The organism is Snodgrassella sp. M0110 (assembly GCF_016101465.1).
In the GTDB taxonomy this organism is placed as follows: Bacteria; Pseudomonadota; Gammaproteobacteria; order Burkholderiales; family Neisseriaceae; genus Snodgrassella; species Snodgrassella alvi.
On the sequence record NZ_JACFQM010000010.1, the window covers coordinates 1 to 57,671 of the forward strand.

General features: G+C 43.7%; 50 protein-coding genes and 2 tRNA genes (1 of these 52 running past the window's edge). 28 read left to right on the forward strand and 24 right to left on the reverse strand.

Features of this window, described 5'->3' with window-relative positions:
* Window positions 1-333: 333 nt before the first annotated feature.
* Window positions 334-409 (reverse strand) — tRNA-Phe (locus tag H3T84_RS10285).
* Between the two features lie 285 nt (window positions 410-694).
* On the opposite strand from H3T84_RS10285, the gene ampD reads away from it, so the two are divergent.
* The 4 genes from ampD to galU all read left to right on the forward strand — a co-directional run bounded on the left by ampD (window position 695) and on the right by galU (window position 6,043).
* Window positions 695-1,279, forward strand: coding sequence for a 1,6-anhydro-N-acetylmuramyl-L-alanine amidase AmpD (gene ampD, locus H3T84_RS10290; RefSeq protein ID WP_110414629.1), 585 nt, complete (start codon window positions 695-697; stop codon window positions 1,277-1,279).
* 106 nt (window positions 1,280-1,385) lie between these two features.
* Complete coding sequence (locus tag H3T84_RS10295) at window positions 1,386-2,648, forward strand: cell division protein ZipA C-terminal FtsZ-binding domain-containing protein (protein ID WP_198219059.1); 1,263 nt, start codon at window positions 1,386-1,388, stop codon at window positions 2,646-2,648.
* A gap of 89 nt (window positions 2,649-2,737) precedes the next feature.
* Window positions 2,738-5,164, forward strand: a complete 2,427-nt coding sequence (ligA, locus tag H3T84_RS10300; RefSeq protein WP_198219033.1) for an NAD-dependent DNA ligase LigA — start codon at window positions 2,738-2,740, stop codon at window positions 5,162-5,164.
* A gap of 6 nt (window positions 5,165-5,170) precedes the next feature.
* Entirely contained in the window at window positions 5,171-6,043 is an 873-nt protein-coding gene (galU, locus tag H3T84_RS10305; RefSeq protein ID WP_100126309.1) for a UTP--glucose-1-phosphate uridylyltransferase GalU, read from the forward strand.
* A 95-nt stretch (window positions 6,044-6,138) separates the two neighbouring features.
* Here the strand turns inward: galU and H3T84_RS10310 are convergent, their stop codons facing one another.
* A complete protein-coding gene (locus tag H3T84_RS10310) occupies window positions 6,139-6,543 on the reverse strand; it encodes an EthD domain-containing protein (RefSeq protein WP_198219034.1) in 405 nt (134 codons plus the stop codon).
* A gap of 75 nt (window positions 6,544-6,618) precedes the next feature.
* Between H3T84_RS10310 and H3T84_RS10315 the strand changes: the two genes are divergently transcribed.
* Window positions 6,619-6,960 (forward strand): MerR family transcriptional regulator, encoded by a 342-nt coding sequence (locus H3T84_RS10315; protein ID WP_179300400.1) that lies wholly within the window; start codon window positions 6,619-6,621, stop codon window positions 6,958-6,960.
* Between the two features lie 79 nt (window positions 6,961-7,039).
* Here the strand turns inward: H3T84_RS10315 and rtcR are convergent, their stop codons facing one another.
* Window positions 7,040-8,671: an RNA repair transcriptional activator RtcR gene (gene rtcR, locus H3T84_RS10320; protein WP_198219035.1), complete on the reverse strand. Its 1,632-nt coding sequence runs from the start codon at window positions 8,669-8,671 to the stop codon at window positions 7,040-7,042.
* Between the two features lie 319 nt (window positions 8,672-8,990).
* On the opposite strand from rtcR, the gene H3T84_RS10325 reads away from it, so the two are divergent.
* The 3 genes from H3T84_RS10325 (at window position 8,991) to H3T84_RS10335 (ending at window position 12,193) form a co-directional block, all read left to right on the forward strand.
* Window positions 8,991-9,065 (forward strand) — tRNA-Trp (locus H3T84_RS10325).
* Window positions 9,066-9,340: 275 nt separating this feature from the next.
* Entirely contained in the window at window positions 9,341-10,915 is a 1,575-nt protein-coding gene (locus H3T84_RS12230) for a slipin family protein (RefSeq protein ID WP_232346186.1), read from the forward strand.
* 45 nt (window positions 10,916-10,960) lie between these two features.
* Entirely contained in the window at window positions 10,961-12,193 is a 1,233-nt protein-coding gene (locus H3T84_RS10335) for an RtcB family protein (protein ID WP_100124992.1), read from the forward strand.
* 85 nt (window positions 12,194-12,278) lie between these two features.
* Here the strand turns inward: H3T84_RS10335 and gyrB are convergent, their stop codons facing one another.
* From gyrB to dnaA, 3 genes are all read right to left on the reverse strand, one after another.
* Window positions 12,279-14,669 (reverse strand): DNA topoisomerase (ATP-hydrolyzing) subunit B, encoded by a 2,391-nt coding sequence (gene gyrB, locus H3T84_RS10340; protein WP_084586007.1) that lies wholly within the window; start codon window positions 14,667-14,669, stop codon window positions 12,279-12,281.
* A gap of 308 nt (window positions 14,670-14,977) precedes the next feature.
* Window positions 14,978-16,081, reverse strand: coding sequence for a DNA polymerase III subunit beta (gene dnaN, locus H3T84_RS10345; protein ID WP_025331544.1), 1,104 nt, complete (start codon window positions 16,079-16,081; stop codon window positions 14,978-14,980).
* Between the two features lie 15 nt (window positions 16,082-16,096).
* A complete protein-coding gene (dnaA, locus tag H3T84_RS10350) occupies window positions 16,097-17,719 on the reverse strand; it encodes a chromosomal replication initiator protein DnaA (protein ID WP_198219036.1) in 1,623 nt (540 codons plus the stop codon).
* A 222-nt stretch (window positions 17,720-17,941) separates the two neighbouring features.
* On the opposite strand from dnaA, the gene rpmH reads away from it, so the two are divergent.
* From rpmH to yidC, 4 genes are read left to right on the forward strand one after another with little or no spacing between them, the layout of a single operon-like run.
* Window positions 17,942-18,076 carry a 50S ribosomal protein L34 gene (gene rpmH / locus H3T84_RS10355; protein WP_004283944.1) on the forward strand — a complete coding sequence of 45 codons (135 nt, stop codon included), beginning with the start codon at window positions 17,942-17,944 and terminating at the stop codon, window positions 18,074-18,076.
* Window positions 18,077-18,084: 8 nt separating this feature from the next.
* Window positions 18,085-18,444, forward strand: a complete 360-nt coding sequence (rnpA, locus tag H3T84_RS10360) for a ribonuclease P protein component (RefSeq protein ID WP_037394212.1) — start codon at window positions 18,085-18,087, stop codon at window positions 18,442-18,444.
* Window positions 18,441-18,650 carry a membrane protein insertion efficiency factor YidD gene (gene yidD, locus H3T84_RS10365; protein ID WP_084547360.1) on the forward strand — a complete coding sequence of 70 codons (210 nt, stop codon included), beginning with the start codon at window positions 18,441-18,443 and terminating at the stop codon, window positions 18,648-18,650. The genes rnpA and yidD overlap by 4 nt, the downstream gene beginning before the upstream one ends.
* Window positions 18,651-18,669: 19 nt before the next feature.
* Window positions 18,670-20,328 carry a membrane protein insertase YidC gene (gene yidC, locus H3T84_RS10370; protein ID WP_174834134.1) on the forward strand — a complete coding sequence of 553 codons (1,659 nt, stop codon included), beginning with the start codon at window positions 18,670-18,672 and terminating at the stop codon, window positions 20,326-20,328.
* A gap of 130 nt (window positions 20,329-20,458) precedes the next feature.
* On the opposite strand, the gene H3T84_RS10375 is transcribed toward yidC, so the two are convergent.
* Window positions 20,459-21,154 (reverse strand): OmpA family protein, encoded by a 696-nt coding sequence (locus H3T84_RS10375; protein WP_174834133.1) that lies wholly within the window; start codon window positions 21,152-21,154, stop codon window positions 20,459-20,461.
* A 317-nt stretch (window positions 21,155-21,471) separates the two neighbouring features.
* Here H3T84_RS10375 and cysS point away from each other — a divergent pair, with 317 nt between their 5' ends.
* Both cysS and rpmE read left to right on the forward strand, forming a co-directional pair.
* The gene (cysS, locus tag H3T84_RS10380) at window positions 21,472-22,881 is read left to right on the forward strand and encodes a cysteine--tRNA ligase (protein WP_198219037.1); all 1,410 of its coding nucleotides are present in this window, start codon (window positions 21,472-21,474) and stop codon (window positions 22,879-22,881) included.
* A gap of 278 nt (window positions 22,882-23,159) precedes the next feature.
* Window positions 23,160-23,375: a 50S ribosomal protein L31 gene (rpmE, locus tag H3T84_RS10385; RefSeq protein WP_037394224.1), complete on the forward strand. Its 216-nt coding sequence runs from the start codon at window positions 23,160-23,162 to the stop codon at window positions 23,373-23,375.
* A 351-nt stretch (window positions 23,376-23,726) separates the two neighbouring features.
* On the opposite strand, the gene H3T84_RS10390 is transcribed toward rpmE, so the two are convergent.
* The gene (locus tag H3T84_RS10390; protein WP_198219038.1) at window positions 23,727-24,689 is read right to left on the reverse strand and encodes an urea transporter; all 963 of its coding nucleotides are present in this window, start codon (window positions 24,687-24,689) and stop codon (window positions 23,727-23,729) included.
* Window positions 24,690-25,094: 405 nt separating this feature from the next.
* Here H3T84_RS10390 and H3T84_RS10395 point away from each other — a divergent pair, with 405 nt between their 5' ends.
* Together H3T84_RS10395 and H3T84_RS10400 are read left to right on the forward strand one after the other, a co-directional pair.
* A complete protein-coding gene (locus tag H3T84_RS10395; RefSeq protein WP_174834130.1) occupies window positions 25,095-25,577 on the forward strand; it encodes a hypothetical protein in 483 nt (160 codons plus the stop codon).
* Window positions 25,578-26,060: 483 nt separating this feature from the next.
* Window positions 26,061-27,038: a TerC family protein gene (locus tag H3T84_RS10400; RefSeq protein WP_279037952.1), complete on the forward strand. Its 978-nt coding sequence runs from the start codon at window positions 26,061-26,063 to the stop codon at window positions 27,036-27,038.
* 102 nt (window positions 27,039-27,140) lie between these two features.
* Here the strand turns inward: H3T84_RS10400 and H3T84_RS10405 are convergent, their stop codons facing one another.
* The gene (locus tag H3T84_RS10405; RefSeq protein ID WP_084587083.1) at window positions 27,141-27,692 is read right to left on the reverse strand and encodes a flavodoxin family protein; all 552 of its coding nucleotides are present in this window, start codon (window positions 27,690-27,692) and stop codon (window positions 27,141-27,143) included.
* A gap of 478 nt (window positions 27,693-28,170) precedes the next feature.
* Between H3T84_RS10405 and H3T84_RS10410 the strand changes: the two genes are divergently transcribed.
* The 3 genes from H3T84_RS10410 to H3T84_RS10420 all read left to right on the forward strand — a co-directional run bounded on the left by H3T84_RS10410 (window position 28,171) and on the right by H3T84_RS10420 (window position 31,134).
* Window positions 28,171-29,562 carry an NAD-dependent succinate-semialdehyde dehydrogenase gene (locus H3T84_RS10410; RefSeq protein WP_232346185.1) on the forward strand — a complete coding sequence of 464 codons (1,392 nt, stop codon included), beginning with the start codon at window positions 28,171-28,173 and terminating at the stop codon, window positions 29,560-29,562.
* A gap of 330 nt (window positions 29,563-29,892) precedes the next feature.
* Window positions 29,893-30,675 (forward strand): peroxide stress protein YaaA, encoded by a 783-nt coding sequence (gene yaaA / locus H3T84_RS10415; protein ID WP_198219040.1) that lies wholly within the window; start codon window positions 29,893-29,895, stop codon window positions 30,673-30,675.
* Window positions 30,676-30,795: 120 nt separating this feature from the next.
* The gene (locus tag H3T84_RS10420; protein ID WP_025331531.1) at window positions 30,796-31,134 is read left to right on the forward strand and encodes a zinc ribbon domain-containing protein YjdM; all 339 of its coding nucleotides are present in this window, start codon (window positions 30,796-30,798) and stop codon (window positions 31,132-31,134) included.
* Window positions 31,135-31,263: 129 nt separating this feature from the next.
* Here H3T84_RS10420 and H3T84_RS10425 read toward each other — a convergent pair whose 3' ends face one another.
* The 3 genes from H3T84_RS10425 to hutW are packed head-to-tail and all read right to left on the reverse strand — an operon-like array spanning window position 31,264 to window position 33,845.
* Window positions 31,264-31,908: an NAD(P)H-binding protein gene (locus H3T84_RS10425; RefSeq protein ID WP_198219041.1), complete on the reverse strand. Its 645-nt coding sequence runs from the start codon at window positions 31,906-31,908 to the stop codon at window positions 31,264-31,266.
* 10 nt (window positions 31,909-31,918) lie between these two features.
* Window positions 31,919-32,422: a heme utilization cystosolic carrier protein HutX gene (gene hutX, locus H3T84_RS10430; RefSeq protein WP_025331529.1), complete on the reverse strand. Its 504-nt coding sequence runs from the start codon at window positions 32,420-32,422 to the stop codon at window positions 31,919-31,921.
* Window positions 32,423-32,462: 40 nt separating this feature from the next.
* Window positions 32,463-33,845 carry a heme anaerobic degradation radical SAM methyltransferase ChuW/HutW gene (gene hutW, locus H3T84_RS10435; protein WP_198219042.1) on the reverse strand — a complete coding sequence of 461 codons (1,383 nt, stop codon included), beginning with the start codon at window positions 33,843-33,845 and terminating at the stop codon, window positions 32,463-32,465.
* 275 nt (window positions 33,846-34,120) lie between these two features.
* Here hutW and H3T84_RS10440 point away from each other — a divergent pair, with 275 nt between their 5' ends.
* Both H3T84_RS10440 and H3T84_RS10445 read left to right on the forward strand, forming a co-directional pair.
* The gene (locus H3T84_RS10440; protein ID WP_198219043.1) at window positions 34,121-34,843 is read left to right on the forward strand and encodes a hypothetical protein; all 723 of its coding nucleotides are present in this window, start codon (window positions 34,121-34,123) and stop codon (window positions 34,841-34,843) included.
* Window positions 34,844-35,289: 446 nt separating this feature from the next.
* Window positions 35,290-36,372: an ADP-ribosylglycohydrolase family protein gene (locus H3T84_RS10445; RefSeq protein ID WP_198219044.1), complete on the forward strand. Its 1,083-nt coding sequence runs from the start codon at window positions 35,290-35,292 to the stop codon at window positions 36,370-36,372.
* Between the two features lie 253 nt (window positions 36,373-36,625).
* Here H3T84_RS10445 and glmS read toward each other — a convergent pair whose 3' ends face one another.
* Window positions 36,626-38,467, reverse strand: coding sequence for a glutamine--fructose-6-phosphate transaminase (isomerizing) (gene glmS, locus H3T84_RS10450; RefSeq protein ID WP_198219045.1), 1,842 nt, complete (start codon window positions 38,465-38,467; stop codon window positions 36,626-36,628).
* Here glmS and H3T84_RS10455 point away from each other — a divergent pair.
* Window positions 38,457-38,729 (forward strand): hypothetical protein, encoded by a 273-nt coding sequence (locus H3T84_RS10455; RefSeq protein ID WP_198219046.1) that lies wholly within the window; start codon window positions 38,457-38,459, stop codon window positions 38,727-38,729. The genes glmS and H3T84_RS10455 overlap by 11 nt on opposite strands.
* A gap of 173 nt (window positions 38,730-38,902) precedes the next feature.
* Here H3T84_RS10455 and H3T84_RS10460 read toward each other — a convergent pair whose 3' ends face one another.
* The 6 genes from H3T84_RS10460 to H3T84_RS10485 form a co-directional block, all read right to left on the reverse strand.
* Window positions 38,903-39,175: a FeoC-like transcriptional regulator gene (locus H3T84_RS10460; RefSeq protein ID WP_100115984.1), complete on the reverse strand. Its 273-nt coding sequence runs from the start codon at window positions 39,173-39,175 to the stop codon at window positions 38,903-38,905.
* 144 nt (window positions 39,176-39,319) lie between these two features.
* Window positions 39,320-41,644 carry a Fe(2+) transporter permease subunit FeoB gene (gene feoB / locus H3T84_RS10465; protein ID WP_198219047.1) on the reverse strand — a complete coding sequence of 775 codons (2,325 nt, stop codon included), beginning with the start codon at window positions 41,642-41,644 and terminating at the stop codon, window positions 39,320-39,322.
* On the reverse strand, window positions 41,641-41,883 hold the full coding sequence (locus H3T84_RS10470) for a FeoA family protein (RefSeq protein WP_051506485.1): 243 nt from the start codon (window positions 41,881-41,883) through the stop codon (window positions 41,641-41,643). The genes feoB and H3T84_RS10470 overlap by 4 nt, the downstream gene beginning before the upstream one ends.
* A gap of 325 nt (window positions 41,884-42,208) precedes the next feature.
* Window positions 42,209-43,579, reverse strand: a complete 1,371-nt coding sequence (gene glmU / locus H3T84_RS10475; RefSeq protein WP_198219048.1) for a bifunctional UDP-N-acetylglucosamine diphosphorylase/glucosamine-1-phosphate N-acetyltransferase GlmU — start codon at window positions 43,577-43,579, stop codon at window positions 42,209-42,211.
* Window positions 43,580-43,660: 81 nt separating this feature from the next.
* Complete coding sequence (locus H3T84_RS10480; protein ID WP_025331518.1) at window positions 43,661-43,930, reverse strand: hypothetical protein; 270 nt, start codon at window positions 43,928-43,930, stop codon at window positions 43,661-43,663.
* A gap of 72 nt (window positions 43,931-44,002) precedes the next feature.
* The gene (locus H3T84_RS10485; RefSeq protein ID WP_084562505.1) at window positions 44,003-44,647 is read right to left on the reverse strand and encodes a pyrimidine 5'-nucleotidase; all 645 of its coding nucleotides are present in this window, start codon (window positions 44,645-44,647) and stop codon (window positions 44,003-44,005) included.
* A 97-nt stretch (window positions 44,648-44,744) separates the two neighbouring features.
* On the opposite strand from H3T84_RS10485, the gene H3T84_RS10490 reads away from it, so the two are divergent.
* The 4 genes from H3T84_RS10490 to fba all read left to right on the forward strand — a co-directional run bounded on the left by H3T84_RS10490 (window position 44,745) and on the right by fba (window position 49,570).
* On the forward strand, window positions 44,745-45,752 hold the full coding sequence (locus H3T84_RS10490) for a thiamine ABC transporter substrate binding subunit (protein WP_037394268.1): 1,008 nt from the start codon (window positions 44,745-44,747) through the stop codon (window positions 45,750-45,752).
* Between the two features lie 145 nt (window positions 45,753-45,897).
* A complete protein-coding gene (locus tag H3T84_RS10495; RefSeq protein ID WP_198219049.1) occupies window positions 45,898-47,448 on the forward strand; it encodes an iron ABC transporter permease in 1,551 nt (516 codons plus the stop codon).
* On the forward strand, window positions 47,442-48,377 hold the full coding sequence (locus H3T84_RS10500) for an ABC transporter ATP-binding protein (protein ID WP_198219050.1): 936 nt from the start codon (window positions 47,442-47,444) through the stop codon (window positions 48,375-48,377). Before H3T84_RS10495 ends, H3T84_RS10500 begins: the two co-directional genes overlap by 7 nt.
* Before the next feature lie 128 nt (window positions 48,378-48,505).
* On the forward strand, window positions 48,506-49,570 hold the full coding sequence (gene fba, locus H3T84_RS10505; RefSeq protein ID WP_025331513.1) for a class II fructose-bisphosphate aldolase: 1,065 nt from the start codon (window positions 48,506-48,508) through the stop codon (window positions 49,568-49,570).
* A gap of 101 nt (window positions 49,571-49,671) precedes the next feature.
* Here fba and hpaC read toward each other — a convergent pair whose 3' ends face one another.
* The 5 genes from hpaC to ffh all read right to left on the reverse strand — a co-directional run bounded on the left by hpaC (window position 49,672) and on the right by ffh (window position 55,978).
* Window positions 49,672-50,202 carry a 4-hydroxyphenylacetate 3-monooxygenase, reductase component gene (gene hpaC, locus H3T84_RS10510; RefSeq protein WP_232346184.1) on the reverse strand — a complete coding sequence of 177 codons (531 nt, stop codon included), beginning with the start codon at window positions 50,200-50,202 and terminating at the stop codon, window positions 49,672-49,674.
* Between the two features lies 1 nt (window position 50,203).
* Window positions 50,204-50,656 (reverse strand): homoprotocatechuate degradation operon regulator HpaR, encoded by a 453-nt coding sequence (gene hpaR / locus H3T84_RS10515; RefSeq protein ID WP_037475056.1) that lies wholly within the window; start codon window positions 50,654-50,656, stop codon window positions 50,204-50,206.
* A gap of 329 nt (window positions 50,657-50,985) precedes the next feature.
* Entirely contained in the window at window positions 50,986-53,835 is a 2,850-nt protein-coding gene (locus H3T84_RS10520) for a valine--tRNA ligase (protein ID WP_198219051.1), read from the reverse strand.
* A gap of 424 nt (window positions 53,836-54,259) precedes the next feature.
* On the reverse strand, window positions 54,260-54,424 hold the full coding sequence (locus tag H3T84_RS10525; protein ID WP_078475000.1) for an SEC-C metal-binding domain-containing protein: 165 nt from the start codon (window positions 54,422-54,424) through the stop codon (window positions 54,260-54,262).
* A gap of 195 nt (window positions 54,425-54,619) precedes the next feature.
* Window positions 54,620-55,978 (reverse strand): signal recognition particle protein, encoded by a 1,359-nt coding sequence (ffh, locus tag H3T84_RS10530; protein WP_174834115.1) that lies wholly within the window; start codon window positions 55,976-55,978, stop codon window positions 54,620-54,622.
* 223 nt (window positions 55,979-56,201) lie between these two features.
* Here ffh and H3T84_RS10535 point away from each other — a divergent pair, with 223 nt between their 5' ends.
* On the forward strand, window positions 56,202-57,002 hold the full coding sequence (locus tag H3T84_RS10535; protein WP_198219052.1) for an inner membrane protein YpjD: 801 nt from the start codon (window positions 56,202-56,204) through the stop codon (window positions 57,000-57,002).
* Window positions 57,003-57,051: 49 nt separating this feature from the next.
* Window positions 57,052-57,671, forward strand: partial view of an MFS transporter gene (locus tag H3T84_RS10540; protein ID WP_198219053.1) — the beginning only. The gene runs 778 nt beyond the window's last position; 620 of the gene's 1,398 nt are visible here — the first part of the coding sequence; it begins with the start codon at window positions 57,052-57,054; the stop codon falls past the right edge of the window.

Sequence of the window (57,671 nt, forward strand, 5' to 3'; positions counted from 1 at the left end):
AGGCTATTTCAACCGCAGCGCCTGCAATGTCAGCCAGTAATGAAGTATGTAAAAGGATGTCTCCCTCACGAGCTGCCCAGTATGCCTGTCCCATAGTTATTTTCTCTGCTGATGTTTGTTTTATTTGTTATTTTTTAATTAATAATTAACAAATATTTAATAATTTTTAATTATTATATCACAAATTTATTAATAAAATTGGTTCGGATAGTGTTGCGTAATTAGAAAATCAATACCGGGATTGAATATTTATAAGATTTATTTAAGGTGAGAAAAAATTGAATTTTTGTTTTTATGCAGATAAAAAAAATAACCGCATTCAGCGGTTATTAATGGTGGCCAGAGGCAGGATCGAACTGCCGACACACGGATTTTCAGTCCGTTGCTCTACCGACTGAGCTATCTGGCCATCGGGGAAGAGTGCGCATTAAACCAGATATATGCCGGCTTGGCAAGTGTTTTCTGTGTTCTCTTATCTATGTCGCTGTTTATTTGTTGGAAAAATTGGTTATTTTGCTGGTTTTACATGTGTTATTTTGAAATTCTGTATGTTTAATAAGGTCTTTTTTTCTTTTTTCAGAATACACACAGGAAACGATTGCTTAGCTTGGATTTCTGTCTGATTCTTCACAAAAAGTAGACGCCGGATAAGAGCTGTATTAAGGTAAACACTTTTATTACAAGGGTGAAGAGGATGCAGGGCGAACAAAAGCCGGTATGGAAAGATGGCTGGTTACAGCAATGTATTCATGTACCGTCACCAAATTTCAGCCGGCGTCCGGCACAGACTGAGGTATCGCTGGTGGTATTGCATAATATTTCTTTACCACCTTTTGAATACGGGCAGCAGGCAGTACAGCGTTTGTTCACTAATCAGATTGATGCTGCTGAACCGGATGATTTTATGCGTTCATTAACCGGATTGCGGGTATCCAGCCATTTTCTGCTGGAACGAAACGGAACAATAATTCAGTTTGTTTCCTGTGATGACGCAGCTTTTCATGCCGGGATATCACGTTTTAACAGCAGGGATGGCTGTAATGCGTTTTCAGTCGGAATTGAGCTTGAAGGCTGTGATTTCGAACCGTTTACGCCATCTCAGTATACGCAGTTGTATGCGTTATTGCAGATGCTGTGTGCGCATTACCCGATTCAGGCGATTACCGGCCATCAGCATGTGGCACCGGGGCGAAAATCGGATCCGGGGCATTTTTTTGAATGGGATATGCTGCGCAGTAATGGTTTACCGATAGTGACAGAATATCAGTGGCTTTTGTAGTTTATGGCTGCCGGCAGGGGTATTTTTAGTTATAATTCCATTTAACTGTTAATTAAGTTGCGGTTTTCGCAAATTGTCTGGTAGGAATGTAATGAGTGATTCTGTAATGATTGTGCTGGTGATAGGTGCTGCGATTATTCTGTTGGTACTGGCCTATAATATTTATCAGGAAAGCCAATACCGCAAACAATTGCGCGAACAGTTCGGGCATGCCAATAAAGATGCTTTACTGGACAGTCAGGTAAATTCAGTACGGGATGGTGCACAGGCTGCACCTGTTTTGAATGCTAAGACGATGCCGTCAGCAGGTGAAGCGGATACAGCTGCTGCTTCATCTGTACAACAGTCTGAAGCAGTAGACAGTGAAAAAAATAAGCAGGTAACCAGTGACAGCGCTAAATCGGAAGAAGCGACAGTGTCTGCGACCGAAACAGTATCTGATGTGACTGATAATCAAGCACCCACACCAAGAAGTCCGGCTGAACACGAAGATAAGGAATTATTATCACGAATGATGCCGCTGAAAGGGCGTAAAACTTTGCTGGATGTGCGGGATATGTCTAAACAGCCGCTACCATGGTTTGATGTACGTTTTGATTATCTGGCCTATATTGCACTGTATCAGCCGAAAGAGTTGCATGCAATGCCGCGACTGAGCAGTCGTTCCCGTTTCCGGCTGGTAGGCTGTACGATGGATGACCGTTATCAGATAGCTGAACCGATTCCCAGTGTTTATTATCAGGGATTTGTGGTTGGTCTGCAGGCAATCAGCCGCAGTGGTCTGCTTACGCATGAAGAGCTGGCGTATTTTGGCGAACAGGCCAATCGTTTTGCCGAGCAGATGGATGGTCAGCTGCTGTTAACGGATATTAATACTTTTCTGGATGTGGCGCGTCCACTGGATGATTTATGCGCAAGGGTTGACCAGACAATTGCGATTCATCTGGTATCACGTACGAATGTCAGCGGAATGGAGCTGCGTTCTGCAGTTGAGAAACAGGGCTTTGAGCTGGGGCATGATGGTGCATTTTTTTATGCTGATACTAATGGCGAGCCTTTGTTTAATATTGTTACGCTAGATAACACACCTTTTACCTCTACTTTGTTAGCAAATCAAAATTATCGCGGATTCAGTATGTTGTTTGATATAGTACATATACCAAACGGCGAGAAATGTTTTGATCAGTTTATGGATATGGCTGTGAAATTATCCAGTCAGCTAGGTCTGGATCTGGTTAATGATAAAGTGGAAGAGTTATCCACAGAGTGGTTGCGTGAGGTACGCCGCTATGTAGTTGACCGGCAAAAGGAAATGAAGCAGGTTGATCTGGAGCCTGGAAGTGAACTGGCCAAAAGACTGTTTTCCTGATATTGCCTGAGTATTTTAATTTTATAAAGAGATGGCAAGCCGCAGAACGGGGTTTGCCATCTTTTTTCTTTTTCTGAAGGATAGCTGTAATGGATTCAGTAAGCGAACAGCAAATTATTGATTTAACCGCACTACTCAATCGTTATGCGCATGAATATTATGATCTGGATGCACCTACTGTACCGGATGCAGAATATGACCGGCTGTTCCGCCAGTTGCAGGCTCTGGAAGAGCAATATCCGCAATGGCGGCAGCCGGATAGCCCGAGTATACGTGTAGGTGGGCAGGCACAGCAAAAATTTACTGCTGTGGTGCACCAGATTCCGATGCTGTCACTGAACAATGCATTTTCACCACTGAATGATAATAATCAATTCGACCATAGTGAGATGTATGCTTTTGATAAACGGGTACGCGATGGTCTTGGTGCTGAGCCCGAATATATTGTTGAACCAAAGTTTGATGGTCTGGCAATCAGTTTGTTGTATCGTGACGGTCTGCTGGTACAGGCATCTACGCGCGGAGACGGATATGCCGGCGAGGATGTTACTCAGAACGCGCGCACTATTGTCAATATTCCATTACGTCTACAGGGTGATCAGGTACCGGATCTGCTGGAGGTACGCGGTGAAGTACTGATGCTTAAAGCTGATTTTGACCGGCTTAATGCACATCAGCAGGCAGAAAATCAGAAAACTTTTGCCAATCCGCGTAATGCAGCGGCTGGCAGTTTACGCCAGCTGGATCCGAAAATAACGGCACGCCGGCGTTTGCATTTCTATGCCTACGGAATTGCCAGATTGGATGAGCGTTTTGCGGTAAACAGCCACAGCGAAGAGCTGGCATTGCTGGCACGTTTGGGGCTGACAGTACCGCCACAGGATAATTTGTGCTATCAGGCTGATATTGGGAAGGTGCTGGCTTTTTATGAGCATATTTTTCAGATACGTGCGGATTTGCCCTTTGGCATCGATGGTGTAGTGATTAAGGTGGATAATCTGGCTCAGCAGGAGCAGCTTGGCTATGTAGCCCGTGCCCCGCGCTTTGCTATTGCTCAAAAATTTCCGGCAGAGGAAATGCTGACTACTGTGGAGGCTATTGATGTACAGGTGGGACGTACCGGTGCAGTAACACCAGTAGCACGGCTGACGCCGGTATTTGTAGGTGGTGTTACAGTTACCAATGCAACTTTGCATAATGAAGGTGAAGCACAGCGCAAGGATGTACGTGAGGGTGATACGGTTATTGTGCGCCGTGCTGGAGATGTCATTCCTGAAATTGTTTCTGTGGTGCTGGCACAGCGTCCGATGGTGGAAAAACCGGCGGCGGATTTGCTTACTTCGCCTGAAGCTGTACCGAAATATCCGCCGTTCCGTATGCCAGAAAATTGTCCGGTTTGCGGTCATGAAATTGTTCGTGAAGAGGGCGAAGCAGTGGCTCGTTGCAGTGGCGGAATGCTGTGTCATGCTCAGCGGGTGCAGTCGCTAATTCACTTTGCTTCACGTCGCGCCATGGATATCGAAAATCTCGGTGACCGGCAGATTGAACAGTTAGTAACACAGGGCAGAGTCCGTCATTTTGCTGATGTTTATCATTTGCAATTGGCCGATTTGCTGGCAATGAAACAGCAGGCTAAGCAGGAAGCAGGGGAAAGCTCAGCAGAGTCGGTGACAAATGAACTGGAATTATCTGCAACTGATAAAGCAGGCAAACAGCAGCCATCCAGATGGGCTGAAAATATTCTCGCCGGTATTCAGGCCAGCCGGCAGCGTCCTCTGGCTAATTTAATTTATGCTTTGGGTATTTTTCATGTTGGTGAGCGTACAGCAAAACAGCTGGCACAGGCTTTCGGTGATTTGGCTACGCTTACTCAGGCTACTGAGCCGTTACTGGCCTGTTTGCCGGATATCGGTAAGGTGGTAGCACATTCGGTAGCCTATTTTTTCAGTCAGGAAGATCAGACCAGTCAATTGCAGGAATTACTTGATGCCGGTGTGCAACCGCAGACAGAAACACGTCGCACACCACTGGGTAAATACTTTACTCCTGAGCGAATACTGGCTCGTTTACCCGGTGCCGGTTTAACGGAATCGCGGGCACAGAAGCTGTGGCAACTGGCGGGTAAGGACTGGTCACAACTGTTAACTGATAAAGCCTTGCCGGAAAGCTGGCAGCAATGGTGCAGCCAGCCTGAAAATCATGAATTACTGCAAAAGACGATTGAGTTATGTGAGCAGCTGCTTAGCGGAGAGACGGAGGAAATCACGTCATCGGTTAATGAAGCTGTAGCCGGCAAAACTTTTGTGTTAACCGGTACTTTACCAGACTGGTCACGTGATGTGGCACAGCAGCATATTGAAGAAGCCGGTGGTAAAGTGAGCGGCAGTGTATCGAAAAAAACTGATTTTGTGGTGGCCGGGTCAGAAGCAGGCAGTAAACTGTCCAAAGCTGAAGCACTTGGTGTTACTATACTGGATCAGGCTGCATTGATGATTATGCTGGGAATTAAAGAGTAAACTCAGATGAAAGCAGAACCAATCCGTAAGTGTGTTTTTCCGGTGGCCGGTATGGGCACACGGTTTTTACCCGCTACTAAAGCCAGCCCGAAAGAAATGTTGCCGATAGTGGATAAACCACTGATTCAGTATGCGGTAGAAGAGGCTGTTGCTGCCGGCTGTACTGAACTGGTATTTATTACCGGCAGGAATAAGCGTTGTATTGAAGATCATTTTGATAAGGCTTATGAGCTGGAAACAGAGCTGGCTTACCGCAATCAGAATAAATTGCTTGATTTTGTGCAGGGTATTCTGCCGCCTAATGTGACTTGTCTGTATATTCGCCAGCCGGCCGCATTGGGGCTGGGACATGCGGTTTTATGCAGCCGTGCTGCAGTAGGTAAGGATGATTTTGCTGTGGTACTGGCTGATGACCTGATTGATGCACAGCCTGGTGCATTGAGCCAGATGATGAATGCTTATTACCGTACGGGTTGTAATGTCCTTGGTGTGGAAAATGTTGATCCGCAGCAGACGGGTGCTTACGGTATTGTCGAGATTAATCGTCAGAATGATTTCGATTATATACAGAGTATTGTGGAAAAACCTCATCCGGATGAGGCTCCTTCAAATCTGGGTGTAGTCGGGCGCTATATTTTGTCAGCACGAATTTTTGATTTTCTGACTAATTTACCGCTGGGTACTGGTGGAGAAATTCAGCTGACTGATGCTATTGCACGGTTGCTGACTGAACAGAAAATGATTGCGTATGCTTTTGCCGGCAGACGTTATGATTGCGGTGATAAGCTTGGTTATCTGGAAGCAACCGTGGCCTATGGTATGAAACATCCTCTGGTAGGAGAAGATTTTAAAAAATTATTGCAGCGCATGGTGTGTTAACGCAATACCGGAATTCATACGTAAATGTTTCTAGTTTTATTATTTGCCTGCCTGCTGTTTCGCCGGCAGGCAAGTTTTTTGGCTGGCGTTCTGCTTCAGCGCAATGGCATTGTCTGATAATTAGTGTTACTAATAATCTCGCGTTCTGTTGCATACCAGACAACTGATTGTGTGTGATTAACAAAGCGCTTTTCATCTTCCATTAATGCGTTTAATGCCTTTACGGCTTCTGGTGAAGACCGGTTTTTCTGCATGCTTTCCAGATTTTGCCACCATATTTCAGCCATGCCATCAAAAACAAAATTTTGAGACTGACGCCCGTTTTGTATTATTTTATCCAGCTCGGGATAACGGTGCGGAATGGTTTGTACATAGCGGGTAATATTTAAAACGTTTTGCACAGAAGTCACTAGCGGAGCATGATGCTCGATCCAGTATTGGTCAAATTCTTCATAAGTAATATCGGGCAGGCGTTTTACTAACATGGTTAACTTAATCATTTTCTTTCTTTCAGTTTGTGGGTTGTGCGAATAATGATAAAGTTTCACAGTAGTGTTAAAGTCAACAGAGTAAAAATGAAAATCAGTGAATTAGCTAGAAAAAGCGCAATCAGCCCCAGAATGCTGCGCTATTATGAACAGGAAAAATTGCTGACACCTGCCCGTACACAATCCGGATACCGAGAATACCAGCAGGCAGATGTAGAAAGAGTAAAATTGATTCAGCAGCTCAATAATGCCGGTTTTTCGTTAAAAGTTATCCGGCAAATACTGCCTTGCTGGCATGAGCAAAACAGTAAATTTGAGCCTTGTGAAATTTACCTGAAAAATATTAATCTGACGTTAGAAAAGATTGAACAGCAAATAGATATATTAATACAAACACGAACCCGCCTGTTTAATATGATAAATAAATAATGTATTTTTGTGTATTTTATTTCGTATAATAGTTGCTGAAACTCAAATAAGAAATAATGATCACAGGTAGGAGATAGCGTTAATTGCCTTTACTGGTGCTGTCTTTTATCTGCTCCCAGCTTAAATCAAATTTGGCCAGATATTTTTTCAGTCTGTCTGCATCATTGGCGCGCTGTTTTTGTGCTCTGGACACAGCAAACAAATACCGGCCGGCTTCGGATAAAGTTCGGCTTTTCCGGCATACTTCAATGACTTTTTCCAGCTGATACCGGTCAAATTCATCAATTTCAGCCGGAATCAGTGCATCAGAAAAAGTTACCTGCTGCCAGTGTATCTGTAAACGCTGGATTTCATTTTCAACTTGTTCCTGTGTGATGTTTCCTTGTATGGATAAAGTAGCCATACGGGTAATGGAAGCAGTGAGCTCACGGAAATTACCCGGCCATGTTGCCATAGCCGATGTGGCAAACTGAATATAACGGTCTCTGGATTGCTGATTAAAACGCGGCATGGTACCGTACTCCTGCGCAAATCGTGCCAGTTCAAAATCAATATTCGGTTCGATATCTTCTTTACGTTCGGCAAGTCCCGGTAGCTGGTAACTCCATAAATTGATACGTGCGTATAAATCCTCTCTAAAAGTACCGTGAATAATTGCCTGTTTTAAATCTTTGTTGGTTCCGGCAATTAGCTGAAAGTTACTGGATACCAGTTTGTCTGCACCTAGCGGATAAAATTGTTTTTCCTCAATCGCCTTTAAGAGAATAGCCTGTTCATCTAGCCCCAGTTCTCCGATTTCATCCAGAAACAAAACACCGTTATCCGCCTGTCTGAGTAAGCCGTTTCTGCCTAGACTGGCACCGGTATATGCACCTTTGATGTGACCGAACAGTGTAGACATGGCGTTATCGCTACTCAGGGTAGCGCAGTTAATTTCTACGAATTGTCCGGTAATCTGATGCTGGTTCAGTTTAAGCCGGTAAATTTGCCGGGCAAGAAAAGATTTACCGGCACCAGTGGGGCCGCATAGCAAAATAGGCGCATGAGAGCGGCTGGCAACCTGTTCTATTTCGTTGATTAGCTGATTGTAATGCCGGTTTTTTGTCGCTATACCTGATTTGAGCAGTTCTGTTGCCTGAGTAGCATATTGCTGGAAGCGAGTCAGAATCTGGTCGTAACGATTCAGATTCAGGTCAATGATGTTTATTTGTCCGCTGGGGCACAGTGGCGGGTTTGCTATAGGTTCTGCGGCAAGGTTTTCCGGCGATGCTGACGGTCTGGCCGGCGGTGAGGGTTGTAACAGTCTGGCAGGATAAAAACGTGATTCTGCCAGTAAGAACCAGCAGATCTGCATTACATGGGTGCCGGTGGTAATATTCAGATAATAATTTTCTTGTTCATTATTAAAAGTATAGTTTTTGGCGATATCCAGTAAACAGGTATACACCTCTTCAAAATCCCATGGATCCTGTATCTGAACCGGAATCGGATTAACCTGTGTATCCGGGGCAATGGTTTTAATATCCTGAATAATGTCTTCGAGTAGTTTGCTGTCCTGAGTGTGATAAATCAGTTCCAGGCGATAAACCGGCCATTCCGGATGATTACAGATATCAATAGTAGGGCGCCAGCGTGTCCAGCGTTTTCTTCCTTTGCCCCGCTGGTCAAGTACATTGCCTAAAAAACCGAATACGATATTTTTCTTGTCCATTATTTATTATTAGTTATATAAAATTAAATAAAATTATATAATATTTTATAAAAAATATGAAAATAAAACTAAGAGTAATTTATTGAAAATAAAATTATTCATTTATTTTTATAATAAAAACATTATATTAATAATTTTATTTTAGAAATTTACGGACTTGGTACGGTAATTGCAATAAGGATATTGTCTGAAATACATACTGTTTTTTACGGCAGTAGGGTACATAGCGAATGGAATTAAATTAATCGAAAGACTGATTTATTCGCATTATCAACATGTATTCCCCCGGTATGAAAGACGTTTCCTTCCGATGGAAAATTTTTGAATAGCTCAGAGGTAGAGCAATTGGTACCAAACCAATCTGTCACGGGTTCGACTCCTGTTTCAAAAGCCATATTGTAATAATTTGTTGTTTGAGCAATACCAGCCAGTAAAGGGAAATAAGCAAAGCAGTAAAGCTAAGATACGAAAAAAACCGGTTAACCGCACAGAATAAACGGATTAATGATTCTGTCCGGGTAAAAAAACCGGATAGCAGGCAAAAAATTGATGAACCATAAGCAGTTAGTTGAATGTTTAAAGATATCAGTTTTTCCCCTGTTATTTCGTTACTTAATCCGTTTGATTGTGTCTCTTCTCTTTGCTGGCTGCCAAAAAAGGAGATTTAATATGTTGAATATAATTAATGTGAAAAAAGGTGAGCTGGCCGTTGTCACCAAACGCGGTGAAATTAATACTATTGTTACCGCAGGCCGGCATATTTTCTGGAATCCTTTTGTCAACATTACTCATTATCTGGTGGATTTAGCTGATACTAAGATTGAACCGGCTATCGCCGAAAAACTGCTCAATTTTTATCCGCAGCTGGTAGAAAAATATTGTCATTATGTCAATGTGGCTGATAATGAGATTGTGCTGCGTTATGAAGAACAAATGCTGGTAGAGATTATTCAACCCTCTACTAAAGCATTGTACTGGAAGAGTTATAAAGAACAGGCAATTAAAAAAGTAACTTTGGAGCAAGGGTACCGGTTGTCTGATGAAGTTGCTATGGAAATTATTCAGGCAAAAAATACCGGCAGATTAATTGAAGGTATCGATCACATCAAACTGCATTATTTTACCGATGAGCAAATTGGTACGCTGTTTGTTGATAATCAGTTTGTACAGATTATTCCGCCTAAATCCGTAATTGGTTTATGTGAATTCAAACATAAGCTGGTACTGGGTAAATTCAAACTACAGGATAACCGTATTGATGATTTGCTGGCGGCAACAATTGAACAAAATGCCCCGCAGCAGATGGCAAAATTCTGTATTCAGATGCAGGTAGGTGCTAATCAGGCCGGTTTACGCTTTGAAGATGATTTACTAGTGGAAATTCTGCCACCGGGAACCAAACGATTGTACTGGCAGAATAACTGCAAGCAGCATATGCAGCTTATTGAGCTGACTGACGATTTTCAGCTTTCTGAGCAAATGGTACAGCAGCTGTTACAGCCAAAATTACGTAAAAAAGAAGTGACTGGCGATAGTAGTGTATTGATTGCACAGGTACCGGCATATCATGTTGGCGTATTAAAAGTTAATGGTAAAGTAGAACAGCTGCTTAATGCAGGTATTACTGCTTACTGGCGTTTTAATCGTGAAATCAGTGTTGAAATTGTCGATACACGTTTGCAGACAGTGGAAATATCCGGTCAGGAAATTTTAACCCGGGATAAAGTCAATCTGCGTATTAATCTGGTAGCTAGCTGGTGTTACACCGATGTGTTAAAGGCGTTTGCCAGAATTGCGCAGCCAATGGAGTTATTGTACCGGCAATTACAATTTGCATTACGGGAAGCAATTGGTACTCGCAGTCTGGATGAATTGCTGGAAAACAAAAATTTAATCGACGAGGTGGTGAATGCTCATATGCAGATGCATATGACGGGCTATGGAATCGAAACGGTCAGTGTTGGCGTAAAAGATATTATTTTACCGGGAGACATGAAAACCATTCTGGCACAAGTAGTAGAAGCAGAAAAATCTGCACAGGCGAATGTTATCCGCCGGCGGGAAGAAACTTCTGCTACCCGTTCCTTACTGAATACAGCCCGGGTAATGGAAAATAATCCGGTTGCTTTACGCTTAAAAGAAATGGAAACACTGGAAAGAATTGCTGAACGAATCGATAAGATTTCGGTTGTAGGCGGTTTGGATCAGTTATTGCATGGTTTGATTAATATTCAGGCGCAATAGCGTACATCCGCTAATTTATTGGTTAAAAAATAATGGAAGTTAAAAATGCAAAAGCAAGAATTTGAAGTATTAAAAGAAAATAAAACACGTCCGGTAAAAATGTGGACAAAAGGTGTGCCGGTAGAAGATGTGGCTAAAAAACAATTGCTCGAAACTGCACAATTACCTTTTATTTTTAAGCATATTGCGGTTATGCCAGATGTGCATCTGGGAAAAGGCTCTACTATCGGGAGTGTGATTCCGACTGCTGGTGCGATTATTCCGGCCGCTGTCGGCGTGGATATTGGTTGTGGAATGATGGCTGTACAGTTGTCACTTACCGCCCAGGATCTGCCGGAAGATTTAATGCCATTACGTCTGGCTATAGAAAAGGCGGTACCGCATGGTTCCACACTCAATAAAGAAAAGAACGATAAAGGAAGCTGGCAAAATCCGCCACCGATTGTACAGGAGTACTGGCAGCAGCTTTTGCCCGGATTTGAAAAACTGACCAGTAAATATCCGTGTTTTTTAAAAGCGAATAGTTATAGTCATTTGGGAACCTTGGGCGGCGGTAATCATTTTATTGAAGTTTGTCTGGATGAGTGTGATCGCGTATGGATAATGCTGCATAGTGGTTCACGCGGTATTGGTCGTGCAATAGGTAAATATTTCAGTGAGCTGGCTAAAAAGGAAATGAAAAAATATTTCATTGATACCTATTTGCCTAATAATGATCTGGCGTTTTTAGTAGAAGGAACCGAATACTGTAATGATTATCTGAAAGCGGTGCACTGGGCACAGGAATTTGCCCGTTTAAATCGTGAAGTGATGATGCACAATACTATCGCTGCTATACGCAAAGTAATCAATGTGCCGTTTACCACGCATTTACAAACTGTAAACTGTCACCATAATTATGTACAGAAAGAGCACCATTTCGGTAAGAATGTTTTTGTTACGCGTAAAGGGGCTGTTTCTGCACGAGAAGGTGAACTGGGAATTATTCCGGGTTCTATGGGAACAAAAAGTTATATTGTGCAGGGGCGAGGGAATGCAGAAAGTTTTCATTCCTGTTCTCACGGTGCAGGCAGAGTTATGAGTCGTGGTGAAGCTAAACGGAAATTTACTGTTGCTGACCAGATGCAGGCTACGGCTCATGTAGAATGCCGTAAAGATGCTGAAGTTATTGATGAAATTCCTATGGCATATAAAGATATTGAAGCAGTAATGCAGGCGCAACAGGAATTGGTGGAAATCAAGCACCAGTTACGTCAGGTTATCTGTGTTAAGGGCTGATATTATCCGGATAATCAACTGCAGAATATTTTTATATAGAAAAAAGGATGGCAGACAATGCCATCCTTTTTTAGGTATTTAAAAACTAAATATCAACCTGAGCATTTAGAGCGTTGTTTTCGATAAATGCACGACGAGGTTCAACTTCGTCACCCATCAGGGTAACAAATACATCATCTGCTGCCATCGCATCTTCGATTTTGACTTTCAGCAATCGGCGTACTGAAGGATCCATCGTGGTTTCCCATAATTGTTCGGGATTCATTTCACCCAGACCTTTATAACGCTGAATGTTAATTTTTTCCTGTGCTAAATCCATCAGTAATTCCAGTGCCTGGGCAAAGCCGGTTACAGTGGTGGTCATATTACCTTTAATGACTTCAATTGGTACGTCAGCAATACCACTTAAAGTGGACGCTGTCTGCCGAATAATTTGATAGGCGCGGCTTTCAACAAATTTTTGATCCAGATAGCTGACCATATGATTCCCATGCAATTGACGGGTAATTTTAATCATTTGTACTTCATCATCAGCACCAATGCGTTCCAGTTTGAGGTTGTCGTCATTAACCAGAGCGGTTAATGTTTGCACAGCTTTTTCTGCACTGCTTACAGTGCTTAAATCCAGATTCTCATTCCAGAGAAGCAGGGAATTAAGTACATTGTTGTCAATGATACGGCTTTCACGCGCAATCATACTTTGTGCCAGGATCAATTGTTTGGCGATTTCGGACAGAGCATTACCTTCCAGAGTATTTTCGCCAATAATTAATTGAGCATTATTCAATGCCAGACTGAGCATGAACTGATCTTTTTCAAACTCGTCTTTCAGGTAGTTGTCTTTTTTGCCATATTCCACTTTATACAATGGTGGCTGAGCAATATACACATAACCGCGTTCAACCAGTTCAGGCATTTGCCGGTAGAAGAAGGTAAGCAACAGGGTACGGATATGCGCGCCGTCTACATCCGCATCGGTCATGATAATTATGCGGTGATAACGCAATTTTTCCGGGTTAAATTCTTCTTTGCCTATACCGGCACCCAGTGCAGTGATTAAAGTACCAACTTCCTGACTGGCAAGCATTTTTTCAAAACGGGCTTTTTCTACATTCAGGATTTTACCTTTTAAGGGCAAAATGGCCTGAAATTTACGATCACGGCCTTGCTTGGCAGAACCGCCTGCCGAGTCACCTTCGACCAGATACAATTCTGATAAAGCGGGATCTTTTTCCTGACAGTCTGCCAGTTTGCCCGGCAGCCCCAGACCATCCATTACCCCTTTTCTGCGGGTAATTTCGCGTGCTTTGCGCGCTGCTTCACGTGCACGCGCGGCATCAACAATTTTGCTTGTGATGATTTTGGCCTCTGCAGGATTTTCTTCCAGAAATTCAGACAAGGCTTTACCCAGTACTTCATTAACTACGGGACCTATTTCACTGGAAACCAGTTTGTCTTTGGTTTGTGAAGAAAATTTCGGGTCAGGCAGTTTAACAGACAATACGCAGGTTAAACCTTCACGCATATCATCGCCATTAGTATCTACTTTGGCTTTTTTGGCAACTTCATTGGCTTCAATGTAGTTGTTGATGGTTCGGGTCATAACCTGGCGCAGGGCGGTTAAATGGGAGCCGCCATCGCGTTGCGGAATATTATTGGTGAAACACTGCACGTTTTCCTGATAACTGTCGTTCCACTGCATGGCACATTCCACGCTCATGCCATCTTTTTCACCATTGGCATAGAAAACTTTATTGTGCAGAGCTGTTTTATTCCGATTCATATATTGTACAAAGCCGGCTACACCACCGCTGAATGCGAAGTTTTCGTGTTTGCCATCACGTTTGTCAAAGAGCTCAATACTGACGCCGTTGTTCAGGAAAGATAACTCGCGGATGCGTTTGGCCAGAATATCAAAATGGTAATCGATATTACCAAAGGTTTCGGTACTGGCCAGAAACTGAACACGTGTACCCTGTTTGTCGGTATCGCCGACAACAGCCAGCGGAGCAACTGCATCCCCGTGACGAAATTCTACAAAATGTTCTTTGTGATTACGGTAGATGGTCAGACGGAGCCAGTCAGAAAGTGCGTTAACTACAGAGACCCCTACACCATGCAGACCACCGGAAATTTTATAACTGTTGTTATCAAATTTACCGCCGGCATGCAGAATGGTCATGATTACTTCAGCTGCTGAACGATGTTCTTCCGGATGCATATCGGTAGGAATGCCACGGCCATTGTCTTCAATAGTAATGGAGTTATCGGCATTAACTGCTACGGTAATATGATCACAGTATCCGGCCAGTGCTTCATCAATGGCATTATCCAGAACTTCGAATACCATATGATGTAAACCCGTGCCATCCTGAGTATCACCAATGTACATACCGGGACGTTTGCGTACAGCATCCAAACCTTTTAATACTTTGATACTGTCGGCACTGTAATCTTCAGGGTGTTGATCTATCATAAGAATTCTTTACTAAACTTGGCAGCGATTATGCTGTTAAAGGTCATTTATAACTGTTATTAATTATAAAAAAGTTAGCGGTATAGCTGTATAACAGGCCTGTTTGAGGGCAATTAACCAAAAACTTATTATAGCATAAAATCGGTTTTTTTTCAGTCATATGCTATATTTAAGATGATGTTTTATTTAATGTTTATTAAAAGATAAGAATACTGATTGTAAATAATAAACTGCCGTAAACCAAGCTGAACTATTAAAAACAGAAAGCTGGCGTACGGCAGTAACCGGATTTAAGAGTGTATGGATATTTAAATCCGCATGGGCATAACTATATACTTAAAGTTGGGATTATTCGGGATGGTAAACAGTGTTGAACGGTTTGCATCACCAAAAGCAAGTTGTAAATCTTCTGCATGTAAATTACGCAATACATCCATCAGATAGTTGATATTAAAACCGACTTCCAGTGTATCTCCCTGATAAGCAATTTCCAGCTCTTCACGAGCTTCTTCCTGTTCGTTATTATTACAGGTCACGCTCAGTAATCCGGGCTGGATTTGCAGGCGGGCACCGCGAAATTTTTCATTGGCAAGAATGGCTGCCCGTTCCAGTGCACCCAGCAACTCGGTACGGTTGGCCAGAAAGATTTTATCGTTATCCAGTGGAATAACCCGGTTGTAATCCGGAAATTTACCATCCACGACTTTAGAAACAATAATGGTGTCATTACAACGGAAACGTACCTGATTGTTCAGTAGTTCAATGGTGATTGGCTGTTCGGGGAAGGTAAGCAGCTTAAAGAGTTCCAGCACGGTTTTACGCGGCAGAATAACTTCTGCTTTGGGTAAATCGGCTTCAATATTGCAGGCTGCATAGGCCAGACGATGTCCGTCTGTAGCGACCAGACGCAGCTGATTGCCTTCTGTCTGCATCAGCAGACCATTCAGATAATAGCGGATATCCTGAATGGCCATGCTGTACTGCACCTGAGACAGCATTTCACGAAATGTTTCCTGTGGCAGGCTGAAGCTGGCATCAATATTTTCGCCCACACTCATTAATGGAAAATCTTCTGCCGGCAGGGTTTGCAGATTAAAACGGCTTTTGCCTGCTTTCAGCACCAGACGGTTGTTATTCCAGTCCAGAGAAACGATTGCGCCGGCCGGTAAAGCCCGCAGGATATCCTGCAGTTTTTTGGCATTGGTGGTAATGCGAAAATCTTCTGCTTCGCTTTTGGGGCCGATGGTATCAATCTGAATTTCCAGATCGGTTGCCAGAATCTTGATTTGCCCCTGATGGTTTTCCAGTAATACATTAGATAATATCGGTAATGTATGACGACGCTCTACAATACCGGTTACTGCCTGCAGCGGTTTGAGTAAACTGTCACGTTCTGCTTGTAATATCAGCATATTTTGTTCCTTGGTTTAATCTCGCAAAATCATCATTAAGGTTTCATACGCTTTGGTTGTTTCAGCATCATCCTTGCGGAGTTTGGAGATACTTTTTACCGCATGCATAACTGTGGTATGGTCGCGGCCACCAAATCCGCTGCCAATAGCGGGTAAACTAAGCGGAGTAAGTTCTTTTGCCAGGGTCATGGCCATCTGGCGCGGGCGTGCCAGATTCCGGGTACGTTTTTTCCCTACCATATCACTAATGGTAATCCCATAAAATTTTGCTACCGTATTCTGAATGTGTTCCAGGGTCATGGGTTTGTGGTTAACAGCCAGAATATCTTGTAATGCTTCAGTAGCCAGCCCTACATCAATCGGGCGGCTGGCAAAACGGCTTTGTGCTACTACCCGCTTGAATGCACCTTCTAGTTCACGCACGTTGCTGCGGATATGTTTGGCAATAAAAAATGCAGCTTCGTCCTCAAGCTTCACCTGAGCCAGCTCAGCTTTTTTCTGCAAAATGGCTACGCGCATTTCCAGCTCTGGCGGTTCCAGCTCAAGACTCAGTCCCCATGAGAAACGGGATTTCAGGCGATCGTCCATGCCGTCTATATGAGTAGGCAGCGTATCACAGGTAAGGATAACTTGTTTTTTTTCGTCAATTAAATGGTTATAGACGTAAAAAAACTCTTCCATGGTACGGTCTTTACCGGCAATAAACTGTACGTCATCCATAATCAGTAAGTCTACCTGCTGATATTGCTGGCGCATGGCATCAAAAGATTTGGCGTGGAATGCATTCATAATGCCGCGAATGAATTCATCAGCATGAATATAGCGTATTTTTACTTTGTTGTCGGTGGCAAACAGCTGATTGCCAATAGCCTGTACCAGGTGGGTTTTACCCAGACCGGTACTACCATAGATAAAAAACGGGTTGTACATACTATTGCCGGGATTCTCTGCAATTGACAGCGCTGCAGCGTGAGCAAGACGGTTCCCTTTACCTTGTACCAGAGCAGCAAAAGTATGTTCAGGATTAAGGTTAGTGTCAGTATAGCGGGATTTTTTACCGTTTTCATGTGCTGAATCAGAGGTGGTCACTGATTCACCAGCCTCAGGTTTTTCTGTGGAGGTCTGTTTGCTGTTTTCTTTTGTTTCGGCAGTAGCACTTGCGCTTTTAGTCTGGTTGTTTCGCAGGCGTTTGGCAATAATGTCCTGAGCAGATTCGGTACGTTTTGCCGTTGTCTGTGGTTTGGCTGAAACTTCAGAAGGAATTTTATTGCTATCAACTGAATCCGGTTTAGTATCAGCCTTCTCTTCAGCGACATTTAAGGCTGGTTCTGCAGTCTTAGCCGGTGAATTGTTTCCTGCCGGTATTGCCTCAGTGGCAGCCTGCAGAGATAGTCCCTGTCCGATTTTCAGAATTAATGGTGTGCTGCCGTCTGGCAGAACAGATTGTCTGGCATTTTCGATAGCCGGCCAGAAACGCTCGCGGATATGATTGAAGGTAAAAGTATTACGCGCAAAAATAACCCAGTTGCCATTTTCTTCGCCCACAGTTAAAGGTGCAATCCACATCTGGTATTGCTGAGAAGGTAAGCTTTGTTTTAATTGTAATAGGCACTGAGGCCAAAATTCTGTCAGGGTCATTCGTGAAGCTTAAATTTATCTGTCAATCGGAGCTGGCTGAAGGCTGGAAACAATAAGTGCCTATTATGCTAATTATACGCAATAAACAAATTTCTGACCATGATTTGCACTTTACACCAGCACAGCTCCCGTAAAGCTTTGCTACAGATTATATTGATTGACAAAGTGCTGTTCTTGTTGTGTAATGCTACGTTTTATTTAAAGTTAATTCGGGAATAAATTATGAAACGCACTTATCAACCATCCGTTACCCGCCGCAAACGCACTCATGGCTTTCTGGTTCGCAGTAAAACCCGTGGCGGACGTGCTGTGCTGGCTGCCCGTCGTGCCAAAGGCCGTAAACGTTTGGCTGTGTAAGAACAAGAATGGATTATCATTTTGGCAAAAAATATCGCCTATTAAAAACGGATGATTTTTCATCCGTTTTTGCATTACGTTGCCAAAAAAGCCGTGCCTGGATTCAGGTTTTTCAGGCACGCAATAGTTTAGGTTTCCCGCGTTTGGGGCTGATAGTAGCCAAAAAAGTTGCCAAACGTGCTAACCGGCGCAATTATATGAAACGCTTAATACGCGAGTGGTTTCGCCTGCATAAGCATGAATTGCCGCCGGTAGATATAATCATTCGTGTACGCCAGCCGTTCCGGCATGCTGAGTACGCTGGCGTAGTCAGGACTTTACAGCAGCTGCTTATTACAGCTGACAGGTGTAAAGCATCTTCGCAATGAGATATTTATTGCTGGGTCTGATCCGGTTCTATCAGTATGCCATCAGCCCGCTGTTACCACCGCGCTGCCGCTACAACCCGACCTGTTCGCAATATGCCGTACTGGCGCTGCAAAAATACGGGGTAATGAAAGGTAGCTGGCTGGCGATAAAGCGTATTTGCCGCTGTCATCCATGGGGTGGTTGCGGTCATGACCCTCTTCCTTAGCGAGTAGACGGAATACACTATGGATTTCAAACGATTATTGATATTTTTTGTGCTGACCATGGCGATTTTGCTGGGTTGGGAAAAATTATACCCGCAACCCGAAAAACAGCCAGCTGCACAACAAACATCATCCACCAGTAACAGCAATACTTCTTCTACTGGTGTTGTTGCCGAGAGTGCCCTGAGTAAAACAGAGCCGGTAACAGTGACTACTGATACTGTTAAGGCTGTTATTGATGAAAAAAGCGGCGATTTACGCCAGCTAACTCTCAATAAATACAAGGCCACCAGTGATGCCAGCAAGCCTTTTGTATTGCTGGATAATGGTGCAAATGGTCATCAGTATGTCGCCCAGTCGGTATTATTAAACCGTCAGGGTGACTATCAGTTTAAAGACCTGACATTTACAGCTGCGAAAAAACAGTACACGCTTAATGGTGACAAACTGGATGTGCGCCTGACTGCTGCCGAACAAAACGGTGTACAGGTTAGTAAAATTTATACGTTTACTAAAGGCAGTTACCTGATCGGGCTGCGCTATGAAATTGCCAATCACAATGCTCAGCCATTACAAATGGATGTAGCTTACCGGGTACTGCGGGATGATAAGGAACCTGAAGGTACAGGCTATTTCGATCATACTTATACTGGTCCAGTACTGTATACCCCGAATGGTAAATTTGAAAAAGTAGCCTTTAAAGATCTTGATAGTGATTACACCTCTGGTCGTGATCAGGCAGACTATCAGCGTAAAACCAATACCGGCTGGATTGGTATGACCCAGCATTATTTTATGACTACCTGGATTCTGCAGCCGAAAGAAGGTAACAGTGTTTGTGGTACCAGTGACTGCCAGATAGATATTAGAAAACGCAGTGATGGCCTGTATTCTGCTGGCGTACGAGTACCGTTGAAAGATATTGGTGCTAACTCCACCGGCAGTTTCGGTATCTCCCTGTATGCTGGTCCGCAGATTTATTCTGTCATTACTAAAGTAGCCGATCATTTGCAGATGATTAAAGACTACGGCAAAGTATCGCTGTTTTCTTCTCCTTTATTCTGGCTGCTGAACTGGTGGCACAGTCTGGTACAGAACTGGGGCTGGGCGATTATTCTGCTTACTCTTACTGTCAAAGCAATTCTGTTTCCGCTGACACATGCCTCATATAAATCGATGGCCAAGATGCGTGCTGTAGCTCCGCGTTTGCAGGCATTGAAAGATCAGTACGGTGATGACCGTATGCGTATGCAGCAGGAAATGATGTCGCTGTATAAAAAGGAAAAAATCAATCCTGTTGGCGGTTGTCTGCCTATGCTGCTGCAGATTCCGGTATTTATTGGTCTGTACTGGGCATTGTTTGCTTCGGTGGAATTGCGCGGAGCCCCATGGATTGGCTGGATTACCGATTTAGGCCGTCAGGATCCTTACTTTATTCTGCCTGCGCTCATGGCACTGACTATGTATCTGCAAACGTTCATGAATCCGCCGCCAACCGATCCGGTTCAGGCGAAAATGATGAAAATTATGCCAGTTGCGTTTTCCGTAATGTTTTTCTTCTTCCCGGCAGGGTTGGTTCTCTACTGGTTGACGAATAATATTCTGACTCTGGCTCAGCAATGGTTTATCAATAAACGTATTGAGCGGCAGGCTAAACTGCATCGTTCACTGGATATATAAAATACAGTCTGAAAAAAAGCACTTCATACTGAAGTGCTTTTTTATTTGCAGCTTGATTAAATAAATATACCGAATTTTAATTGTCTGACTGCTGGAGCTGCTGCAGTAATCAATCAGGCATATTCAGTAACTACTGAACATAGGTTGTAGTTTGCTGTGTGGTTGTAGTCTGAGCCTGTTGTACCGGATTTAACCGGATTTCCACACGGCGGTTTTGTGCACGTCCTTCAACAGTTGCATTGCTGGCAATAGGATTGGCAGATCCGTATCCGTTAGCACTGATACGGTTATAAGCAACACCACGGGAAGTCAGGAAATTTGAAACTGATTGTGCACGGCGCTGTGATAATGGAATGTTAATACTGTCATTACCTGTGCTATCAGTGTATCCGGCAATAGTGATGGTAGTATCTACATATTTAGCCAGTACTTCAGCTACCGATGACAGAGAAGAGGTAGCCGCACCACTTAATTCTGAACTATTGGTTGCAAATGTCACATTTTCAGGCATAGTCAGTTTAATCTGATTACCTTCACGCTGAACTTCGACATTGGTATTAGCCAGTTTCTGGCGTAACAGTTTTTCCTGATAATCCATATAAGCGCCAATACCGGCTCCGATAGCACCGCAACCGAGTGCTGCATTACGTGCACCGCGGCTGTTATGAGTGATCGCGCCGACAATGCCGCATACGGCAGCGCCGCTTAAACCATATACCGCTGTTTTACTGGGATGAGACTGACCGGTCGCCGGATCGGTAACACAGCCGGTTAAAGCAAGGGTGGTTGCAGCTGCAAATGCAGCCAGTGGTTTCATAATAGTCATACTTACTCCTTCTCTTGAATATAAGCTTGATTATGCTTTTCACAGTTTCTGTTTTATGCCTTCTATAGTAGAAAAGCAAGAGTCATGCTTTTTTTGCAATATGATGTACTGAAAATAAAAATTGTTATACCTATATGATAAAAATATAAATTTTTGGTTGAAAATCGCTTTAGACGACAATAATTATTGGCTATAGTACCATTCAGACTACTATAATTAACTTTTTAAGCTGGTTATATCTTGAAAACAACCAGTTTAACCTCATACAAACTAATTACCTTAGTACAGTGCTACCATTTTAGCTATTTGGAAACGACATGCTCAGCTTGTATAACACCTTAACCAGAAGCAAACAAGAATTTACACCGATTAATCCGCAACAGGTGCGTATGTATGTGTGTGGTATGACTGTTTATGATTATTGCCATCTTGGTCATGCCAGAGTAATGATTGTATTTGATCTGGTGGCGCGCTGGTTGCGGGAATTAGGCTATCAGCTTGATTATGTACGTAATATTACTGATATAGACGATAAAATCATTGCCCGTGCCAATGAACGCGGGATTAGTATTACTGAGCTTACCGATTATTATATTCAGGCCATGCACGAAGATGCAGCCGCTTTGGGGGTACTGCCGCCAGACCACGAACCGAGAGCCACGCAATATATTCCGCAAATGATAAGCATGATTGAAGATATCATTGCTAATAATAAAGCTTATATGGCGGATAATGGTGATGTTTTCTATGCTGTGCGTGAATATCCGCAATATGGTCAGTTAAGCGGGAAAAGTCTGGATGATTTGCGTGCCGGAGAACGGGTTGATGTTGACGGACATAAACGGGATCCGTTGGATTTTGTGTTGTGGAAATCAGCCAAGCCGCATGAGCCGGCATGGGACAGCCCGTGGGGCAGGGGACGCCCGGGATGGCATATTGAATGTTCTGCCATGAGTAAGGCACTACTGGGTAAAAATTTTGATATTCATGGAGGTGGCGCCGATCTACAGTTCCCTCATCATGAAAATGAAATTGCTCAGAGTTGCGGTGCAGAAAAAAACGGGTGCTGTGAAGAGCATAATCATTTTGCCAGTCATGTTAAATATTGGTTACATAATGGATTTATTCGTGTAGATAATGAAAAAATGTCTAAATCTCTCGGAAATTTCTTCACTATCCGCGAAGTGTTGCAAAAATACGATGCTGAAGTTGTGCGGTTTTTTATTTTGCGCGCACATTACCGCAGCCCTTTGAACTATTCGGATGCTCATCTGAATGATGCAAAAGGCGCATTAACCCGCTTATATACGGCACTTAAAAATACATCTGCGGCAGAAGTGGCAATTCATGCTGACTTAAATGATTATACACGTCGTTTTTATGCAGCCATGAATGATGACTTTGCTACAGTTGAAGCTGTAGCAGTATTGTTTGAGCTGGCTAATGAAATTAATAAAACACATGATGCCGAACTGGCAGGATGTCTGAAAGAACTGGCAGGTTTACTGGGCTTGTTACAACGTGATCCAGCCGCTTTTCTTCAGGGAGAAGTGGGGGAAACGGTGCAGGGTCTGGATAACGCAGCTATAGAAGCGCTGATTGCTTCACGGCAGCAGGCTCGTGCAGAACGTAACTGGGCTGAATCCGATCGGATTCGTGATGAGCTTACGGCAGCCGGTATTGTATTGGAAGATGGTGCCGGCGGAACTAGCTGGCGCCGTGCCTGAATTCGTATATAGCACAGCCTTAAGTCTCAAACTGGGTGTATTGTCTCAGACTGGGTGTATTTTTGTAATGCATTATGGTCTTGACAACAATGTTAGACTTAAATAGTGGGATGTGAGGAATCTGGCCGTTTCATATGGTTTTAGCTGTGAAGAAGAGTAGCTGCTATATACTGATTCACTTGAAAATCTTACTCATGCGAGTATAATTACCCGATTCTGAACATCCGTTTCAAGAGGTACAGGCACAACCCCTGTGCCCGCCAACCAAGGACGATATTATGAATAACAGCATTCAACCGAACTACCATGATATAACTGTAACTTGCTCTTGCGGTAACACTTTTGTAACTAAATCCGCAATGGAAAAAGATACTTTCAATATCGAAGTATGTTCTGCATGTCACCCTTTCTACACAGGTAAACAGAAAATCGTTGACTCTACCGGCCGTGTGGATAAATTCAATCAGAAATACGGCAATATGTTCAAACGTTAATTCTTATTTGCAACATGTTGCACCGAAAAAGACTGCCATCAGGGCAGTCTTTTTTATCAGATAATCTGATGTTGTGTTCAATACAGCAGCAAAAATAGCCAAAAAATTCGAATATTTTACTGGTTTGATTATTTCAAGCGGGTATACATTTACCTTTCATATTACAGAACTCTTTCTTTGATATTTCCACGCACAATTGTGAATTTGCATTTTCTGATTCATAGTTAGCAAAAAGCATTGATTTAATCTTGTTTTATCGGGATGGCTGTTTTCTGTTGCTTATCCAATTTTAGAATCTGAAAAATACAAATTTTTCTTATTTTTTTATTCAATATATAAAATCGATAAACGCTAACGCTGGCTTAAAGTTTGATTGGTTAATAACCATAACCAGCTTACTAGTACAAAAGGTAAGGTTAATACAGGTATGGCTAATGGCTTCAGTATTGTGGCTAATGCTGCCTGAGTAAGAACAGTGAAGATAATACCGAAGATAATATAAATAACAGTTTTAAAATCTTGATTATTACTGAAAGTAGCCAGTGTGATAGCTGTCAGGATTGCATTAAAAGAATAGAGGCCGAGAGAAATCATTTCAATCTGACTGCCATATAACAGTGCAATACCGATGGCTAGTAAAGAACCGGCCAGTGCATAGATAGCCATTCTGATTGAATTGACTGCCAGCCCTGCCAGAAAAATAACACCTACCAGTGTGCTGTTAAATAAAAATACTTCGGCAATGCCCAGTATACTATCCGGTATTAGATGCAGCAGATGAAAACTTGAAATCTGTGCAGATAGTGCAGCAGACGGTTCGCGTATCAGTACTGAGAATGATGGTGTAGCCAATAGATACAGCCATGTAAGCAACACAAATGGTATTGTCAGACAGGGTAGGTACCATTGCTGTAATATTGAGCTGAATGCTTGTGTAATAAATACTGATAATATGGCTGCAAGTATGATACTTAGCCATAAATACAGTGAATTTTCGCAGAAAATAGATAAGGCGATACCAATCAGACAGGCATTGAAACCATAAATTCCTTGCAGCCAGGCTTTGTGGTTCAGCTGATACAGATAAGCTATTGCATTGGCACAGACCACAGCAAGTAAGCAGGCCAGAGCAGTTTGTGGCTTACCGGCACTGTAACTGCCAAATAGTATGCCTATTAAAAAGATTAACCCGGAAACAGGATTGTTTTGCAACATTACCTGCCCGTAGCTGCGCAGGATAACATCAATAAACTGACAAAGCTGATTGGTACTGGTTAACTGATGCCAGTACTGACGTACGGAGGCTGTGCTCATCCGATTTCTCCTTTTTTATTTTTACTTTAGCTGGACAGACAAATTATTAGCAGCAATGGTAACTAATTATAAAAGAGAATAAACAATAGGTGTGCTGCAGAAGCGCGAAAATGTCATTATTCCAGATTTGTTTATACTAAATAATATGTTATTAAAAAATAAAGATTATTTGCGATATGGCATTGGATAAAACACTTAAATAATGGATTGAATACCAGCCAGAGAGAAGAAAATCATTAAAATGTGAATTTTATATACTAAAATAAAAGAAATAGATAAATTTGATTAGTGACTGGTGATTATAAAAATACAAAAATTAAATAATAATTATGGTCAAGTATTGTAAAATAATAGATTTATTTGTAATAATATAGGGCGATTAAAATATTATGATGGAACTTAGGTATGAAAATATTAAAAACTATAGCGATGTTATCCATAAGTCTGATGCTTTTTGGGTGTAATAATTCGAATCCTGCACAATCAAATAAAAATGCTAGTGAAACAGCACAATCAGAGAGTAAATCAGAAGCTGATAAGTCAGGAAGCAATAAATTAGATAATAATGAATTACAGGTTTACTTTGACGAATTTAAAAAACAACTTCCTGTCAGAGTTTCCTCAAATACTCAATTAGTTGATATCTATATAGAAGATGGAGTAGCAAATTATAAATATGTTGTAACTGGAAATAAAAAAGAATTAATGTTATCTGCATCGAAAAAAATGACTACTGATAATTTGAAAAAAATATATTGTTCTGATAATGATCCTGGTGTGGTGCAATTAAGAAAATCTCTTCCGAAAGGGGTTAATCATCATTATTTTCTTAATGATGAAGAATTATTTAATGTGCGTATAACAGCTTCGGATTGTGAAACAAAATAAATCGTGATGGAAAATTAATAAAAAAAATAACAGAATGTTAAATTCTGTTATTTTTTTATTTAATAATATTAAATATTTAAATTTTTTGGTAAATGCGGAGTTTAAATAAAATCCAGTGTATGATATGGATAGATGTAAAAAATCAGAGCATATAAAAAATAATAGATTAAATTGATAATCTGGAATATAGCTAATATTAAAGTTATCTTTATCATCTTATCAATACATCGGATCATTATATTTCTACCGTATAAATAATTATTTACGGCAAATATTATTTGTTCTGACAAAAAAATAATCCAGAATATATTTTCTTAATTCCTAACAGAGGCGAACAATTATCAGCAGGGGGATTAACTTTTCTGCCGAATATGCTATTGTTCGAATAGCAGCCGGTATAAAGCCATTTGCCTGACTGCTGATTCTGATAACTGGTATGGTTACCAGATTTTTTATGATAAAAATATTTAGCAGGAAAAACTTATGCAGCTACAGCTGAATTCTGTTGGTACACCTTTATTCTATGGTGTATTTATTGTGATTGTCATTGTGATGATTGCAATTGATATGCTTACATTGAAAAAAGAGGGAGTGCATCGGGTTAGTACCAAAGAAGCTTTGCTATGGACAACAGTCTGGATTACTGTCTCTCTCGGATTTGCTGCCTGGCTGTATTTTGAGCTGGCACATAATCCTGCCGCCGGTCCGGCTATAGCAGCAGATTCGGTGATGGATTTCCTGACAGGTTATGTTTTGGAAAAATCACTCTCAGTCGACAATATTTTTGTATTTATCCTGATATTCGGTTATTTCAAAGTGCCGGCTGAGTATCAGCATCGTGTTTTGCTGTACGGTGTACTGGGCGCTATTGTACTACGCGCCATTATGGTGGCTCTGGGTGCAGTACTGGTCAGCCGTTTTGAATGGGTATTGTATCTGTTTGGTGTATTCCTGCTTTATAGTGGAATTAAGCTGATGCTGCCTGAAAAGACGGAAGATAAAGGTCTGGCCGATAATCCGCTGATAGGCTGGCTGCACCGGCATATGCATGTTAGCGCGCAGTTAAACCGGGAAAAATTCTTTACCGTTGAAAACGGTCAGCGTATGGCAACTCCTTTGCTGCTTACGTTGATTGTGATTGAATTAAGTGATGTTGTTTTTGCTGTTGACAGTATTCCGGCAGTATTTGCTGTCACCACTGACCCGTTTATAGTTTTTACTTCCAATATCTTTGCGGTACTGGGGCTGCGTGCGATGTATTTTTTACTTGCTAATGTAGTAGAAAAATTTATCTATCTGAAATACGGGCTGGCTGTGGTTTTAACTTTTATTGGCGGCAAAATGCTGGTGGCCAAATGGTGGCATATTCCTTCTTTTGCTTCACTGACTGTCGTGTTTAGTGCCTTAATGATTGCTATACTTGTTTCATGGTGGAAAACCAGACAACAACCATCAGCTTAATTAATAATAGGTGATATTTATTTAAACAGCCCGTTATCTGTTACTGCCATTAACCGGCAACAACAGATAATGGGCTGAAATTCGAAATTAGCTTAAAAACGATTAAGCTAATTTATTGATGATTTCGCTTACCCGTGCTACGTAGATTTTAACGGTTTCAATATCGCCGCGCGGAATTTCATCTACGCTGGCATCTGCCGGTGTTTGTATCAGTGCTCCTCCAGAGCCTCCGAGCACATTAATATCATTACGGTCTGCTTCTTTGTTATTGGCCGGTAACAGCCCCAGACTTACCCAGATACCGCCGTGCTGTGCGGCCAGTGTTTGCATCCAAATAAGCGTAACCTGTTTGTCACCGTTAAAACTGGCACTATTAGTAAATCCGCCAAATACTTTATTTTGCCAAGCGCGCTCTGCCCACAGTCCTGAAGTGGCATCAGCAAATTTTTTGAATTGCCAGGGTACATTGCCCATATAAGTAGGTGCGGCAAAAATAATCCCTTTGGCGTCGTGAAGCTGTTGCCACTGATCATTGTCCAGATCACCATTAGCATCAATTTCAACCAGGACTGCATCGGTATCTGCGGCGGCTGCTTCAGCTATTTTACGAGTATGGCCGTAACCGGAAAAAACTACTATCGCCAGTTTACTCATTTGTACATCCTTATGAATGATTAAATATTAAAACAGTTTATGCGTGCTGTGCTGCTACAGCAAGAGAGTTTCAGGAAACAAAAATTTCGATTATTGCCTGCGAAGAAATTATTGACTGATGCATTATTATCCTTACACATACCAGTTGCTATGGTATTTAGCTAATACACTAATGCACTAAGACAGCATGCTTGAATTTGTTAGTTTACGGTACGCTTGCTGTTGTGGTAAATTATTGTTAAACTCAATTAATACATAATCATGCTAGAGTGATAACAGACAGGAAAATTAATGTTGCCGGTAGCCTGTATCAGGCTTACAAAAGATAATTAACAGCGGCAGCACACATCAGGCACACAACCATTTCTTCATAGTAAACACTGTAATTGTTTCAGAACCTGCCCGTACCGGCGGCACACCAAAAATAGCCAACAGGGCAGTAACCGTGGTGTAACTTTTACTCATGAGAGGTAATTATATGGCGTACGCTAGTACCAATCCTTATACCGAGCAACAGGTAAAGGCATTTTCTGATACTACCGATATTGAGCTGGAAGCAGCATTAAATCATGCTGATGCCGCTTTCCATCAGTGGAAAACTACTACATTTGCCCAGCGTGCGCGTATTCTGCAAAACGCTGCTGATATTCTGCGGGCTAATATTGAAGAATATGCCAGTTTACTCACGCTGGAAATGGGTAAACTGTTTAGTGAAGCTAAAGCAGAAACTGAGCTGTCAGCACAGATTCTTGAATATTATGCAGTTAACGCTGAACGGCAGCTTCAGCCGGAAGTGTTACCGGTTACATCCAATAAAGGTAATCGTGCCCGTATTGAATTTGCTCCACAGGGTATTATTCTGGCTGTAGAGCCATGGAATTTCCCTTATTACCAGATAGCACGTATTGCAGCCCCGCAACTGGCTGCCGGTAATGTGATTGTGCTGAAACATGCTTCTAATGTACCTCAGTGTGCAGCAAAAATGGAGGCGATGTTCCTTCAGGCCGGTTTAATGGCCGGTGCTTTCCAGAATCTCTATCCAACTCATGCTCAACTGGCCAAAATCATTGCAGATCCGCGTGTACGTGGTGTAGCGCTGACTGGCTCTGAAAGTGCTGGTGCCATTGTTGCTGCTCAGGCCGGAGCCGCAGTGAAAAAATGTACCCTTGAACTGGGTGGTGCAGATGCTTTCATCGTACTCAATGACGCAGATATCGAAAAAGCAGCTAAATGGGCTGTCTTCGGACGTCACTGGAATGCCGGTCAGGTATGTGTCAGTGCCAAGCGTATTATTGTAGAAGATGGTGTATACGACCGTTTCCTGAGTTTGTATCGTCAGGGTGTGCAGCAATTGCACATGGGTGATCCGATGGATGCAGCCACAACACTGGCTCCGCTGTCTTCACGCTCAGCCGTTACTGGTTTACAGCAGCAGCTGGATGAAGCAGTTAAGCTTGGTGCGCACGCTGAGGAAATCCCGCTGGACATGCCTGCTCAGGGCTGTTTCTTCCGGCCGGTTATTCTGACCAATATTCAGCCGGATAATCCGGCACGTCACTGGGAATTCTTTGGTCCGGTTTCTTCAATTTACCGTGCTAAAGATGCAGCACACGCTATCGAGATTGCTAACGATAGCCCGTACGGATTGGGCGGATCTATCTTTACTGCTGACGAAGAACGCGGTGCACAGCTGGCTCAGCAGATTGATACCGGTATGGTATTTATTAATCATCCAACCATGGTAAAAGCTGATTTACCTTTCGGTGGTGTGAAACGTTCCGGATTCGGACGTGAATTACTGGATCTGGGCTTAAAAGAATTTGTTAATGCTAAGCTGGTAAGTATTGCCGATATTGACGGTGAATTCTAAGCAGAGCAAATAAAGCAAAACAGGGCTGACAGTGTGCAGCCCTGTTTTTTTATCTCCACCGTCAGTAAATTAATTTTTTCTTTATTTTCTCCATTGTGGTTAGCAATCTGTTTTTCGGTTCAGTAAAGTGTTTACCTGGAGAGACATATACGTTACTGAAATGTAATATATATGTAGCATTATGCTAAATTCCGGCTATTGTGTTCTGCTGACAATATATTCTCAGGTAAAGTGGTGATATCGAGTTTTTATGCATTATCTGATTGATAATAATATTTTATTTCACCATGATGAGCATAAATGTGTACCAGTGATTGAACAGGAGGCCGTATGTTAACCATTATCGCTGCACCCACCAGTCAGGATTTTGCTAATTCACGCCTGAGTGAAAAGTATACTCAGCCACAGTTTCTTAAACAGAGCGAACAGTTAGTACATTATTGCCGTCAGCTAAGTGTGAAACAGCTGGAAGAATTGATGCACATCAGTCCGCATCTGGCTGAGCTTAATCAGCAGCGTTTTCAGGACTGGCATACGCCATTTACCCCTGATAATGCTTTACAGGCGATTTTTGCCTATAGTGGTGATATTTACACCAGCCTGAAAGTCAGTGATTTATCCCTGCATGAACTGGATTATATGCAAACCGCTGTATGTATTCTTTCCGGTTTGTACGGCATATTGCGTCCGCTGGATTTAATCCAGCCCTACCGCCTGAGCATGAATGTACGTCTGGAGAATCCTAAAGGTATTAATTTGTATCATTTCTGGCATGAAACCCTGACCAGCCATTTGAATCAAATCGAAACTGAAACCATCATTGATTTAGCTTTTGATAATTATTTCAAAGCAATAGATAAGGATAAACTTAAAGCACAGGTAATTAAACCGGTTTTTCTGGATGAAAAAGCGGGTAAATACATGAATGTTAATGCTTATGCGAAAGAAGCCATGGGATTGATGACTCGCTTTATTGTATGCAATAAACTGCACTCACCTAAAATGCTGCATGAATTCAATGAGCATGGTTACCAGTTTGCTGCACATGAATCAAGTGAGGATGAACTGGTGTTCAAACGTTCAGAAAAAACAGCTCAGCAATACCGTAATTAGGCATATTATTCAGTATAGCTGTACAAAAGTTGCAAAAAAAGCAGAGCAAGTACATAAAAATGTGGTAGTTGTAGCAAAATTAGGTACAATCGCCGCTTTTACCATCGCAAAGGTGTAACCATGTCTGAATCAACCCCAATCTGCCCGCAATGTGCCAGCGAACAAAATTATTTTGATGGTAGCTTTACTGTCTGTCTGGAATGCGGACACGAATGGGATGCTGCTAGCAATACCGGCTCATCACAAGAGCTTGATGTTAAAGACAGTAACGGTAATCCGTTGTCGACTGGTGACGACGTTATTCTGATTAAAGACCTTAAGCTTAAAGGTAGTAGCACTGTTTTGAAAAAAGGTGCCAAAGCTAAAGGTATTCGTCTGGTTGAGGGCGATCATGAAATTGATTGCAAAATTGACGGCATGAAAATCATGCTTAAAGCGTGCTTTGTGAAAAAGGCCTGATATTTTTTAAAAAGGTACGTACACCAAACCCACCATGTCTGCCAATTTTTAATTGTATTTTTAATTGTAGATAGGGTGGGTTTTGATCTGTGGATAACTAAGTTATCCACATACAGGCGCCAATATGCTCTAATTATTGTCAGAAGTTAACCCCGGATCAACGACTGCATAGATGCGGTTGTCCAGAACACTGGCACTGATTCTTTGCATAATGACATTAGCCAGTTCAGTACGATGAATAAAACCATGTACCTCCTGCTGATAAAAACATTTACCTGTGCCAGTAACGTCACCATTAGACAAACCGCCCGGACGCAGAATTTCATAATTCAGCTTACTGGTTTGCAGCCATACCTCTGCCAGAGATTTTTCCCGTACAGCATGCCCGAAAGCAGTTTTTGCGCGTTCAGACATAGTATGCCATGAGTCGCCGCAGCCCAGAGAGGTAACCAGCAGCATTCGGGAGATACCAGCTTGTTCAGCTTTATCAATAATCAGGCGCTGAGCCAGATAATGTGCGCCAGCTGATCCGCCCAGAGTAGAGACAATTATGGTATTGGTGCCGGCAAGCCGGCATATTTCTTTGACACTGGATTCATCGGTAGCATCACCAACCACAGTCTGCACACCCTGCTGGTTTAATTCAGCGGCAAAAGCGGCATCGCGTACCAGCGCCGCACAGCGCCATTCAGATGATTGTTGTAATGCCAGCTGTAATACCTGATAGCCGGTACCTTTTTTGGGGCTCACCCCGAACAATAATAGCGTTTTCATCAGTTTTTCCTTAGTCCGGACGGAAACGTTGAGCCAGAATTCTGAATTTATCTAATTGCTGTGCTTTTAATTGTCTTTGTTCATCACGTCCGACAAAAATTTTAAACATAGCTTCACCCTGACGGTTCAGAAAAATAATTCCCGCGGTAGCCATATGCATAAAACTGCGCTCAACAAAAGCGATATGTGCACAGTTTTCTGCCCGGATATGCCCGCCGAATGCTTGCTTATGCTGCAAATTAAAATAACCGGCACCATATTTTCCAGCTGGTAGTTCACCGGAAAATTCAGCAATAATATCCGGAGTGTGAACCAGAAAAGTAATTTCACCCCATGTAAGCACTTCCTGCCACACAGTATCAAATTGACTTCCGTCTGTCATCACTGCATCAGGCATGGCTTCAATTACTGCAGTTAAACTAGTCTGATATTGCCGGGCAATCTGTTCCAGCGTACCTTCCGGGTTACTTTGCATGAAAAGTTTAAGATTATTACTTGCAGACTGTTCAGTCATTTTTATTTCCTTAAATTAAAACTGTTTTGACGCTGAGATATTACGGAGCAGCGGCATGCCCTGGCGCGGGTTTTCCGCTTTGGCGCATCTGCATCATTTTTTCCTGCCGCTCAAGATGTTCCGGATTATTCAAAGACAATAGTAATTGCTGCAAAGCCTGTAACAGATTGCTCGACCAGAAACGGCCTGATGGTGTTAGCAACAGACAGCGTGCATCATTGACGAGTAAACCCGCCTGCTGCCATTGTTCCAGTAATGGATCCAACAAGTGAGCCTGTGTTGTCAGTGCAGCTAAATCAACCCGACCCTGTTCTATACCGGCCTGAAGCTGATATAACCATTCTCCTAGTAAAGATTGGCCAGTAAGCATCATCAATGGTTTTTTACCTTGTTTCAGCCGGGTATAGTACTCAGCCAGATCGCGTTGCAGCATAAATGACTGACCGCCCAGCCGGCCACCGGCACCGGAGCCAAATGCAAAGAAATCAGCACCCTGCTTAATTAGCAGATTATATAAATTTCGTTCACGTGTGGTTTTAGCCCAATGGCTGTTACTTAGCTGCATCCAGCCCTGCCGGCGTAAAAAAGCTTCACCCTGTAAATAAAAATGACATTTATCCGCTACTGAAGGTAATTCAAGTTGGCCGTTTTCCACCCGCTTAGCCAGCGGTGTGGAAGAAAGCAGATTTAGAGCATACAAATCCACACCATCCAGCGGCAGACCGGCAGCAAGTTCTAAGTCTGTTTGCCAGCTCTGAGGTGTCTGCCCAGGCAATCCAAACATCAGATCGCATACCAGTGCTACACTGTCTTTAGCGGCAATCCGTTCAAATGTTTCTATAATCTGTTCACGTTTGGATAAGCGTCCGAGCTTCTGACGAATATTGGTATCGAAAGTCTGAATACCGATTGAAAACCGGTTTGCACCTGCTTCTATATAACTATCTGTACGTGCCTCATCGAAATCAGAAATTCGTCCTTCAATACTAATTTCACAATCAGGTGCAAGAGGTAAAGACTGTTTCAGTAAGCTGATTACCCGAGCTAGCTGACCGGCGGGCAGAGCGGATGGTGTACCACCTCCGAAATAAACCGCATGAATGGGTGCAGACTGTAGTGCCGGATTGTTGATTTCCAGAGTGATTTCGGTTAGTAAAGCATCAATATATGCTTCAGTATCAAATTTGCGCAGCAGATTCTGGTAAAACCCACAAAACTGGCAGTGAGTATCACAAAAGGGGATATGAATATAAATCAGCCTTTTATTGCCGGTAAGTTTGGTTTGCTGTAATTGTTGCCATTGCTTTTCGATATCTTCCGCAGCCAGTGGCATACTTGCGCGTAATGGCATGACAGCCCAGCGATCCTGAAACGGTAAACCAGAATATGCAGCATAATAACGGCTTAAATCCAATGATTTCATAACACAGACATAAATTGAAAGCTGCAAGAATTAAATAATAATTATTATCATATGGCAATGGTTTTATGACCATGTATACTTAACAATATCCTGTTTATTGATACATATCAACAGACATGAATATGCCAATAGAAATGTTTATTCTGTAGAATAGTTGTGCAAAAACTATTTTATGCGTGCTGGAATTCATCTATCAATGATTAAAGGTAAAAATTAGATGGATTAGTAAAAAGAAGAGAAGATGAAGCTAAATTTTGAGAAAAAGGATTATAGTAATGAAGAAAATTCTACTAATTATATTAATATTTATGAGTAACAATGTTTTTAGTGATAGTTTAATAGATAAAGTGAATAATGGTATGAGTAAAGAAATAAAACATAATTCAACTATAATAGATAAATTATCTAAAATTCTTTTAAAAAAAAATATTGATATTTTTCAGGAGGAATGGGAAAGTGAGTTGAATAAAAAATGTAACTGGGTACGTGATAATATTGATGTTTACCTCTGCGGTCAGGAGGATAGACTCAGTTATTCATTATGTTTACTTAGCGAACAAAATTCTTTTATTAATGAATTAATTTTATTGATATATCATAATAAGATACCAGTAAATATTAAATTACAAAAATACATCACTAAAATTCCAGAGCAAAAACAATATAATATTTATTTCAATCTATTAACAGAGAAATATGCTTCAAAATTTTGCAACACATTTTATACTTCAACAGATATTAATGATTGTATAAATCGTTTCCTTTTAACTCAATATCAGCCCGAAGAATATGGATTTAAGCTTACAGTGGATAAGAGTTATCTATATGATTCTCCAAATTTAAAAAATAAAACAAAAATATATTTAATTAGAGAGGATAAAATCGAATTATTAAATTATAAAAATAACTTTTATGAGGTCGAATATACAACAAAAAAAAATAAGATAATTAAAAAATGGCTTCACTGTTCTGCTATTGATGCTTGTATTTCTGATTAATAAAATTAATCTTAAACGGCAAGAAAAACATTTAAAATAAATGTTTCTCTTGTAAATCCTAATTTAGTTGTTGCTAAAAATTATTTATTATCATCAAACGGTTATCTATGGGTAAAAAAATGCGGCTGAATCAGATGGGAGTGTGAATAAATTTATCTTTCTGAATTAAAGCTTGATAAGCTTAAAACTGAATTTATAAAAATCAATATTGATTAAAGTTCTGATTTTTGAATTAATTGAATTTATTAAATGGTAATTATATAAACTCTGTATTCTGACTATATATTTAATTGGCAGCAGGTTATCTTTATGGCTAAGCATTATTATTGAATATTCTGAAAATAAATAAAAATTTGATAATCTCAACAGTTAAAACAGGAATTAATAAAGAAAATACTGTATAGTTAACATTTGTAAATTTATTATTCATCCACCGGAAATAAATTATGCAACAAACCCAATATGTCCGGCAGATTACCGGATTGCTTATTGGTACCGCAGTTGGTGATGCAATAGGGCTGGCTCGTGAAGGTATTGCTCCTAAGCGAGCCAGACGTATGTTTGGCGATAAAATTCAGCACAACCTGATTGTTACTCCATGGGGGAGAATAGGGTTATGCAGTGATGATACTGAGCATGCAGCGATGGTGGCACAATGTCTGCTGAGCTGTAAGCTGAATCCGAAGGATTTTAGTGGCCGGCTGGGCAGAGGCATGAGGCGATGGTTTCTGACCATGCCGGCCGGTTTGGGGATGGCTACTTTAAAAGCCTGCCTGAAATTGTGTCTGGGTATAAATCCGGCTAAAAGCGGTAATAATTCTGCCGGTAACGGAGCGGCTATGCGTGCACCGGTTATAGGCTGGTTTTTTGCCGGTAATCCAGACATCATGCGTGAATGCATTCATGCAGCTACCATCATAACTCATACTGATCCGCGTGCTGAAGAAGGCGCATGGGTGATTGCCATGGCCGCCGGCTATGCCAGCCGGCAGCAGTCTGAGGTGTCTGCTGACAGTTTCTTTGCTGAGATTATGCCTGCGCTAAGCGGAGAGCAGCTTATCAGTCACTTGCAACTGGCTCAGCAGAAACTTAAGCAGCAGGCTCAATTGCATGATTATCTGCTGGCGCTGAAACTGGAAAAAAAAGGAATTACTGGCTATATTAACAATACCGTGCCTGCTGTTATCTATGCATGGCTGCGCTATTATGGTGATTACGAACAAACCGTCAGTGCATTAATACATGCAGGCGGGGATACTGATACCACGGCAGCCATTGCCGGCGCTCTTGCCGGTATTTATGTGGGCGGAGCAGGTATTCCAGAACAATGGCTGCAAGGTGTGAAAGAATGGCCAATGAGTATGAATTATCTGCGCAAACTCTCGGTGGCACTGGCTGACAGAAAACATCATCCGAAACAGATTATCAGTCTGAAACAGCCACCATATGTTTTCTTATTATGCAGAAATATACTTTTTTTCTGCATAATCATGTTGCATGGTTTCAGACGGCTGTTACCGCCCTTCTAAATTATTAAAAATTAATATTCTTGTTCTTGATAAAAACTATAAATATTAAATATCTTTAAAATTCAATAAATAAGCCACCTTAAAGGTGGCTTATTATATAAAATTAATCAATATTTAAATTATGATGGTATTTTAACCTTATAAATAGAAATCAATGTTTAGTTAGGTAAAGCAAAAAACTAACAACTCTGCTGTAGTTATGCAGTAGGGGCTTTTAATGTAGTTAAAGAATTAAAAGACATATACTGGATATTTATTCTACAGTCACCGATTTCGCCAGATTTCGGGGTTTATCTACATCAGTGCCGCGAGCCAGTGCGGTGTGGTAGGCCAGTAGCTGTACCGGTATGGTGTGTACAATCGGGGAAAGTACGCCCATATGGCGCGGGGTACGGATAACGTGTACGCCTTCATCGGCGCTGAATTCGCTGTCCAGATCGGTGAATACAAAGAGCTCGCCGCCGCGTGCGGCTACTTCCTGCATATTGGCTTTAACTTTCTCGAGCAGGCTGTCATTAGGTGCAATCACCACTACAGGCATATTCTGGTCTACCAGTGCCAGCGGACCGTGCTTAAGCTCACCGGCGGGATAAGCTTCGGCATGAATATAGGTAATCTCTTTAAGTTTCAGAGCACCTTCAAGGGCGATGGGGTAATGAATGCCGCGGCCAAGAAACAGTGCGTTATTTTTAGCGGCAAACTGATTTGCCCAGCCGGCAATTTGCGGTTCGAGATTAAGTACATGCTGCACGCTGCCGGGAAGCAGGCGCAGCTCATTGGTATATTGCTCTTCTTCTTCAGGGGTAACCAGTCCACGCATTTTACCCAGTGTTACCGCCAGTCCGAACAATGCCACAAGCTGAGTCGTAAAGGCTTTGGTAGAGGCTACACCGATTTCGGCACCGGCACGGGTATACAGTACCAGTTCACTTTCGCGCGGCAGAGCCGATTCCATTACATTGCAAATAGAAAGGCTGTGCTGCATGCCCAGTGACTGGGCATATTTAAGCGCTTCCATGGTATCAAGTGTTTCGCCGGACTGAGAAATCGTGATGACCAGCTGTTCCGGGTCGGCAATAACTTTGCGGTAGCGGTATTCACTGGCAATTTCGACGTCTGTCGGTATTTGCGCAATGGCTTCCAGCCAGTAACGTGCAGTAAGTGCGGAATAGTAGGAGGTACCGCAGGCAAGAATTTTAATGTTACGGATTCGCTCAAAGATGCCGGCAGCACTGGCGCCAAAGTTTTCCGGCTCAAAGCCGCCTACCAGAAATACTTCGGCGGTGTCGGTGATGGCTTTGGGCTGTTCGTGAATTTCTTTTTGCATGAAATGGCTGTACAACCCCAGTTCGAGCGAAGCTAAGGACAGTTCAGACATTTTGATTTCACGTTCTGCCGGCTGTTCGTGTTTGTCGAGCAGAATATCAATGCCTTGTGTGGATAGCTGAACAAGGTCGCCATCTTCGAGAAAGACAACACGACGGGTATAGGCAATAACGGCGGAAACATCGGAAGCGATAAAGCTTTCATTTTCACCCAGCGCCACTAATAGCGGACAGCCCATACGCGCAGCTACAAGTTTATCGGGATTATCTCTGGCAATAACGCCGATGGCATAGGCACCCTGAAAACGTTTGCAGGCAGTTTGTACCGCCTGAAACAGGTTGCCGGTGCTGGTGTGGGTATATTCGTAATGGATGCTGTGAGCGATGACTTCGGTATCAGTTTGGGATGTGAATTCGTAACCCAGTGCTTGTAGCCGGCTGCGCTCACTTTCAAAGTTTTCGATAATGCCATTATGAACAATGGCAATCATATTGTTAGAAATGTGCGGATGAGCGTTGGGTTCAGTAACACCGCCGTGTGTTGCCCAGCGGGTGTGACCAATGCCCAGTCTGCCCTTGAGTCCGGCAGCCTGAGCGGCTTCTTCCATAAATTTAACGCGGCCGACACGGCGTACGCGCTCAATACCGTCCGGTGTCCATACGGCAATGCCGGAAGAGTCATATCCGCGGTATTCCAGCCGTTCCAGACCGCTGGTAAGAAATTCTACTACGTTATTCTGTGCGCGAATGGCGCCAACTATGCCACACATGGTTTATCCTTTTTCAACAGGCATGGTTGCAATGCAATTACGGTTTTTTTACCTGGCTGGAATGCGGCTGTTACGGTTTGCGGGTTATGCCGTGCTGATTCCAGTTTATGTGTATCGTCTGCCTGATGATGCTGTTTCAGTTTTATTTGAAATGAAGATTGTAATGGAAACGGCGGATTTGTACAGTAAACTTTGTTTACAGCCGGCTGTACAAACAGACAGATATGTTTATGCTAATGGTTTTCAGGATGATGTTGGGTAGATAAATTATCTTTATATATCAGATATTTTATTCATTTGTTCTGTGGGTGTCATTAAATATCTGGTTTAGGGATATGTTAGTGGTATTGATTTATGCCGGCAAATTGTTAATGTGTTTTCACCTGAAAAAACAGTTCTGCATCCAGGTAAGTCAGATTTGAAATTTTTGCTGGTTCAGGCTAAGCGGCTAATCGGAATGGTTCTGTCTGTGCCGGTGACGGCCTGATAAATTTTTCTGGCACCTTCAGGACAAATAAAGCAGTCGCTGCATTTACTTTGCTGACAGGAAGGCTGGTAAGGACCTATCTGGCGGATGATCCCTTTTCTGAGCCAAAAATTAAGCATTTGCTCCATGGCACTTTCCTGTACCTGAAAATGGCGGGACAAATCCTGCAGGCTGGCTTGTCCGATAGTGATAAGGTAGTCACGAATGGCAGTGATAAGCATATCCGGTAGTCCTTTATCTGGGTTGGCTGATGGTTTGTTCCTGCTGTCTGGATAACTGAATGCAAACAGATAGTGATGATTTTGCAAATATCACTATCTGTTCAGGTAAATAAGTTTTGGTAATTAGTAAAAATGCCTGATTACTCAGTGACAGCAGCTACTTTTGCTGTGCGGGCAGTTTTTCATGGTTATCTGGCAAGTCTGACGCCGGCTGCCGATAAATTTCATGCTGCAAACAACAAGAATAAACAGACAGGCTACTCCGCCAATCCAGTATGCGGCGCTGGTACTGTGACTAAGCTGGTGGTACTGGTAGTAAATGGTGGCACAGCTCCAGCCGGTAAAGAATGTCCAGCCGGCTACAAACAGCATCCAGCGTCCGCCGGCTTCGCGGTAAATGGTACCTAGCGCAGCCGCACACGGTGTATATAGCAGGATGAATATGAGATAGGCCATTGCGGCGGCACTACTGCCGAAGGAGGTTTCCAGTTTGGTTACTGTGCGTCCGGTCATGTCCATATCCTGCTGTACGCTGTCAGCACTCTGATTCAGCGCACTAAACCCCAGAGGATCGAGAAAGGAACCGGCCAGTTCGTTTAAGTTGGCTGGTATGGTGTTTAGGGCTTTGATGACACCGGCCTGAAAATTAAAGATTTCTTCTCCGCCATCCTCTTCCGCTTTCATAGAGTACAGGGAGTTGAGGGTGGCAATGACGGCTTCTTTGGCAAAGATACCGGTAAATATACCTACCGTAGCCGGCCAGTTTTGTTCATTGATACCCATAGGTGTGAATACTGGGGTAACTTTCTGACTGGCAACCGACAGTACAGACTGGCTGCTGTCATTGTGGCCGAATGAGCCGTCGCTACCCAGTGAGTTAAGCAGGCTGAGAATGGTTACCATGAGTACGATGGCCTGTCCGGCACGGAAAATAAATCCTTTCAAACGTGACCATGTCAGGTAAAGCATGCCGCGCAATGTGGGCAAACGATAAGCGGGCATTTCCATAATAAAAGGGGTAATGTCACCGGGCAGCAGGGTGTGCTTGAGAATAATACCGGTAAGAATGGCAACACCGATACCGAGCAGATAAAGGATAAAAACCACGGTTGAGGCGTTTTCAGGAAAAAACAAAACAGCAAACAGGGTATAAACCGGCAGTCTGGCACCACAGGACATAAAAGGTATCATGCTGATAGACATGAGACGGTCACGGGCACAGTCCAGTGTGCGGGTGCCCATAATGGCGGGTACACCACAGCCGAAACCGACCAGCATAGGAACAAAGGCTTTGCCTGGCAGACCAATGGCACGCATGCCGCGGTCGACTACCATTGCGGCACGCGCCAGATAGCCGGAATCTTCGAGAAATGACAGGCACAGAAACATGGCTGCAATAACCGGAATGAATGTGGCCACTGTTTGAATACCACTGCCGATTCCATTGGCCAGAATAGCAATCAGCCACTCGGGAGAGCCGAGTCTGGTGAGCAGGGCGGAGAAGCCATCGACAAATATGGTACCAAAGAGGATGTCGAAGAAATCGATAAATACAGAGCCGAATTTAACCGCTACCATAAACATCAGGTACATGACGAATAGAAAAAACGGGATGCCGGTATAGCGGCCCAGAGTAATGCGATCAATTTTATCGGATAAGGACAGATTTGCTTCACGCGGCTTTTCAATTACAGAGCGGCTTAGCTTATCGATGGCATCATAACGGGCACTGGCAAGGGCAACGTCGATTTCATGGTTACACCAGTCAGACAGGGCATCACGGCATTGTTGCAGGATATGTTTTTCGGTTTCAGTAAGAGAAACGGGGTTCTGTTTAAGTAACAATTCGATCAGCGACCACTGGTCGAGCTGGTGTACGGCACTATCGGCCGGAAGCTGAGCCAGATAGTTGCGGATAATGGTGCTTTGTTTGCTACCAAGAGTATCCAACTCGGGATGGGCAGCTACAGGGTTGGTGATGGCCTGTGCAATTGCCTGTTTGAGTTGCGGTATTCCGGTTTTTCGTGCAGCGGAAATGGCGATAACCGGACAGCCAAGCTGTTTGCTTAGTGTGCTGATGTTGATATTTTCCCCTATGTTATGCAAGGCATCGATCATGTTGAGAACGACCAGCATCGGCCGTTTGAGATCGAGCAACTGGAAAGTCAGGTACAGACTGCGTTGCAGATTAGTGGCATCGATAATGTTGATGATCAGGCTGTCTGGTTCATTGAGAACAAACTCACGCGCAATCATTTCATCCTGAGAAGCAGCTATGTCGAGATTTTCTATGGCATAGGTACCGGGCAGGTCGATGATTTCTACCTGTTGCTGGTTTATCTGGATACTACCGGTTTTGCGTTCTACAGTTACCCCGGGCCAGTTGCCGACCTGCTGGCGTGAACCGGTAAGCGCATTGAAAAGCGTACTTTTGCCGCTATTGGGATTGCCGATTAATGCTATTTTCATTGTGTCGCCTCAACTACGCCGATGGCTTGTGCTTCACTGCGCCGCAGGCATAGGTAAAATCCGCGGGTTTTGATTTCCAGTGGATCGCCTAATGGTGCTGTACGGATTACGGTAACGTGGCTGCCGGGCGTAATGCCCATGGCTAACAGACGCCGGCGGAAAGGCAGAGATTCGGGCAACAGTCGGGTTATAACTGCCGGCTGACCAAACGGTAGTTGATCAAGAGTAAGTATTGGCACTGCGGTTGACCTTCAGTAGTAGGTAAGGTGTCTTTGTTATTATTGGGAATCATTTTTATTGTACATGATATTACTTTTGCCTGTTAATTTGCTTGTATGAATGGCTAAGAGAAAATGCTTTGTTTAGTTCTTTTGTGAAGAATATAGTGAATAAAGTGATTATTTTGCGAATTATAATTAGTTTGTGTATTTTTTAAACGCAGATATGTAATGCTTTTGATTAAAGTATGGCGGGTTTGGTGAAACAGATGTAAAGGCAGGAAAGATTAGTGAATAAGATAATCAGCCCGGCAGGTAGAATAGCACTGGCGGGCTGATAAAGAGATTATTTCTCGTTGTTTTTTTCTGGTCGCTGCCATTCTGACAAAGTTGTCTGGCGACTGCGTGACAGTGTCAGTTTGTCTGGCGGACAGTTCCTGCTCAGAGTACTGCCGGCACCGGTAGTGGCACGGTCACCTATGGTGATGGGCGCAATAAGCATATTGCCGGAACCGATGCGGACATGATTACCAATGGTAGTACGGTATTTGTTAACTCCGTCATAATTACAGGTGATGGTACCGGCGCCAATGTTGCTGTTTTCGCCAATAGTGGCATCGCCCAGATAGGTAAGATGATTGGCTTTGCTGCCATAGCCAATGGTGCTGTTTTTAACTTCGACAAAATTACCGATATGCACTGCGTCACCAATCTGTGCCTGCGGTCGCAGGCGTGCAAACGGACCAACCCGGGCATCGCTGCCAATATTGCAGTTTTCCAGATGGGAATTGGGGTGAATGATGGTACCGGAGCCGATAGTGGCGTTTTTAATCACACAATTGGCACCAATGGAAACGTTGTCACCGAGATCTACATTCCCTTCCAGAATGACATTAATGTCGATTATTACGTCTTGCCCGTGGGTTAGCTGTCCGCGTAAGTCGAAACGGGCAGGGTCACGCAGAGTTACGCCAGCCTGAAGCAGTGCTGTAGCCTGCTGTTGTTGCAGGATGCGCTCCAGCTGTGCCAGTTGCAGTTTGTTATTAACGCCGGCTGCCAGCCATGATGTACGCACTTGCAGCGGATGAACGGGAATATTGTCCTGTCGGGCTAGTGCAATGACATCAGTCAGGTAGTATTCTTGCTGACTATTGTTATTTTGCAACGCATTGAGCCATTGGGTCAGCTGACAATTAGGTAGTACAAAGATACCGGTATTGGTTTCGCAAATGGCTTTTTCCTCTGCGCTGGCATCTTTTTCTTCAACAATGGCGACAACATTGCCATGTTGACGGATGATGCGGCCATAGCCGGACGGATTGTCGAGAACGTCGGTCAGTAATCCTACGTCTTTACCGGCGGTGCTGAGTAATTCTTCCAGTGTTTGCTGATCGATAAGAGGTACATCACCATACAGAATCAGAGTGCGTCCGCTGTCGGATAAATATGACAGAGCCATTTTGACTGCATGGCCGGTACCCAGTTGCTGATCTTGTTCCACCCAGCACACGTCTGCCTGAATTCGTTCCCGTACCAGCTCTTTGCCGTGGCCAATAACGACGGTGATATTGTCCGGATGCAGACTCTGTGCGGTGTTAATAACACGTTCCAGCATGCTGATACCGCCGATTTCATGCAAAACTTTGGGCAGGCGTGAATACATCCGGGTACCTTTGCCGGCTGCAAGGATGACGATATTTAAGGGTGAATTAGCCATAAATTTGTATATATTAAGATGTGAAAACGGGCTGTCGGTAATCTGGCATGATTCCGGCAGCCCTGTACTGATGTATCTGAATTATTCGGCACTACTGTTTGAATCTGACCAGTGTGTGTGTGCCGGTAATTTTTCGTCTGCATCCCCTACAGTGGGTTTCATCACGTGTGGTTCGGGGCGCATGCTGTTATAGCGCATATTGTGTGAGTAGGTGCCATCCTGATAAACCACACGTGTACCCGGTTCATATTTCTGGCGCAGTTTTGTCTGTCCGCTGGCATCCTGATAGGTTTCCCATGTGCAGCCACTGATGGCCAGTAGACCGCAAATTAAACAGATTCCGGCACGCATGGTGTTGTCCTTTGAGGTTAGTCGTTTGTACAGGGATATTGTAGAGAATTTGTGTGCCTGCGTATAGTTGCTTTATAACAGAGACGGGGCAATCTGTAGCAGACTGTGCATATCCGGTACAGCAGCATCGATTCCGGTAGCCGGATGGCTGTGTGTTCCGAACCATACTGTTCGCATGCCCAGTGTATGTGCTGTTTTCAGATTGGACAGGCTATCGTCTACCATAATGCATTGCTCAGGGCGGATATGCAGCTGCCGGCACAGACTGTGGTAAGCATGCGGATGAGGTTTGTAAAGCATTTGTACATTATCAGTACCAAATAGGGCATGGAAATGTGATTCAATTTGCATGGTACTGATCAGTGCCTGTACATAATGGCTGGGACCATTGGAAAAAACGACTTTATAGCCGGGCAAATGGGTCAGGGTATGCTGTATTTGCGGCACAGGCTGCAACAGAGGCAAAATTTGTTCCAGCGGGTGACACGCCAGCAGAAATTCCTGAAGATTGATTTCCGGATGGTGTTTTTGCAGTCCGGCCAGTGTAGCGCCATAATCCTGCCAGTACTGCTGACGCAGCCGGGAAGCGGCAATATCGTCGATATTCAGGGTGGTGGCTATATAGGCTGTCATGTGCTGATTGATAATACCGAATATGCCCGCATCAGCCTGATGCAGGGTATTGTCGAGGTCAAATAGCCAGTAATGAGTTGTCATGATTTGTAAGATGGCGTCAGATTTTTACTATAAACGTCTAAAACGGGTATGATTGTATATGAAGAATACCTAATGATTTTAATGGCAGGAGACCGGAATGAAAGCAGGTAAGTGGTTAATCGGAGTGCTGTGTCTGTTACTCAGTATGGTTGCACAGGCACAGACAGAGGTACGTTTGGCTGTACATGATTCATTTGCTTTACCTAAAAATGTTCTGGCTCAGTTTGAGCATGATAATAATGTGAAACTGACTGTGATTAAAGTCGGTAGCGGAAATGAAATGCTCAACAAGCTGATTTTAACTCGTGCTAAACCAATTGCTGATGCAGTATATGGTCTGGATAACAGTAATATTGCTAAGGCTCAGCAGTTTAAACTGTTTGCTCAGGCACAGCCGTCCGGTCGTCCGGTTAATGTTTCTCTGCCGCAGGCTCTGGCAGTGGATTACGGCTATATTACGATTAATTATGACAAGGCATGGTTTCAGAAACATGGCAAAGCTGTGCCGCGCTCGCTGGAAGAACTGGCCAGCCCAGCTTATCGCGATTTACTCGTTGTGCCCAGCCCGGCCACTTCCAGTGTGGGACTGGGTTTTCTGCTGGCGAATATTGGCGGCTTAGGAGAGCAGGGCACCTGGCAATGGTGGGCTAAAATGCGCCAAAATGGTGTAAAAGTGACTAAAGGCTGGAGTGAGGCCTATTACACTGAATTTACCTTGAACGGAGGCAGCCGACCGATGGTGGTAAGCTATGCTTCCAGTCCGATAGCGGAAGTTTATTATGGTAAGGGTAAATACAAAACACCGCCAACTGCCGATTTACGCTTTAAAGGGGCAGTGTTCCGTCATATAGAAGGTGCTGCGGTGCTGAATCATGCCAGTCAGCCTGCACTGGCCGCTAAACTGGTGCAATATTTGCAAAGCAATCAGGTACAGAATGCCATTCCGACATCCATGTGGGTTTATCCGGCTGTAAAAGGCGTGTCTTTGCCGCCGGTATATGCTCATGTAAAAATTCCGACTACAGTAACGCAGCCAAGTATGGCTGATATGGCAGCTAAGCAGCAAAGCTGGGTTAAACAATGGGTAAAGGTAGTGCAGCGCTGAACAAATAACCTGTACTGTCGCCATGCGGCTGTTTATTGCGGCCGGAGTAAGAAATAAAAACAGGGCATGGGTATGCCCTGTTTGGTTATACAAATACTGAATCTGAGGTAATCGTCTGGTAAATAAAGATGTAAACGGTATTGGGATGAAAGTTGTCAGTTTCGGGCAAAAATTGCTGCCGGTGCTGTTTTCATTACTGCCGCTGTTTTTTTTGCTGGCTGTGGTGCTGTTACCATTGCAGGCAATGCTGCAACAAACGGATGCAGACAGTTTCCGTATGGTGTGGCAGGACGAATATATGCGTCGCTTACTGGGCTGGACAGCTTCACAGGCTGCTATCAGCAGCGTGCTGACGTTGTTGCTGGGTGTACCGGTAGCATGGACGGTTACCCGTTTGCAGTTTAGCAGCCGAAACTGGGTACTGCGTTTGCTGATGCTGCCGTTTGTAATCCCCACCTTGGTAGCTGGTGTGGGTATTCTGGCATTGTTTGGAGCACAGGGTTTATTGTGGCGCGGCTGGGAAGGTACGCCATGGTTATTGTTATACGGTAATGTATTTTTTAATCTGCCGGTAATGGTACGTGCCGGCTATCAGGGTTTGTGTCAGGTACCGGCAACACGTATGTATGCGGCACAGACACTGGGTGCCGGAACGTGGCAGCGTTTTGTCAGGATTGAAATTCCGCAGATGCTGCCATGGCTGGCCGGTGGTATGTGTCTGGTGTTTTTGTATTGTTTTTCCGGATTTGGTCTGGCTTTATTGCTTGGCGGTGAGCATTACATTACGCTGGAAGTGCAGATTTATCAGCTGATAGCTTATGAGCTGGATATGGCACAGGCGGGCGTGCTGGTGTTGTGGGTACTGGCCACAACTTTTCTGTCCGCTATTATATATGCGGTTCTGAGTAGATATTCGGCTCAGAAGGCAGTGATACAGATGTTGCCGCCGCAATTGCCGACAACCGGGCAGAAAGCCGGACTGGTAATGGCTTTGCTGCTGTTGCTGGGGTGTTGTGCGCTACCGCTGCTGGCTGTGTGCTGGCGTGCTTTGCTGGCTGGCAGTTCATGGCTGGTATTACTGGAAAGTACAACGTGGCAGGCAGTACTGAATACTTTAAGCTTTACTTTAATGGCAATCATGCTGGCATTACTGCTGGGTTTTTTGCATGCTGCGCTGGCAAAGCGGCTGATGTGGGTGCGCAGTCTGACATTTTTACCATTTATGGTATCACCGGTGTGTGTGTCATTCGGGCTGTTGTTGTGTTATCCCGGCTGGACAGCATCATTAAGTATGCTGATATGTACGTATGCGCTGCTGGCTTATCCGTTTATTACTAAGGATGTACTGGCCGCTTGGGACAGTTTGCCTGACAGTTATACACAGGCTGCGCGTACACTCGGTGCCGGCCGCATGCAAGTATTGCTGTATGTTATTGTGCCCCTGTTACGACCGGCTTTGCAGCGCGGGCTGGCGCTGGCTGCGGCTACCTGTATCGGTGAGTTTGCGGCTACGCTGTTTCTGTCGCGGCCGGAATGGCAGACGTTGACTACATTGATCTATCATTATCTGAGTACCGCCGGACGGGATAATTATGACCGTGCGATGGTGCTGACCTTGCTGCTGATGATGCTGACCATACTGATATTTGCGTTAGTGGAATGGAGTAAGGACAAAAAGGAAACGCATCTATGCTGAGCTGGCAACAAATTAATAAAAAATTTTCCGATAAAGTTGTTGCCGCGGATTTAAGTCTGGAGGTGGCCGACGGTCAGCTGGTAGCGGTACTGGGAGAAAGCGGCAGCGGTAAATCAACTTTGCTGAATATGGCTGCCGGTCTGGTACAACCTGATAGCGGCAATATTTTTATTAACAAAGAAAATATAACTTTTTTATTGCCGGAACAGCGCCGTATCGGGCTGATGTTTCAGGATTATGCTTTATTGCCGCATCTGAATGTGTGGCAAAACGTGGCTTTCGGACTGCGTATGCACGGGGTAAGCAAACCGCAAGCACAACAGCAGGCCATGCAAATGCTTGCCGAGGTAGGGCTGTCTGAAGCAGCTGCCCGGCAGGTAGATGTATTATCCGGCGGAGAGCAGCAACGGGTGGCACTGGCCAGAGCACTTGTTCTGCAACCACAGGCATTGTTGCTGGACGAGCCATTTTCAGCACTGGATACAACATTGCGTGCCAGTTTGCAGCAATTAACTGTGCGTTTATTGCGTCAGCAAAAATGTCCGGCTGTACTGGTTACTCACAGCCCGCTGGAGGCTTTTGCGCTGGCTGATCGTATTTGTCTGCTCAGGCATGGCCGCTGGATACAGCAGGGTACCGCTGTACAATTGCTGGCACGACCGGCTGATGCATGGGCTGCGCGTTTACTGGGTTGTGATAATGTCAGCGATGTTTGTTACATTCCGCAAAACGCTCTGCAATATGATCCTGAAAACGGAACACAGGTACAGGTAACAGAAGTATGTTTAACAGCCAGATCGTATGATGTACAGTTGCTGCATCCGCAATACGGAATATTACGCTGGTGGCTGCCGCTGCATTACGCTGTGCAGACAGGAGATTGGCTGCCATTAACGGTGCAACATCAACAAATTGTTTTCTTTCAGTAATAAAGTGTCTGTTTGGCGGTAAACTGAATTAGTGGAAGAATGCATGCTCATGCCTACAAAAACGGTGCATAGTGGTATAATTGCGCCGATTTTTTTACCAATTATTGCAAGTACACACGGAGAACCTCATGGCTTTAGTTTCTATGCGCCAACTGCTCGACCATGCTGCGGAAAACAGTTATGGCCTGCCGGCGTTTAATGTCAATAATCTTGAACAAATGCGTGCGATTATGGAAGCGGCCGATGAAGTTAACGCTCCGGTGATTGTGCAGGCCAGTGCTGGTGCACGCAAATATGCCGGTGCCCCGTTTTTACGGCACCTTATTCTGGCTGCCATTGAAGAATTTCCGCATATTCCGGTTGTGATGCATCAAGATCATGGTGCATCACCGGAAGTATGTCAGCGTTCAATTCAGCTGGGCTTTTCATCGGTGATGATGGATGGTTCGCTGCTGAGTGATGCCAAAACACCTTCCACTTATGAATACAATGTAGATGTCACTCGCAAAACTGTCTATATGGCACATGCCTGCGGTGTATCAGTAGAGGGTGAAATCGGCTGTCTGGGTAATCTGGAAACCGGAGATGCCGGTGAGGAAGATGGTGTGGGTGCGGCAGGTAAACTCAGCCATGAACAGATGCTCACCAGTGTGGATGAGGCAGCGCGTTTTGTACAGGATACGGGTGTTGATGCTCTGGCCATTGCTATTGGTACCAGCCATGGCGCCTATAAATTTACCCGTAAGCCGACAGGGGAAGTACTGCGTATCGACCGCATCCGTGAAATTCATGAACGTTTACCTAATACCCATCTGGTTATGCATGGTTCCAGCTCAGTACCGCAGGAATGGTTACAGGTGATTAACGAATTTGGCGGCAATATTCCGGAAACGTATGGTGTGCCGGTAGAAGAAATTGTCGAAGGTATTAAATACGGTGTACGCAAGGTTAATATTGATACAGATTTGCGTCTGGCCAGCACAGGTGCTATCCGCCGTTTTCTCGCTACGCATCCGGCAGAATTTGATCCGCGTAAATACTTTACTGAAACCATTAAAGCCATGAAGCAGGTTTGTATTGATCGTTATGTGGCCTTTGGAGCTGCCGGTCATGCTAGTCAGATTAAACCAATTTCTTTGGAAAAAATGGCAAATCGTTACGCAGCCGGCGAGCTGGTACAGATTGTAAAATAAGTATTTTTACATGTAATAATGGACTGTCCGGGAAAGGACAGTCCATTATTGTTTTATATACTGCTTTTTAATTTATCTGCCGGTGTGGCAAGAAAATTGATTCAGACACAGTCTGCTTCACAAAATGGTATGGCAGTCTGAGTAAACCGGCGCTGAAAATACAGTAATCCCTGATTTTCCTGTGAATTAATATTTATGTGCTCAACTGCTACATAAAATACGCTGTGGCTGCCCATATTATGGCTGTCGACAATGTGCCCGTGCAAATGCGCCAGTGCTCCTACTAACTGAGGCTGAGCGGAGTGGTGATGATTTTGCCAGTCGTTTTGCAGAAAACGCTCGGTTACCGGAACTGATGTTATTCCGGCAAAATGTTCCGCAACATCCTGCTGAGATGAAGCCAGAACGTTAACGCATAAACGCCCGTTGGCACGAAGAATCGGTTGAATACGGGCGTTTTGATTAATGCATAATAATAGAGTAGGGGGTGTATCTGTTACCGAGGTTACAGCAGTGAGGGTAATGCCATAGCGGCCTGCTGAACCTTCTGTAGTAATAACATGTACTGCAGCAGCAACTTTTGACATAGCTTCGCGATACAGCAAAGCCATGGCTGAAAGTGGTTGATTCATTTTATTCGGTTTCTGATTCTTCTTTATCTATTGCGATGTTGGTAAATTCTTTCAGCATTGAGCTCAGTTGTTGTAATCTTTCCTGAGAAAAACGCTGTTCCAGTACTTTGTAACGTGCATCTACTGAACGACACAAATCTTCATACAATTTTTCTCCGATTGGGGTCAGCTTGAGAAAAACCCGTCGCTGATCATTGGAAGGTTTGAGACGGACTACATAATTCAGTTTTTCCAGTCTTGTCAGGATGCCGGTCAGGCTTGGACGCAAAATACAGGCCTGTTTAGCTAAATCCTGAAAATCCATGATACCATTTTCTGCCAGTAAACGGGTAATACGCCATTGCTGATCGGTAATGCCAATATCGTTCAGCATCGGGCGAAAATGGGAAAGTAATGCTTCACGAGCCTGAATTAGGCCGATGTTGAGAGACGAATATTTAGACGTATTAACCACCTGATAACTCCAATCTTTACAATATATCCAGCTTGCATGAAAATTAAGCAAAATACGATTTATAAATAAAATCTATAAATCATTTTTTATCAATTTTACATAATATTATTATAAATTTGAATAATTATGTGTAAATAAATTACAAAACAAGTACATTGTATTTAAATAATGGGTTGTTTTAGAATAAAAATTGAATTTTTTACTTATTATTGCAATATTTTTGATAATTATTAAAATACCATCAGCCTGAATGCATATATATATGCTGCCAGTTTATCTAGCTTATACATACATTCTTGGGCTGATGGTTATAGAAAAATGTAAATAATTTAATTATGGTATTTTTGCAACTGTTGTATAATTTTGGTTATTTTATCCTGTAATTGATTCAATTCTGAACGATCTTTTTCTACCAGATGTGCAGGTGCCTTGTCGGTATATCCCGGTTTCGCCAGTTTTGCTTCAATTTTGTCGATATTTTTCTGTAATTTTTCTGCTTCTTTCTGTAAGCGCGCCGTTTCAGCTGCTTTATCTACCTCGACTTTCAGCATCAAGCGCACACCCTGACATACTGCTACCGGAGCATCGTCACTTTCTGGCAAATGGGTTACCTGTCTGGCTTCACTCAGACGTGCCATCAGTGGCAGATATGGAAGAATTTCACCCAGATCGGTATTGCTTTCAACCAATAAAGGTACTTTTACACTCATCGCCAGCCCCATTTCACCACGCAAATTGCGTACTGAATTAACCAGCTCCTGCAAATAATGCATCTGATTTACCGCATCAGCATTATTCAGACTGCTGTCAGCCTGTGGCCATGCGGCCAGCATGATGCTGTCAGTATGTTTTGCGTTAGCCAGTGGTGCAATAGTCTGCCACAGTTCTTCAGTGATAAACGGCATAATCGGATGCAACAGACGCAACACTACTTCCAGAACACGTACCAGTGTGCGCCGCGTTGCGCGTTGCTGTGCTTCATCACTACGTTGCAACTGAGTTTTGGCCAGTTCTACATACCAGTCACAGTATTCATTCCAGATGAATTCATATAAGGTCTGAGCAGCCATATCAAAACGGTAGGTGTCCAGTGCTTCACTCACTGCTGAAATGGTTTGCTGCAAACGGGTCAGCAGCCATTTATCAACAAAGCTGTAACTTAGCGGTAGACTTTCATCCTGCCCGCAATCATGATTTTCAATATTCATCAGCACAAAACGGCTGGCATTCCATAGTTTATTGCAGAAATTACGATAGCCTTCGGCACGTTTGAAATCGAAATTGATACTGCGGCCCAGGCTGGCATAGCTGGCCATAGTGAAGCGCAGAGCATCAGCACCGAATACCGGGATGCCGTCAGGAAACAGTTTTTGTGTCGCTTTGATTACCTGCGGCGCTTTTTCCGGGCGGCGCAAACCGGTAGTACGTTTAACCAGCAGGTTTTCCAGATCGATACCGTCAATCAAATCCACCGGGTCAATGACATTACCTTCAGATTTGGACATCTTCTTACCTTCATGGTCACGCACCATGCCATGAATATATACATCATGAAAAGGTACTTTGCCGGTGAAGTGGGTAGTCATCATAATCATGCGTGCTACCCAGAAGAAAATAATTTCATAACCGGTTACCAATACCTGAGAGGGTAGGAATGCCTGCAACTCCGGTGTTTTTTCCGGCCAGCCAAGCGTAGAAAATGGCACCAGAGCTGAAGAAAACCAAGTGTCCAGTACATCTTCGTCACGGGTCAGAACCGCATCTTCACCCGCCTGTGCCTGTGCTTCGGCTTCATTACGTGCTACATAAACACGGCCGTTCTGGTCGTACCATGCCGGAATCTGGTGACCCCACCACAACTGGCGGGAGATACACCAGTCCTGAATATTGTTCATCCACTGGTTATAAGTATTAACCCAGTTTTCCGGAATAAAGCGTACTTGTCCACTTTCCACTGCATGAATACATTTTTCAGTCAGGGTTTTACCTTTAAACTCTGATTCCGGTTCGGGATTGGCAACATTATTATCAGCACTGCGGGTCATAGCCACAAACCACTGACTGGTCAGCATTGGTTCGATTACACTGCCGGTACGGTCACCTTTAGGTGTCATCAGTTTGTGTTCTTCCACTTTTACCAGCAAACCCTGAGCTTCAAGGTCTGCGATCATCTGTTTGCGTGCAGCAAAACGATCCAGTCCGGCATATTGTGCCGGTAACGTAATACCAGCCTGAGTCTGACCCTGAAAATCAAATACTTCTGCCTGCGGTAGTATTCTGGCATCCAGACTAAGCACATTAATCAGTGCAGTCTGATGACGTTTACCCACTTCATAGTCATTAAAATCGTGAGCCGGTGTGATTTTAACGCAGCCGGTACCAAAATCTTTATCTACATACTCATCAGCAATCACCGGAATAGTGCGACCGGATAACGGCAGCACCAACTGTTTTCCGATGAAATCGGCATAACGTTCATCATCGGGATGTACCGCTACGGCTACGTCGCCCAGTAAAGTTTCCGGACGGGTAGTGGCAACAATCAAAGCATTATCCGGATCATCGGCCAGCGGATAACGGATATGCCACATATGGCCGTTTTCTTCGATATTTTCCACTTCCAGATCTGATACAGCTGTACCCAGTACCGGATCCCAGTTTACCAGCCGTTTACCGCGATAAATCAGACCCTGTTCAAACAGGCGTACAAATACTTCGCTAACCACTTCGGCACGTACATCGTCCATTGTGAAATATTCACGGCTCCAGTCTACAGAGCAGCCGACACGGCGCATCTGTTCGGTAATGGTGCCGCCAGAGAATTTTTTCCAGTCCCAGATTTTGGCAATAAATGCTTCCCGGCCTAAATCATGGCGGGTAATGTTTTCTACTGCCAACTGGCGTTCCACCACAATCTGCGTAGCAATACCGGCATGGTCAGAACCGGGAATCCAGCACACATTTTCACCTTTCATGCGGTGATAACGGGTAAGGCCATCCATAATAGTCTGGTTAAATGCATGCCCCATATGCAGGGTACCGGTTACATTAGGTGGTGGCAGCTGAATAGCGAAAGAAGATTTGCTTAAATCCAGTGACGGTGCAAAATAGCCGCGTTGTTCCCATTGCTGATATAAACGGGTTTCGATTTCACTCGGAGAATATTGGGTGTTTAACATAGTTATGAATTGGAAAAAAATCAAAAAATAAGATTCTGATTATAACCCATGCGCTGAGGCATGGTTTAAGACGATGCGCTTTTGTCAGAATCCGGATATCAAAGCAAACGGTCTTATTTTCAAAATACAGGTTAAGTCGAATAAACGATTAATTATTAAGCGAATGCCATATATGAAAATTATCAGTACAGGCGGATAATTAACTAATAAATGTATATTTCTGCTGCTTTATCTGTTTATTATCTGTGTAAGTGGAGTAAAACTAGTGCAGAATCCCAATCAATTATCCCCCGGTATGCGTAGAATACAGGGGGAAGTAATTAAAAGTGGATTAATTCAGTAGCAGTGATTACTAGCAGACATTAGCGGAAGTAGTCATGTCTGTTGCTGCCATCGAAAGCACCCGGTTTTCAGACAACACTTCTTAAAAGCTGCGGCCGGAGTTGCATGGACAGGGATCATTGCGCCCCAGCTTTTCATGCAGAACTTTGTCACCATGAACAGTTCTTATCAGTCCGCGTTTAACGTTGGTTTCTGACGGAAAACCTCTGCGGCGTTTGCTGGTTGGCTCAAAAAAAGCCTTTATCATTAAATTTGCGCATTATCGTGTACTCCTTTTTAAGATAATGTAATTAAACAGCAATCATAAATTGCTCGGAATATTTTACTGTAAAAATATAAGATTATCCATACAGGATACTTGTTATAAGCTATTTTTCAGGGAAATAGCAGAAAATAAAAAGCTGCCTGAATATGAATTCAGGCAGCGTATTGAAGACTTGGATTATTGCGGTAATATACCTTTCATGCCTTTGGCTAGACGCATCAGTTTGCCCATACCACCCTTAGTAAACGATTTCATCATTTTTTGCGACTGTTCAAATTGTTTGAGCATTTTATTTACTTCCTGAACAGTAACACCGGAACCATTGGCAATGCGGCGTTTACGGCTGGCTTTAATCAGCATCGGATTGGCGCGTTCTTTGGCTGTCATCGAGTTAATGATAGCCTCCACCTGTCCCATGGCTTTTTCTGCTGTACCTTCCGGCACCTGTTTGGCCATTTGCCCCATATCGCCAGGCAGCTTCGCCATAATGGATTCAATCCCACCCATTTTACGCATCTGCTGAATTTGTGCTTTGAAGTCATTCAGGTCAAAACCTTTGCCTTTATGCAGTTTTTTTGCCATCTGCTGCGCGGTTTTTTCATCAATGCCTTTTTGCACATCTTCAATCAGTGAAAGTACATCCCCCATACCGAGAATGCGTGAAGCCAGACGATCCGGATAAAACGGTTCCAGACCGTTGATTTTTTCACCTACACCAATAAACTTAATCGGTTTGCCGGTTACATGGCGTACAGACAAAGCGGCGCCGCCACGGGCATCACCATCCATTTTGGTTAGTACCACACCAGTCAGAGGCAGCGTATCATTAAAAGCCTGTGCCGTATTTACGGCATCCTGACCCTGCATGGCGTCTACTACAAACAGAGTTTCTACCGGATTAATCGCTGCATGTATCTGCCGGATTTCATCCATCATTTTCTGGTCAATAGCTAGCCGGCCGGCAGTATCCACCATCAGTACATCATAAAAATGTTTTTTGGCATGATCCAGAGCATTCAATGCAATGGTCACCGGCTGTTCACCTTCGTGTGAGGGGAAAAAGTCCACTTCAACCTGCTGTGCCAGTAGTTTTAACTGCTCAATTGCCGCCGGACGGTATACGTCGGCAGAAACCACCAGCACCTTTTTCTTCTGCTCATTTTTCAGCAGCCGGGCCAGTTTGCCTACCGTGGTGGTTTTACCTGCACCCTGCAAACCTGCCATCAGAACCACGGCTGGTGGAACTGCAGCCAGATTCAGACTGCTGTTTTGTGTGCCCATCAGTTCGGTAAGAGCATCGTTTACCACACCAATAAAAGCCTGTCCGGGCGTAAGACTGCCAATAACATCATGACCTACTGCACGTTCTTTTACCGAAGCCATAAACGTTTTTACAACTGGCAGGGCAACGTCTGCTTCGAGTAATGCCATACGCACTTCACGCAGAGCATCTTTGATATTGTCTTCACTTAAACGCGCCTGTCCGCGCAGAGTTTTCGCGATTTTACTAAAGCGATCTGATAGATTGTCTAACATCGAAACCATCTCCGGCTAATTGTAAGCGGTTTGTATATATCTGGTGAAAGTTGCCTGTTTTCAGCTAACTCACAGAGTAAGTGGGTATGATAAGTAGTGATTTGGTTATAAAATGGCAACCCGTTGCTATGCCTGCCCGAATTATGGGCAGGCATAGCAATAATCAATACCTATTTTACACTATCCGCGCTAATTTTTGGCGCGCTATTGCTGCGGAAAAATCATGAGCTTATTGCTGCTGGTGCTTATTCTTGCTTATGCCGTGCTTTCTGTACTGGCATGGCGGTTCTGGCAACGTCATACTGATGTGCCTTACCCGCTGCGGGGTGAGCAGTCACTGTTACTGCTGATATTGTTGCTGCATACCTTTGTCGTATGGCAGCCAATGATACAGCAACAAGTGCTGCTGGTAGGGTTTGGTCAGGCACTCGATCTGATTACCTGGTTAATAGTACTGCTGTATTGGGTAGGCAGTTTTCGCTATCGCCTGCAGGGATTGCAGCTGGCACTGTTTCCTTGTTCGGCACTCGTGCTGTTGATTGCCTTACTGCTGCCCGGACAGGCTATTGCTTATCCGATGCACAATACAGCATTCATGATACATGTTTTGTCGGCATTGCTGGCTTATGCCCTTTTTGGCATTACAACCCTGCTGGCTGTGCTCATGCTGGTACGCAATCATTATCTGCACCGGCGTAAAACTGTTCCGCAGCAATCATTCCTGCCGCCTTTGCTGGCTATTGAAAAATTAATGTTTCAGGGCCTGCAGGCGGGTTTTGTGCTGCTGACTATAGCGGCTGTCAGCGGCACAGTATTTTCCGAAGCTGTATTTGGTGAGCCGGCACGTTTTAACCACAAAACGGTATTCGGCGTGCTGTCATGGATAATCTATCTGGTTATCCTGCTCAGACATCATATGCAGGCATGGCGCGGGAAAAAAGTGGCATGGTGGGTTATTGTGTCATTTGTCAGCCTGATGCTGGCTTATTTTGGCAGCAAATTTGTGCTGGAAATTTTGTTTTAATCTTTTTTGTAACTAGTTTCACCCTGATTTGTAACCATAGGATATTTGAATGAGTGACTTGCAATCGTCAGTTGACAGCTCGAAGCAGAGCGCAGCTGAACAGCGTTTAGCCACACCTGAAGGACGACGGGAATTTGTTAGAGCAACACTTTCCTGCTGGCTCGGAACCACCATGGAGTATGTGGATTTTGCTTTATACGGTCTGGCCGCAGGGCTGGTATTCGGAGATGTATTTTTTCCGGGAAAAACGTACACAATTTCTCTTCTGTACAGTTTTGCCACTTATTCAGTCGGTTTTGTTGCCCGCCCGATTGGTGCCATATTTTTTGGCCGTCTTGGCGACCTTAAAGGACGTAAATTTGTACTGGTAACTACTATTGCTCTGATGGGCATTTCCACCACACTGATTGGTTTTATTCCTAGCTATGCCACTATCGGGATATGGGCACCAGTTCTTCTAGTTTTACTGCGTTTTATGCAGGGTTTCGGAGCCGGTGCCGAACTTTCCGGCGCTACAGTAGTGCTGGGAGAATATGCACCACCCAAACACCGCGGTCTGATTGCTTCCATTATCGGTATTGGTTCCAACAGCGGTACACTGGTCGCTTCGTCTGTCTGGCTGCTGGTGTTAATGCTGGATAAAGAAGATGTAGCCAGCTGGGGTTGGCG

What these genes read in the sequence shown, in the direction of transcription:
- ampD (WP_110414629.1), top strand. Translation starts at nt 695, where the DNA reads ATGCAGGGCGAACAAAAGCCGGTATGGAAAGATGGCTGGTTACAGCAA.
- H3T84_RS10295 (WP_198219059.1), top strand. Translation starts at nt 1,386, where the DNA reads ATGATTGTGCTGGTGATAGGTGCTGCGATTATTCTGTTGGTACTGGCC.
- ligA (WP_198219033.1), top strand. Translation starts at nt 2,738, where the DNA reads ATGGATTCAGTAAGCGAACAGCAAATTATTGATTTAACCGCACTACTC.
- galU (WP_100126309.1), top strand. Translation starts at nt 5,171, where the DNA reads ATGAAAGCAGAACCAATCCGTAAGTGTGTTTTTCCGGTGGCCGGTATG.
- H3T84_RS10310 (WP_198219034.1), bottom strand. Translation starts at nt 6,543, where the DNA reads ATGATTAAGTTAACCATGTTAGTAAAACGCCTGCCCGATATTACTTAT.
- H3T84_RS10315 (WP_179300400.1), top strand. Translation starts at nt 6,619, where the DNA reads ATGAAAATCAGTGAATTAGCTAGAAAAAGCGCAATCAGCCCCAGAATG.
- rtcR (WP_198219035.1), bottom strand. Translation starts at nt 8,671, where the DNA reads ATGGACAAGAAAAATATCGTATTCGGTTTTTTAGGCAATGTACTTGAC.
- H3T84_RS12230 (WP_232346186.1), top strand. Translation starts at nt 9,341, where the DNA reads ATGTTGAATATAATTAATGTGAAAAAAGGTGAGCTGGCCGTTGTCACC.
- H3T84_RS10335 (WP_100124992.1), top strand. Translation starts at nt 10,961, where the DNA reads ATGCAAAAGCAAGAATTTGAAGTATTAAAAGAAAATAAAACACGTCCG.
- gyrB (WP_084586007.1), bottom strand. Translation starts at nt 14,669, where the DNA reads ATGATAGATCAACACCCTGAAGATTACAGTGCCGACAGTATCAAAGTA.
- dnaN (WP_025331544.1), bottom strand. Translation starts at nt 16,081, where the DNA reads ATGCTGATATTACAAGCAGAACGTGACAGTTTACTCAAACCGCTGCAG.
- dnaA (WP_198219036.1), bottom strand. Translation starts at nt 17,719, where the DNA reads ATGACCCTGACAGAATTTTGGCCTCAGTGCCTATTACAATTAAAACAA.
- rpmH (WP_004283944.1), top strand. Translation starts at nt 17,942, where the DNA reads ATGAAACGCACTTATCAACCATCCGTTACCCGCCGCAAACGCACTCAT.
- rnpA (WP_037394212.1), top strand. Translation starts at nt 18,085, where the DNA reads ATGGATTATCATTTTGGCAAAAAATATCGCCTATTAAAAACGGATGAT.
- yidD (WP_084547360.1), top strand. Translation starts at nt 18,441, where the DNA reads ATGAGATATTTATTGCTGGGTCTGATCCGGTTCTATCAGTATGCCATC.
- yidC (WP_174834134.1), top strand. Translation starts at nt 18,670, where the DNA reads ATGGATTTCAAACGATTATTGATATTTTTTGTGCTGACCATGGCGATT.
- H3T84_RS10375 (WP_174834133.1), bottom strand. Translation starts at nt 21,154, where the DNA reads ATGACTATTATGAAACCACTGGCTGCATTTGCAGCTGCAACCACCCTT.
- cysS (WP_198219037.1), top strand. Translation starts at nt 21,472, where the DNA reads ATGCTCAGCTTGTATAACACCTTAACCAGAAGCAAACAAGAATTTACA.
- rpmE (WP_037394224.1), top strand. Translation starts at nt 23,160, where the DNA reads ATGAATAACAGCATTCAACCGAACTACCATGATATAACTGTAACTTGC.
- H3T84_RS10390 (WP_198219038.1), bottom strand. Translation starts at nt 24,689, where the DNA reads ATGAGCACAGCCTCCGTACGTCAGTACTGGCATCAGTTAACCAGTACC.
- H3T84_RS10395 (WP_174834130.1), top strand. Translation starts at nt 25,095, where the DNA reads ATGAAAATATTAAAAACTATAGCGATGTTATCCATAAGTCTGATGCTT.
- H3T84_RS10400 (WP_279037952.1), top strand. Translation starts at nt 26,061, where the DNA reads ATGCAGCTACAGCTGAATTCTGTTGGTACACCTTTATTCTATGGTGTA.
- H3T84_RS10405 (WP_084587083.1), bottom strand. Translation starts at nt 27,692, where the DNA reads ATGAGTAAACTGGCGATAGTAGTTTTTTCCGGTTACGGCCATACTCGT.
- H3T84_RS10410 (WP_232346185.1), top strand. Translation starts at nt 28,171, where the DNA reads ATGGCGTACGCTAGTACCAATCCTTATACCGAGCAACAGGTAAAGGCA.
- yaaA (WP_198219040.1), top strand. Translation starts at nt 29,893, where the DNA reads ATGTTAACCATTATCGCTGCACCCACCAGTCAGGATTTTGCTAATTCA.
- H3T84_RS10420 (WP_025331531.1), top strand. Translation starts at nt 30,796, where the DNA reads ATGTCTGAATCAACCCCAATCTGCCCGCAATGTGCCAGCGAACAAAAT.
- H3T84_RS10425 (WP_198219041.1), bottom strand. Translation starts at nt 31,908, where the DNA reads ATGAAAACGCTATTATTGTTCGGGGTGAGCCCCAAAAAAGGTACCGGC.
- hutX (WP_025331529.1), bottom strand. Translation starts at nt 32,422, where the DNA reads ATGACTGAACAGTCTGCAAGTAATAATCTTAAACTTTTCATGCAAAGT.
- hutW (WP_198219042.1), bottom strand. Translation starts at nt 33,845, where the DNA reads ATGAAATCATTGGATTTAAGCCGTTATTATGCTGCATATTCTGGTTTA.
- H3T84_RS10440 (WP_198219043.1), top strand. Translation starts at nt 34,121, where the DNA reads ATGAAGAAAATTCTACTAATTATATTAATATTTATGAGTAACAATGTT.
- H3T84_RS10445 (WP_198219044.1), top strand. Translation starts at nt 35,290, where the DNA reads ATGCAACAAACCCAATATGTCCGGCAGATTACCGGATTGCTTATTGGT.
- H3T84_RS10455 (WP_198219046.1), top strand. Translation starts at nt 38,457, where the DNA reads ATGCCACACATGGTTTATCCTTTTTCAACAGGCATGGTTGCAATGCAA.
- glmS (WP_198219045.1), bottom strand. Translation starts at nt 38,467, where the DNA reads ATGTGTGGCATAGTTGGCGCCATTCGCGCACAGAATAACGTAGTAGAA.
- H3T84_RS10460 (WP_100115984.1), bottom strand. Translation starts at nt 39,175, where the DNA reads ATGCTTATCACTGCCATTCGTGACTACCTTATCACTATCGGACAAGCC.
- feoB (WP_198219047.1), bottom strand. Translation starts at nt 41,644, where the DNA reads ATGAAAATAGCATTAATCGGCAATCCCAATAGCGGCAAAAGTACGCTT.
- glmU (WP_198219048.1), bottom strand. Translation starts at nt 43,579, where the DNA reads ATGGCTAATTCACCCTTAAATATCGTCATCCTTGCAGCCGGCAAAGGT.
- H3T84_RS10480 (WP_025331518.1), bottom strand. Translation starts at nt 43,930, where the DNA reads ATGCGTGCCGGAATCTGTTTAATTTGCGGTCTACTGGCCATCAGTGGC.
- H3T84_RS10485 (WP_084562505.1), bottom strand. Translation starts at nt 44,647, where the DNA reads ATGACAACTCATTACTGGCTATTTGACCTCGACAATACCCTGCATCAG.
- H3T84_RS10490 (WP_037394268.1), top strand. Translation starts at nt 44,745, where the DNA reads ATGAAAGCAGGTAAGTGGTTAATCGGAGTGCTGTGTCTGTTACTCAGT.
- H3T84_RS10495 (WP_198219049.1), top strand. Translation starts at nt 45,898, where the DNA reads ATGAAAGTTGTCAGTTTCGGGCAAAAATTGCTGCCGGTGCTGTTTTCA.
- H3T84_RS10500 (WP_198219050.1), top strand. Translation starts at nt 47,442, where the DNA reads ATGCTGAGCTGGCAACAAATTAATAAAAAATTTTCCGATAAAGTTGTT.
- fba (WP_025331513.1), top strand. Translation starts at nt 48,506, where the DNA reads ATGGCTTTAGTTTCTATGCGCCAACTGCTCGACCATGCTGCGGAAAAC.
- hpaC (WP_232346184.1), bottom strand. Translation starts at nt 50,202, where the DNA reads ATGAATCAACCACTTTCAGCCATGGCTTTGCTGTATCGCGAAGCTATG.
- H3T84_RS10520 (WP_198219051.1), bottom strand. Translation starts at nt 53,835, where the DNA reads ATGTTAAACACCCAATATTCTCCGAGTGAAATCGAAACCCGTTTATAT.
- H3T84_RS10525 (WP_078475000.1), bottom strand. Translation starts at nt 54,424, where the DNA reads ATGATAAAGGCTTTTTTTGAGCCAACCAGCAAACGCCGCAGAGGTTTT.
- ffh (WP_174834115.1), bottom strand. Translation starts at nt 55,978, where the DNA reads ATGTTAGACAATCTATCAGATCGCTTTAGTAAAATCGCGAAAACTCTG.
- H3T84_RS10535 (WP_198219052.1), top strand. Translation starts at nt 56,202, where the DNA reads ATGAGCTTATTGCTGCTGGTGCTTATTCTTGCTTATGCCGTGCTTTCT.